Genomic DNA, 57,671 nt, shown 5'->3' with positions numbered 1-57,671 from the left:
AGCCGCCACAGCTCCTCCGGGGTGGCGACCCCGCCGGGCAGCCGGCAGGCCATCCCGACGATCGCGATCGGCTCCCTGGCCCTCTCGTGCACCTCCCGCAGCTCCTGACGGGTCTCCTGGAGCGCGGCCGTGGCCTGGCGCAGGTACTTCAGCAGGTCTTCTTCGGTCGTCATGGCGTCTCCCCCGGGTCTCACTGCGACTGGTCGAGGATCTGGAACAGCTCCTCCGCGCTCGCCGTCTCCAGGCTCACCGCGCCGTCGGTGCTGCCGAACTCGCCGAACCGGGAGGCCAGTTCGCGCAGCTTCCGGCCGACGGCGGCCCGCTCCGGCACCTCCGCGCCGAGGCTCCGCAGCACCTCCTCGAACCTGGCCAGCTCCTCCAGCGCGCTCGCGGCCGGGGCGGCGGGCGCCGGGGCCAGCGAGTCCCGGAGGAAGAGCGCCAGGTCCAGCGGCGTGGGGTGGTCGAAGATCAGCGTCGCCGGCAGCCGCAGCCCGGTGGCCAGGGCCAGCCGGTTGCGCAGCTCGACCCCGGTGAGCGAGTCCATGCCGACCTTCAGGAAGCCCCGCTCGGCGCCGACCGAACTCGCCGAGTCGTGGCCCAGCACCGTGGCGGCCTGGGTGCGCACCAGGTCGAGCAGGGTCTCCAGCCGCTCCTTGTCGGAGAGGCCGGCCAGCCGCTGGGGCAGGTGCGGGTCCCGGGCCGCGGCCCCGCTCGCCCCAGGGGCCCCGGCCGTCGGGATCAGGCCGCGCAGCAGCGGGGGCAGCAGGCCCTGGGTCCGCAGGACGGCGGTGTCCAGGTTGATCGGGACGACCACGGCCGGGTCGCCGGCCAGGCCGGCGTCGAACAGGGCCAGGCCCTCCTCGGTGGTCATCGGCGTCATCCCGAGCCGGCGCACCCGGTTGACGTCCAGTTCGGTCAGGTTCCCGGTCATCCCGGTGGGCTGCGCCCACGGGCCCCACGCGAAGGAGACCGTGTCGAGCCCCTCCGCCCTGCGGGCCTGGGCGAAGGCGTCCAGGAAGGCGTTGGCCGCGGCGTAGTTCGCCTGGCCGGCGCCGCCGAAGGTGCCGGCCGCCGAGGAGAACAGGTGGAAGCCGGTGAGGCCGGTGCCTCGGGTCAGTTCGGCCAGGTGCAGCGCGCCGCCGACCTTGGCGTGCAGGACCCGGTCGACCCGCTGCGGGTCGAGGGCGGCGAGCACGCCGTCGTCCAGTTCGCCGACCGCGTGCACGATGGTGCGCAGCGGGGCGCCCTGCGGGATGCCGGCCAGCAGGGCGGCCACCGCCGCGCGGTCGCCGACGTCGCAGGCCGCGATCTCGGCGCTCGCGCCCAGGCCGGCCAGTTCGGCGGTCAGTTCGGCGGCTCCCGGTGCCTGCGGTCCGCGCCGGCTGGTCAGCACCAGGTGCCGGACGCCGTGTTCGGTCACCAGGTGGCGGGCCAGCGCCTGGCCCAGGGTGCCGGTGCCGCCGGTGATCAGCACCGTGCCGTCGGGGTCGAAGGCCGGGGCGTCCCGCTCGGCGGGGACGGCCAGGCGGGCGAGGCGCGGGACGCGGACGGTGCCGGAGCGCAGCGCGGCCTGGGGCTCCTCGGTGCCCAGCGCGGCGAGCAGCGCGGCGGCGGTGCCGTCGTGCCCGTCCTCGTCGACCAGGACGAACCGGCCGGGGTGCTCGGACTGGGCGGACCTCAGCAGGCCCCAGGCCGCGGCGGCGGCGAGGTCGCCGGGGGTCTCGTCCGGTCCGGCCGCGACGGCGCCCCGGGTGACCAGCACGAGGCGGGAGGAGCCGAAGGCGTCCTCGGCGAGCCACTGCTGGGCCAGGGCCAGCGCGGTGTGGGTGGCGGTGCGGACCGCCTCGGCCGGGTCGCCGTCGGCGGTGCCGGGCGGCGTCATCAGGACGGTCGCCGACTCCTGGCCCTCGGGGAAGGCCGCCGCCAGCGCGGCGAGGTCCGGGTGGTGCTCGACCGCGGCCCCGGCGGCGGCGAGCCGGCCGGCCAGGCCGGTCGGGTCGTCGCCGGCCAGCAGCAGCGGGCCCGCCCAGGGCTCCCCGGGCGGTTCGGCCCCGGTCCACTCGACCCGGAACAGCGACTGCCCGGTCGCCGGGGCGGCGCCGAGGCCGTCCGGCACCGGCCGGGAGACCAGCGCCTCGATCGAGGCGACGGGCAGTCCGGTGCCGTCCGCGGTCTGCAGGGTGAAGCCGTCGGTCTCGGCGAAGGCGAGGCGCACCCGCAGCGAGGTGACGCCCCGCTGGTGGCAGCCGACGCCGCGCCAGGCGAACGGCAGCTCGGCCCTGGTCGGCGCGCCGTGCTCGGAGTCGCGCAGCGCCCGCAGCATCCCGATGCCGTGCAGGGCCGCGTCGAGCAGGGCCGGGTGCACGCCGTAGCGCTCGCCGTCCGTGCCCGCCTCCGGCAGGGTCACCTCGGCGAAGACCTCGCCGCCGTGGTGCCAGGCCGCGCGCATGCCCTGGAAGGCCGGCCCGTACGCGTAGCCGCGTGCGGCCAGGTCCTCGTAGAAGCCGCCGAGGTCGATCTCGACGGCGTCCCGCGGCGGCCACTGCGCGAGGTCGAAGCCGGGGGCGGGCGCCTCCGGTGCCAGGGTGGCGGTGGCGTGCCGGGTCCAGCCGTCCGTGCCGGCGGCGGCGCTGCCGTCCTCCGGTCGCGAGTAGACGCTCAGCATCCGGCGGCCCTCGGCGTCCGGGCTCTGGACGACCGCCTGGAGGCGCACCGCGCCGTCCTCGGGCAGCACCAGCGGGGCCGCCAGGGTGAGTTCCTCGACGAAGCCGCAGCCGACCTGCTCGCCGGCCTGGACCGCGATCTCGACGAAGGCGGTGCCGGGCAGCAGCACGGTGCCGAGCACCGCGTGGTCGGCCAGCCAGGACTGGGACCTGAGGGAGAGCCGGCCGGTCAGCAGCACGGCGTCCAGCCCGGCCAGGTCGGCGGCGGCGCCGAGCAGCGGGTGCCCGGTGGCGCCCAGCCCCGCGGTGTCGGCCCCGCCGGCGCCGGGGGCGGAGGTGCCGAGCCAGTAGCGCTTGCTCTGGAAGGCGTAGGTGGGCAGGTCGACGGTGCGGGCGCCGAGGCCGTCGAGCAGCTTCGCCCAGTCGACGGCCAGGCCGCGCACATGGGCCTCCGCTGCGGAGGCCCACAGCCGGTCCAGGCCGCCCTGGTCGCGGCGCAGCGAGCCGACCACGGCGCCGCCGCCGATGACCGCGTCGTCCAGGTCGTCCAGGGTCTCCTGGATGCCGACGGTGTGCATCGGGTGCGGGCTGGCCTCGACGAAGTGCCGGTAGCCCTCGCTGGCGACGGCGCGCACGGCCTGCTCGAAGCCGACCGTGTTGCGCAGGTTGAGGTACCAGTAGCCGGCGTCCAGTTCGGCGGAGTCCATCCAGCGGCCGAGGGCGGTGGAGTAGAACGAGACCGCCGAGGAGCGCGGGGTGATCCCGGCGAGCGCCCCGACCAGCCGGTCCTCGACCTCCTCGATCTGGGCCGAGTGGGAGGCGAAGTCGACGGCGATCCGGCGGGCCCTGACCCCGTCGGCCTCGCAGGCGGCGAAGAACTCCTCCAGCGCCGCGGTCTCGCCCGAGACCACGGTGGAGGTCGGCCCGTTGACGGCGGCGACGGAGATCCGCCCCGCCCAGGGGGCGATCCGCTCCTCGGTGCGGGCCGCGGTCAGCAGGACCGAGACCATGCCGCCCTTGCCGGACAGCCCGGTGAGCACCCGGCCGCGCACGGCCACCACCCGGGCGGCGTCCTCCAGCGACAGCGCGCCGATCACGCAGGCGGCCGCGATCTCGCCCTGCGAGTGGCCGATCACCGCGTCCGGTTCGACGCCCCAGGAGCGCCAGACCGCGGCGAGCGAGACCATCATCGCCCACAGGGCGGGCTGCACCACGTCCACCCGCTCCAGCGGGGCCGCTCCCTCGACGCCGCGCACCACGTCCACCAGGGACCAGTCGGTGTACGGGGCGAGCGCCTCGTCGCAGGCGGCGATGCGCTCGGCGAACACCTCGGAGGAGTCCATCAGGGCGGCGGCCATGCCGGCCCACTGGGCGCCCTGGCCGGCGAAGACGAACACGGTGCGGCCGTCCACGGCGGAGCCGGTCAGGGCGTCCTCCGGGGTCCGGCCGGCGGCCAGGGCGGCGAGGCCGTCGCGCAGGTCGGCCCGGTCGGCGGCGAGCAGGACGGCCCGCTCGTGGAACGGCGTGCGGGTGGTGGCCAGCGAGTAGGCGAGGTCGCCGAGGTCCGTCCCCGGTCCCTCGTCGAGGTGGGCCAGCAGCCGCCCGGCCTGCTCGCGCAGGGCCTGCGGGCCGCGCGCGGAGAGCACGAAGGGCAGCGGCCCGGCCGTACGGGCCTCGCGCGGCTCGTCCTCGGGCTCGGGGGCCTGCTCCAGGACGGCGTGGGCGTTCGTCCCGGTCCCGCCGAAGGAGGAGACGCCGGCCCGGCGCGGGCCCTCGGTGCTCGGCCAGGGCCGGGCCTCGGTCAGCAGCTCGACCCGGCCCGCGCTCCAGTCGACGTGCGGGGTCGGCTCCTCGGCGAACAGGGTCGGCGGCAGGACGCCGGCGCGCAGCGCCATCACGGTCTTGATCACCCCGGCGACGCCGGAGACGGACTGGGTGTGGCCGATGTTGGACTTCAGCGAGCCGAGCCAGACCGGCCGGTCCTCCGGGCGGTCCTGGCCGTACGTCGCGATCACGGCCTGCGCCTCGATCGGGTCGCCGAGCATGGTGCCGGTGCCGTGCGCCTCGACCAGGTCGATCTCGGTCGGGGCGGCGCCGGCGACCGCCAGGGCCTGGCGGATCACCCGCTGCTGGGACGGCCCGTTGGGCGCGGTCAGGCCGTTGGAGGCGCCGTCCTGGTTGGTCGCGGACCCGGTGTACAGGGCGAGCACCGGGTGCCCGTTGCGGCGGGCGTGCGAGAGCCGCTCCAGGACGACCACGCCGACGCCCTCGCCCCAGTTGGTGCCGTCGGCGGAGGCGGCGAACGCCTTGCACCGGCCGTCCGGGGCCAGGCCTCGCTGGCGGCTGAACTCGGTGAAGGAGACCGGGGTGGGCAGTACGGTCACGCCGCCGGCCAGGGCGAGGGTGCACTCGCCGTTGCGCAGCGCCTGCCAGGCGAGGTGCAGGGCGACCATCGAGGAGGAGCAGGCCGTGTCGACGGTGACCGCGGGGCCCTCCAGGCCGAGCGTGTACGCGAGCCGCCCGGACACCGCTGCGGTGCCCGTCCCGGCCAGGAAGAAGCCCTCCGTGGCGGAGATGCCGGCCTGGGCGTCCACGCCGTAGCCCTGGAAGGAGGTGCCGACGAAGACGCCCGCCTTGGCGCCGACGATCGTCTCCGGGTTGATCCTGGCCCGCTCCAGCGCCTCCCAGCCGGCCTCCAGCAGCAGGCGCTGCTGGGGGTCGAGGGTGATCGCCTCGCGCGGGCTGATGCCGAAGAACTCGGCGTCGAAGTCGCCGGCGCCGTCCAGGAAGCCGCCCTCGCGGACGTAGGAGGTGCCGGACCGGTCCGGGTCGGGGTGGTAGAGCGCGTCGAGGTCCCAGCCGCGGTCGGCGGGGAACGGGGTGATCGCGTCCTGCCCGGTCAGGACCAGCTGCCACAGGTCCTCGGGCGAGCGGACGCCGCCGGGGAAGCGGCAGCCCATGCCGACGATGGCGATCGGGTCGTCGTCCGCCGGGGGGCCGTCCTGCGCCGCCACGGGGGCGGCGGCGGCCGGGGTGCCGAGCAGCTGCGCGGCCAGGTGGTCGGCGACGGCGGCCGGCGTCGGGTGGTCGAACACCATGGTGGCCGACAGCCGCAGCCCGGTGGCGGTGCGCAGCCGGTTGCGGACCTCGACCGCCATGATCGAGTCCAGGCCGACCTCGCGGAACGCCCGGGTGGGCTCGACGTCCCCGGGCCCGGGGTAGCCGAGCACGGCGGCGGTGTGGGTGCGGACCAGGTCGAGGATGACCCGGCCGCGCTCGCCCTGCGGCAGGGCGGCCAGGCTCCGGGCGAACTCGCCCTCCGCCGCGGGGCCGTCGCCGTCGGGGCCCGCGTCGGCGAGCGCCTCGGCCGCCTCGGGTACCTCCTCGATCAGCGGCCGCTCGCGGGCGGCGGCGTAGGCCGGGGCGAAGGCCGCCCAGTCGATGTCGGCGACGGTCAGCAGGGTCTCGTCGTCGGCCAGTGCCTGGCCGAGCGCGGTGACGGCGAGCTGCGGGTCCATCGGGGCGAGGCCGCGCCGGCCGAGGGCGGCCACGGCCTCGTCGGTGGCCATGCCGCCGCCGGACCAGCCGCCCCAGGCGACCGAGGTGGCGCGCTGTCCGAGCGAGCGCCGGTGCTGGGCGAGCGCGTCCAGCCGGGCGTTGGCGGCCGCGTAGGCGGCCTGTCCGGCGCCGCCCCAGACGGCCGCGCCGGAGGAGAACAGGACGAACGCCTCCAGCCCCTCCCCGGCGAGTTCGTGCAGGTGGACGGCGCCGGCGACCTTGGCGTCCAGGGTGGCGGCCAGTTCGGCGGCGTCGGTGTCCAGGACGGGGGTGCTCTGGGCGACGCCGGCCGCGTGGACGACCGCGGTCAGCTCGGGCAGCCCGTCCAGCAGGGCGGCGACGGCCGTCCGGTCGGCGACGTCCACGGCCTCGATCCTGACCTCGGCGCCGAGCCCGGTGAGCTCCTCGGCGAGCGCCGCCGCGCCGGGGGCGGCCGGTCCGCGCCGGCCGGCCAGTACCAGCCGTTCGACGCCGGCCCCGGCCAGCCAGCGGGCCACGTGGCCGCCGATCGCGCCGGTCCCGCCGGTGATCAGCACGGTGCCGTGCGGCTGCCAGGCGTCCGGGTGCGGGGCGTCCTCACGCGGGGCCCTGACCATCCGGCGGCCGAACAGTCCGGCGGCGCGCAGCGCCACCTGGTCCTCAGCGGTGCGGCCCTCGGCGACGGCGGCCAGCCGGGCCGCGGCGCGCTCGTCCAGCTCGGCGGGGAGGTCGAGCAGGCCGATCCGGCGGCCGGACAGTTCCAGCCCGGCGGTCAGGCCGAGGCCCCAGGCGCCGGCCTGCTCGGGGCGGGTCAGCGGGTCGGCGGCGCCGACCGAGACCGCGCCCCTGGTGACGAGCCAGAGCGGGGCGGCGACGCCGGCCGCCTCGACGGCCTGCACCAGGGGCAGGGTGCGGGCCAGGCCGCGGGAGAGCACCGGGTGGTCCGGGTGGGTCTCCTCGTCCAGGGCCAGCAGGGACAGCACGCCGCTCGGCCCGTCCGGCCCGGCCTCGGCGGCCAGTTCGGCGATCCGCCCGGTGAGGCCGGTGCCCGAGGGGTCGTCGGCGGCGGGCGGGACGGTCACCACGTGGGCGCCGTGCTCGCTCAGCGCCCGTGCGCAGAACGCGGCGGCCTCGTCGTCCGCCCCGTCCTGGGTGACCAGCAGCCAGGTGCCGGAGAGCGCGGCCCCCTCGGCGCGGGCGAGCCGGCGCCAGCGCAGCCGGTAGCGCCAGTTGTCGATGGTCGAGCCGTCCCTGCGGCGGGCCCGCCAGGAGGAGAGCACCGGCAGCGCGGGCGCGGCGGCGGCCAGCGCGGCGCGGCCGGCCGGGTCGTCCACGCCGAGCGCCTCGGCCAGCCCGGCCGGGTCGGCCTCGGAGACCGCCGCCCAGAACCGCTCCTCGGCCGGGTCGCGCAGGGCGTCCGCGGCCGCGCCGGCCGCCGACGGGAGGTCGAGCCAGTAGCGCTGCCGCTGGAAGGCGTAGGTGGGCAGCTCGACGGGGGTGGCCGGGAGTCCGCCGAGGACCGGGGACCAGTCCGGGCGGGCGCCGTGGACGTGCGCCTCGGCGAGCGAGCGCAGGAACTTCGCCGGGCCGCCCTCGTCGCGGCGCAGCGTGCCGACCACGGTCACGTCGCCGGTGCCGGGCAGTTCCTCGGCCGCCTCCTGGACGCCGGGGCCCAGCACCGGGTGCGGGCTGGACTCGACGAAGGTGCGGTAGCCGTCGTCCAGCAGGGAGCGGACGGCGTGGGCGAACCGGACCGGCTCGCGCATGTTGCGGTACCAGTAGGCGGTGCCCAGCCCGGCGGGGTCGAGTGCGCCGCCGGTCACCGTGGAGTAGAAGGCGGTGGTGGCGGGCCGCGGCTCGATGCCGGCCAGGGCCTCCAGCACCGCCTCGCGCAGCGGCTCGACCTGCGGTGAGTGGCCGGCGCCGTTGACCCGGACCTTGCGCACCCGGACGTCCTCGGCGGCCAGCGCCTCGACGAAGGCGTCCACCGGCTCCGGGGGGCCGGCCACGACGGTCGAGCGCGGGCCGTTGACGGCGGCGATGTGCAGCTCGCCGGGCCGGTCCGCGATCCGGGCGGCCACGTCGTCCTCGGGCAGCGCGACCGAGGCCATCGCGCCCTGTCCGGCGAGCGACAGCAGCAGCTTGCTGCGCAGCGCGACGATCCGCATCGCGTCGTCCAGCGTGAGCGCGCCCGCGACGTGGGCCGCCGCGATCTCGCCCTGGGAGTGCCCCACCACGGCGGCGGGGGTGATGCCGTGCGAGCGCCAGAGCGCCGCCAGCGACACCATCATGGTGAACAGCGTCGGCTGGACGACGTCCAGCCGCTCGATCGGCGGGGCGTCCTCGGCGCCGCGCAGCACGGCCTCCACCGACCAGTCGGCGTACCGCGCCAGTGCCTCGTCGCAGGCGCGGACGGAGTCGCGGAAGACCGCGGAGGAGTCCAGCAGTCCGGCGGCCATGCCGGCCCACTGGGTGCCCTGGCCGGGGAAGACGAACACGGTGCGGCCGCCGGCGGCGGCGGTCCCGCGCACCAGGCCCTCGGCCGTGCCGTCCTCGGCGAGCACCGTCAGCAGCTCGGCGAAGGACTCCCGGTCCTCGGCGAGCAGCACCGCGCGGTGGTCGAAGGACGAGCGCCCGGAGACCAGCGCGCCCGCGAGTTGATCGATCGTCAATTCCGGCCTGGTGTCCAGGTGTTCGCGCAGCCGGGCGGCCTGGGAGCGCAGCGCGGCACCGCCACGGGCGGACAGCAGCCACGGGGTGGGGGCTCCGGCCAGCGACGGCTCGGCCGGCCGGGCCTGGACCGCGGCCCGCTCCGGCGCCTCCTCCAGGATCACGTGGGCGTTGGTGCCGCTCATGCCGAACGAGGAGACGCCCGCCCGGCGGGGCCGGCCGTCGCGCTGCCACGGCCTCGCCTCGGTGAGCAGCCGCAGGGTGCCCGCCGACCAGTCCACGTGCGGGGTCGGCTCGTCGACGTGCAGGGTCGCGGGCAGCAGGTCGTACCGCATCGCCTGGACCATCTTGATCACCGCGGCGACGCCGCCCGCGGCCTGGGTGTGCCCGATGTTGGACTTCACCGAGCCGAGCCAGACCGGCCGTTCGGCGTCCCGGTCCCGGCCGTAGACCGCCTGGAGCGCCCGGGCCTCGATCGGGTCGCCCAGTTCGGTGCCGGTGCCGTGCGCCTCGATGGCGTCGACGTCCCCGGGGGTGAGCCCGGCGGCGCCCAGCGCCTGCCGGATCACCTTCTGCTGGGCCCGGCCGTTGGGCGCGGTCAGTCCGTTGCTGGCGCCGTCGTGGTTGACGGCGGTGCCGCGGACCAGGGCCAGCACCCGGTGGCCGTTGCGGCGGGCGTCGGAGAGCCGCTCGACCAGCAGCATGCCGGCGCCCTCGCCCCAGCCGGTGCCGTCGGCGGCGGCGGCGAAGGCCTTGCAGCGGCCGTCGGTGGAGACCGCGCCACCCTGGGTGCCCTCGACGAACATGGTCGGCACGACCATCAGGGTCACGCCGCCGACCAGGGCCAGCGAGCAGTCGCCGCGCCCGAGCGCCTCGCCCGCCATGTGCAGCGCCACCAGCGAGGAGGAGCAGGCGGTGTCGACGGACAGCGCCGGGCCCTCCAGGCCGAGGGTGTACGCGACCCGGCCGGAGGTGACGGAGGCGGCGGTGCCGAGCATCAGGTGCGGGCCGATGCCCTCGGGCACCTCGGTGACGCCGACGCTGTAGCCGGTGGTCGCGTTGCCGACGAAGACGCCGGTCGGGCTGCCGTGCAGCGCGACCGGGTCGATCCCGGCGCTCTCGATCGCCTCCCAGGCCGTCTCCAGCAGCAGCCGCTGCTGCGGGTCCATGGCCAGCGCCTCGCGCGGGCTGATGCCGAAGAAGCCGGGGTCGAAGTCGGCCATGCCCTCGACGAAGCCGCCGTCGAGGCCGTCGGCGAAGCCCTCGGGGAGGGCGCTCAGGTCCCAGCCGCGGTCGGCGGGCACCGGGATCATCGCGTCCACGCCCTGGCTGACGATCCGCCACAGGGCCTCGGGGGTGTCGGCGCCGCCGGGCAGCCGGCAGCTCATGCCGATGATCGCCAGCGGGTCCCCGGCCGTGCCGGGGCCGGCCGCCGAGGCCGGGGTGGGCGGGGCGGCCTCGGGCTCGGCCTCGCCGAGCAGTTCGCGGCCCAGTTCCTCGGCGACCAGCACCGGGGTCGGGTTGTCGAAGACCAGGGTGGCGGACAGCCGCAGTCCGGTGACGGCGGAGAGCCGGTTGCGCAGCTCGACCGCGGTCAGCGAGTCGACGCCCAGCTCCTTGAACGCCCGGTTCGGGTCGACCAGTTCGGGCCCGGCGAAGCCGAGCACGGCGGCCGCCTGGGCGCGCACCTGGTCCAGCAGCAGCCGCGCCCGGTCGTCGGCGCCGAGGCCGGCCAGCCGGCGGCCGAGGGTCGAGCCGGCGGCGGCCGGGTCGGCGCCGGAGACGCGCCGGGTGCCGCCGCGGACCAGGTCGCGCAGGATCGGCGGCAGCGCGCCCGCGGCCGCGGCCAGCACGCCCTGGTTCACTTCGGTGGGGACCAGCGCCGGGTGGGGCAGGGCGAGCGCCGCGTCCAGCGCGGCGAGGCCGCGCTCCGGGCTGAGCGGCGGGAAGGCGGAGCCGCCGATCCGCTCGCGCTCGGCCTCGGTGAGCCGGCTGGTCATGCCGGCGGTGTCCTGCCAGGCGCCCCAGGCCAGCGACAGGGCGGGCAGCCCGGCGGCGCGGCGGCGGTGGGCGAGGGCGTCCAGGTAGGCGTTGGCGGCGGCGTAGCCGGCCTGTCCGGCGCTGCCGACGGTGCCGGCGGCGGAGGAGAAGAGCACGAAGGCGGCCAGGTCGGCGTGCCGGGTCAGCTCGTCCAGGTGCGCGGCGGTGTCCGCCTTGGCGCGCAGCACGGCGGCGGCGCGCTGCGGGGTCAGTCCGGTGACGACGGCGTCGTCCACCACGCCGGCCAGGTGGAACACCGCGGTCAGCGGGCGGGTGAGGCCGGCCAGCACCTCCGCGAGCGCGGCCCGGTCGGCGGCGTCGCAGGCGATCACCTCGGCCCGGGCGCCGTACCCGGCCAGCGTCCCGGTGAGGGCGGCGGCGCCCTCGGCGGCCGGGCCGCCGCGGCTGAGCAGGGTGAGGTGGCGGACGCCGTGGGCGGTCACCAGGTGCTCGGCGAGCATCCGGCCGAGGCCGCCGGTGCCGCCGGTGACCAGCACCGTGCCGTCCGGGTCGAGGGGGCGCGACACGGTGAGGACGACCTTGCCGATCTGGCGGGCCTGGCTGAGCCGGCGGAACGCCTCGGGGGCGGTGCGCAGGTCCCAGGCGCGCAGCGGCGGCAGCCGCAGTTCGCCGCTCCTGAACAGTTCCAGCAGGGCGGCGAGGATCTCGCCGATCCGCTCGGGCCCGGCCTCGATCAGGTCGAAGGCCTGGTAGCGGACGCCGGGGTGGCGGGCGGCGACCTCGTCGGCGTCGCGGATGTCGGTCTTGCCCATCTCCAGGAAGCGGCCGCCGCGCGGCAGCAGGTCGAGCGAGGCGTCGACGAACTCCCCGGCCAGCGCGTCCAGCACCACGTCCATGCCGCGGCCGTCGGTGGCCTCGGCGAAGGCGCGGGCGAAGCCGGTGTCCCGGGAGTTGGCGATCCGGTCGGCGGCGACGCCCAGGGCGCGCACCGCCTTCCACTTGGCGGGGCTGGCGGTGCCGAAGACCTCGGCGCCCAGGTGCCGGGCGACCTGCACGGCGGCGGTGCCGACGCCGCCCGCGGCGGCGTGGATCAGCACCGACTCGCCGGCCCGCAGCCCGGCCAGGTCGACCAGGCCGTAGTAGGCGGTGGCGTAGGCGATCGGGACGGCCGCCGCCTCGGCGAACGTCCAGTCCTCGGGCATCGGCGCGAGCAGCCGGTGGTCGGTGACGGCGACGGGGCCGAAGGAGGCCGGGCAGATCCCGAACACCCGGTCGCCGGGTTCGAGTCCGGCGACCTCGGGGCCGACCTCCAGCACCACGCCGGCCGCCTCGCCGCCGAGCACGACCTCGCCCGGGTACATGCCGAGGGCGCCGAGGACGTCGCGGAAGTTCAGGCCCGCCGCGCGGACGCCGAGGCGCACGGCGCCGGCGGGCAGCGGGGCGGCCGGGTCGACCGGCAGCAGTTCGAGCGCCTCCAGGGTGCCGGGGGCACGGGTGTCCAGCCGCCAGGCCGCGGCGCCGGCCGGGGCCGGCAGTGCGGCGGGCCCGGCGGCGCGGACCAGCCGGGCGGCGATCAGTTCGCCGTCCCGCAGGGCCAGTTGGGGTTCACCGAACGCGACGGAGACGGCGACGGCCTCGGCCAGCAGCTCGCCCAGCATTTCGGCCGGCACCGGTGCGTCGGCGGGGACGTCCAGCAGGACGAAGCGGTCGGGGTGCTCGGTCTGCGCGGTGCGCACCAGGCCCCAGGCGGCCGCGCCGGCCGGGTCGGCGACCGGGTCGCCGGGGGCGGCGGCGACCGCGTCGCGGGAGAGCACCACCAGGCGGGCGTAGCCGAACCGGTCGTCGGCCAGCCAGTCCTGGAGCACGGTCAGCACCCGGGTGACGGCCTCCTGCGCGGAGCCGCCCCCACAGGGCAGCGCCACGATGCCGGGCACCCGGCCGTCCTCGTCGACGGCCGTGGCCAGGGCGTCCCCGGCCTCCAGCACCACGAGGCCGGCCGGCAGGGCGACCTCGCCGTCACCGGTCGGGCGCCGCCAGTCCACCCGGTACAGCCCGGGCACGTCGGCGGACGGCCCGGTGGGCGTGGCCGGGCGCAGCACCAGGCGCTCGACGGTGACGACCGGCCGGCCGTCGGCGTCCCAGGCGGCCAGGGAGAGCGCGTCCTCGCCCAGCGGGGTGATCCTGGCCCGGACGGCGGGCGCGCCCGAGGCGCGCAGCGCCACCCCGGTCCAGGAGAACGGCAGCCCCGCGGTGAGCGCGGTGGCGCCGGCTCCCCCGGCGGCCGGCCGACGGGCCGCGAGCGCGTGCAGGACGGCGTCCAGCAGCGCCGGGTGCAGGCCGTAGCGGCGGGCGTCCTCGGGATCGCCGGCCGCGGCCTCAACCAGGATCGCGTCACCGTGCCGCCAGGCGCCGGTCAGGCCGCGGAAGGCCGGGCCGTACGCCAGGCCGGCCGTGTCCAGCAGTTCGTAGAGCGCGTCCGGGTCGGCCGCGACGGCGTCGGCGGGCAGCCACGGCTCGGGGGCGGACTCGGCCGCCGCGCCCTCGTCGGTGGGGGCGAGCACGCCGGTGGCGTGCCGGGTCCAGGGCCGGTCCTGCCAGCCGTCGTCGGCCCGCTCCTCGGGGCGGGCGTGCACCGTGACGGTGCGGCGTCCGCCGTGGTCGGCGGCGCCGACCGCCACCTGGACCTGCACCGCGCCGCGCTCGGGGAGCGCCAGCGGGGCCTCCAGGACGAGCTCGTCGAGGTCGCCGCAGCCGACCTGGTCGCCCGCGTGGACGGCGAGTTCGACGAAGGCGGTGCCGGGTACGAGGACCCGGCCGTGCACCCGGTGGTCGGCCAGCCACGGGTGGGAGTCGGCGGACAGCCGGGCGGTGAACAGCAGTTCGTCCCCGCCGGCCAGCGAGATCCCGGCGCCGATCAGCGGGTGGCCGGTGGCGCTCAGCCCGGCCGCCGCCACGTCGCCGCGCCAGGAGGCGGTGTTCGGCCAGTACGGCGCGGTCTCGAAGGCGTAGGTCGGCAGGTCCAGCAGCCGGCCGCCGCCGAACAGGGCGGCCCAGTCGAGCGCGACGCCGTGCGCGTACAGGCCGGCCAGCGCGGTGGTGGCGCTCTGCGGCTCGGGCCGGTCGCGGCGCAGCAGCGGGGCCAGGAAGACGCCGTCCCCGCGGTGCGCGAGGCTCTCCCGCGCCATGGCGCTGAGCACGCCGTCGGGCCCGAGTTCGAGGTAGCGGGTGACGCCCTGCGCGTCGAGGTGCAGGACGCCGTCGGCGAACCTGACGGCCTCGCGGACCTGCCGGGCCCAGTACTCGGGGTCGGCGAGCTGCTCGGCGGTGGCGGTCCCGCCGGTGAGGTCGGAGACCACCGGGACGGCCGGCGGCCGGAAGGCGAGCCCCGCGACGACCTCGCGGAACTCCGCCAGCATGCCGTCCATGTGCGGCGAGTGGAAGGCGTGTGAGACGCGCAACTCCCGGGTGCGCAGGCCGCGTTCGCGCCAGGTGTCGGCGAGTGCCAGCACCGCCTCGCGGTCCCCGGAGACGACCACCGAGGCCGGTCCGTTGACGGCGGCGACGGCGACCAGCGCCTCCAGGCCGGCCAGGTCCTCGCGGACCCGCGCCTCGTCCGCCTCGACGGCGAGCATCGCGCCGCCCGCGGGCATCGCCTGCATCAGCCGGCCGCGCGCGGCGACCAGGGCGCAGGCGTCGTCCAGCGAGAGCACCCCGGCGGCGTGCGCGGCGGCCACCTCGCCGACCGAGTGGCCGAGCAGGTAGTCGGGGGCCGCGCCGAGGGAGGTCACCAGCCGGAACAGCGCCACCTCGACGGCGAACAGCGCGGCCTGGGTGTACGCGGTCTCGTCGAGCAGTGCGGCGGTCGCGGTGCCGGGCTCGGCGTCGAGCACGGCGCGCAGCGGCGGGTCGAAGTGCGGGTCGAGCCGCTCGCACACCTCGGCCAGGGCCTCGGCGAACACGGGCTGGGCGGCGGCCAGTCCGGCGCCCATCCGGGCGCGCTGGGCGCCCTGGCCGGTGAACAGGAAGGCCAGCTTGCCGCTCTTGCGGGCGGCGCCGCGCACCACCCGGCCGCTCTCGGTGCCGTCCTCCAGGGCGGCGAGGCCGGCCAGCAGGTCGGCGCGGTCGGCGGCGACCACCACCGCGCGGTGGCTCAGCCCGGCGCGGGTGACGGCCAGCGAGTGGCCGAGGTCGGCCGGGTGCAGCGCCGGGTCGGCGGCCAGCAGGGCGCGCAGCCGCGCGGCCTGGCCGCGCAGCGCGGAGTCGGTCCTGGCGCCGAGGACGAACGGGAGTTCACCGGTGGCCGGGCTGGACTCGGGCTCCGCCTCGGGCTCGCCGGCCTCCTCCAGGATGATGTGGGCGTTGGTGCCGCTGATGCCGAAGGAGGAGACGCCGGCGCGGCGGGGCTCGGCGCCCCGCGGCCAGGGCCGGGCCTCGGTGAGCAGTTCCACCGCGCCCGCCGACCAGTCGACGTGCGGGGTCGGCTCGTCCACGTGCAGGGTGGCCGGCAGCACGCCGTGGCGCAGCGCCATCACGGCCTTGATCACACTGGCCACGCCGGCCGCGGCCTGGGTGTGCCCGATGTTGGACTTGACCGAGCCGAGCCACAGCGGCCGGCCTTCGGGGCGGCCCTGGCCGTAGGTGGCCAGCAGCGCCTGGGCCTCGATCGGGTCGCCCAGTTCGGTGCCGGTGCCGTGCGCCTCGACCAGGTCCACGTCCCCGGTGGACAGCTTGGCACTGGCCAGCGCCTGGAGGATGACGCGCTGCTGGGACGGGCCGTTGGGGGCGGTCAGCCCGTTGGAGGCGCCGTCCTGGTTGGCCGCCGAGCCGCGCACCACGGCGAGCACCGGGTGCCCGAGCCGGCGGGCCTCGGAGAGCCGCTCGACCAGGAGCACGCCGACGCCCTCGGACCAGCCGGTGCCGTCGGCCGCGGCGGCGAAGGACTTGCAGCGGCCGTCCCCGGCCAGTCCGCGCTGCTTGCTGAACTCGGTGAACACGCCGGGGGTGGCCATCACGGTGACGCCGGCGACCAGCGCCAGCGAGCACTCGCCCTGGCGGACCGAGCGGGCGGCCAGGTGGAGCGCGACCAGCGAGGAGGAGCAGGCGGTGTCCACCGTGATCGCGGGGCCCTCCAGGCCCATCGCGTAGGAGACCCGGCCCGAGATGACGGCGCTGGCGCCGCCGGTGAGCAGGTAGCCCTCGCCGCCCTCGTTCGGCGCCCCGACGACCAGCGCGCTGTACTTCTGGTCGCCGGCGCCGACGAACACGCCGGTGTCGCCGCCGCGCAGCGAGGTGGGGTCGAGGCGGGCCCGCTCGACGGCCTCCCAGCACGCCTGGAGCAGCAACCGCTGCTGCGGGTCCATCGCCAGCGCCTCGCGCGGCGAGATGTCGAAGAACCCGGGGTCGAACCCGGTGGCGTCGGCGACGAATCCGCCCTCGCGCACATAGCTGGTCGCGGCCCGGTCGGGGTCGTCGTCGAAGAGGTGGTCCAGGGCCCAGCCGCGGTCCTCGGGGAACGGGCCGATGGCGTCGGCGCCGTCGGCCACCAGTTGCCAGAGGTCCTCCGGGGAACGGACACCGCCGGGGAACCGGCAGCTCATCCCGATGATCGCCAGCGGCTCGGAGTCCGCCGCCTCGAAATCGGCCAGGCGTTGCCTGGTCCGGTGCAGATCGGCGGTGACCCGCTTCAGATAATCGCGAAGCGTATCCTTATCAACCATCTGGTGAAACCCTCTTCCACGGATGGCACGACGAATAGACGGAAATGACCGGCCGGCCCGTTCACGGGAATTCTCTGGACTTTCGCCGCCACTTGCACCAGCCGTCCGAATCGCCGGTCCGCCCGACGCAGGCTAACCGTGGCCGCGCACCGCCAACTACCCCTAGCCTTCGGGATTCCCCCTTAACCAGTGCGGCCCGCGGCAGGATAGGGGTTGACCCCTCATGGGCCTCCGCCGAGTCTGGGGAAAAATATCCTCGGGATGATTGGCCGGGTCATGGTGGAGCGGCAAAGGGCCAGGGTTCTCTTCGACCTCAACGATCCGCTGCTCCATCGGAACAGATATGCCTACTACCGGCGGCTGCGCGAGACCGAGCCCATTCACCATTCGCCGTACGGATTCTGGACGCTCAGCCGCTACGACGACGTGGACGCGTTCCTGCGGGCCCCGCAGGCGTCCTCCGGCGTGAGCGAGGACCCGGCGTTCACGGAACAGCGCGGCGGCCCCGACAGCCCGGCGATGCGCAGCCTGCGCCGCTGGATGCTGGTCAAGCACGGCGACGAGCACCGCAAGCTGCGCCGGATCATCGCCAGGGCGGTGACCCCGCGCGCGGTGCAGCGCCTCGAACCGGAGATCCTGCGCATCGTCGACCGGCTGATCGACGACATGGGCGAGGGCGAGGTCGACCTGATCGAGCAGCTCGCCGCGCCCGTCCCGGTCGCGGTGATCTGCGGCCTGCTGGGCATCCCGGTCGAGGACGCCGACAAGTGCCTCAGGTGGACGAACGCGATCGCCAACATCATCGACCCGCTGATCACCCCGCGGATGCGGGACGCGATGAACCAGGCCGAGCCCGAGTTCAGCGCCTACATCAGGCACCAGATGGAGCTGCGCCGGGCCGAGCCCAGGGACGACGTGCTGACCATGCTGATGGCCAGGGACGAGGACGGCGAGGGGCTGGACGACGAGGACGTGATCGCCCAGGTGCTGCTGCTGTTCAACGCCGGGCACGAGACCACGATCAACGTCATCGGCAACAGCATGCACGCGCTGCTCACCAACCCCGACCAGCTGGAACTGCTGCGCGCCGAACCGGAGATGATGGGCGACTGCTTCGAGGAGCTGGCCCGCTACAACTCCACGGTGCAAATCATCATGCGGCAGCTGACCGACGACCTGACGGTCGCCGGGCAGGTGATCCCGGCCGGCGCCGCCGTGATGGCGCTCCTCGGCGCCGCCCACCGCGACCCGGCGAAGTTCCCCGACCCCGACCGGCTGGACCTGCGCCGCGAGGGCGTGAAGTCGCTCGCCTTCGGCTCCGGGCCGCACTACTGCATCGCCGCGATGCTCGGCAAGACCGAGGTCTGCATGACCATCACCGAACTGCTGCGCCGCTACCGGAGGATCGAGCTGGCGACCTCCGAGCTGGAGTGGCACACCCGGTTCAACTTCGTGCTCGGCCTCAGGCGCCTGCCGCTGAAGGTGTCCCACCGCTGACGGTGCGCCGCGGCGGCCGGGCCGGCCGCCGCGGGACCGGGAAGCCCGAACCGCCCGGGAGCGTCCGAGACGCTCCCGGGCGGTTTCCGTCCCCGGTCACCCGGCGGCGGTGCCCTCGCCGGGGTCGACCACGGTGTCCAGCCACTCCCGGACGGCCGCGGCGGTGGTGGCGCCGTGCTCCATCATCACCGTGAAGTGGTTGCCGGGGACATCCACCGTGCGGTGCGGCCGGTCCCAGGTGGCCCGCCAGTCGTCCTCCCTGGTCCACTCCCCGATCGGCTCCTGGACCCGGACCACCAGGGTGGGCGCGGCGACCTCCTCCGCCTGGAAGCCGAGGTACATCCGGCCGTACCAGGCCTGGGCGGTCAGCCGGGTGTCGGTCATCGGCACGGCCAGCTCCTCGCGCCCGAAGGTGCCCTCGGTCAGCTCGTCCAGCCACTCGTTGTGCATCGGACGGTCCATCGGGTACGTGTCCACCAGCACCACGCCGGCCACCGGCACGCCGATCGCCTCCAGGTGGTGGGTCAGCCGGTGGGCGAGCAGCCCGCCGCCGGAGTGCCCGAGGAGCACGAACGGCGCGTCCCCGGCGGCCTCGACCAGCGTCCTGGCCTGCCAGTCCAGCGAGGCCTCCGGTGTGGCGGGCAGTTCCTCCCCCTCCCGGTAGCCGGGCAGCGGCAGCGCGATCACGTCGTGGCTGCCGTTGAAGGAGGCGGCGAAGCGGGCGAACTCGTGGACGCCGCCGAGCGCCGACATTCCGGTGTGGCAGACCACCCTCGGCCGCTTCGGCCCGCGCGCCAGGAAGACCGGCGCGGGCGGGACGGTGACCTCCTCGGGGGTGCTGAACATCGGCCGGTAGGAGGCCGCGTCGGACAGGAACTCCATGAACTTGTGGAGCTTGTCCTGGCGCATCGACTCGCCGTACAGGGTGCGCAGCAGGCCGGTCCGCTCGCGGGGCTCGGCGGGGGCGTCGGCCCCGCCGAGGGCCTCCTCCACCCGCCGGGCGAGTTCCGCCGCCGTCCCGCTGTCGAACACCACGGTGCTCGCCAGCGGGGTGCCGACCGCCGCCTGGATCCGGTCCCGCAGCTCGATCGCGCTGAGCGAGTTGACGCCCAGTTCGAGGAACGGCTGCTCGGGGCCGACCGCCTCGGCGCCGTCGTGGCCCAGCACGGTGGCGGCGTGGGCGCGGACCAGGTCGAGCACGGCCCGCCGCCGCTCCTCGGCCGGCAGCCCGGCGAGCCGCTCGCGCAGCGCCGCCGTGTCCGCCCCGGCCTGCCGGTCCGGCGCGCCGGCGGTCCGCCGGGCGGCCGGGATCTCGTCCAGCAGCCGGCGCGGCCGGCTGAGCGTGTACGAGGCGGCGAAGCGCTCCCAGTCGACGTCCGCGACGGTGAGGCAGGGCTCCTGGGGCAGCCGGGTGAGCAGGTCGAGCGCGGCCTCCGGGTCCAGCGACCGCAGCCCGGTGCGGGCCAGCAGGGCGGTGGCGTCGGCGGTCAGCCCGCTTCCGTCCGCCCACGGCCCCCAGGCGATCGAGGTGGCCGGCAGGCCCGCGGCCCGCCGGGCCTCGGCCAGCGCGTCCAGGTAGGCGTTGGCCGCCGCCCTGGCGGGCTGGGCCGCGCCCCAGACCCCGGCCACCGAGGAGAACAGCACGAAGGCGTCCAGGTCCAGGCCCTCGGTCAGTTCGTGCAGGTGGCGGGCGCCGTCCACGGTGGGCCGCAGCACCCCGGCGATGCCGGCCGGGGTGAGCGCGTCCGCCGTGGTGTCGTCGCCGACCCCGGCCGCGTGCACGACCGCGCGCAGCGGGTGCCCGGCGGGGATCGCGGCGAGCAGTGCGGCGAGCGCCGCCCGGTCGGCGACGTCGCAGGCCGCGACGGTCGCCTCGGTGCCCAGTCCGGCGAGTTCGGCGAGCAGGTCGGCGACGCCGGGTGCCGCCGGGCCGCGCCGGCCGGTCAGCAGCAGGCGCGGCACGCCCTGTTCGGCCAGCCGGCGGGCGACCCGCCGGCCGAGCGCGCCGGTGCCGCCGGTGACCAGGACGGTGCCGGAGTCCGGCCAGCGCACGTGCTCGGCCGCCGCCCCGGCCGGGGCGGGGACGAGCCGGCGGGCGAAGACCCGCCCGTCGCGGATCGCGGCCTCCCGCTCGGTGCCGGCGAGCGCCTGGGCGAAGCGCTCCCAGGCGGCGGCGTCCCGCCGGGCCGGCAGGTCGACGATCCCGCCCCAGCAGTCGGGACCGGCCAGGTCCAGGCCCCGGCTGAGGCCCCAGACGGTGGCCTGGCCGGGGTCGGCCGGCGGGTCCGCGGGGCCGGTGGAGACCGCGCCGCAGGTGACGGCCCAGAGCGGGGCGCCCAGCCCGGTGTCGTCCAGGGCCTGGGCGAGCGTCGCCAGTCCGGCGACCCGGTCGCCGAGCACGGCGAGCACGCCCGCGACCCGGCCGGCGCCGTCCAGTGCGGCCGTGATCCGTCCGGCCAGGGCCGCCCGGCCGGTGCCCTCCGGCCCGTCGCCGCCGTCGGTGCTGTCGGTGCCGACGGACAGCCTGAGGGTCCCGGCCCCGGCGGCGACCAGGCAGCTCTGCGCCTCGGCCGCCAGCTCCGCGCCCTCCGGGGCGACGACCAGCCAGGTCCCGTCCAGCGCGGCGCGGCCGGCCGGCGCGGTGACCGGCCGCCAGAGCACCCGGTGGCGCCAGGCGTCGGTGCGCGCGTCCTGCCGCCGGCGGCGGCGCCACGAGGAGAGCGCGGTCAGCGCCGTCTCCACGGCCTCGGGGCGGGCGTCCAGGGTCTCGGCCAGCTCGCCGAGGTCCTCGCGCTCGACCGCCTCCCAGAACCGCTCCTCCAGCGGGTCGACGGACTGCCGCGGCGCCGCCACCGGCTCCGGCCAGTAGCGGTCCCGCTGGAAGGCGTACGTCGGCAGGCCGACCGGCCGGCCGGCCGGCAGCACCGCGGCCCAGTCCACCGGCACGCCGGCCGTCCACAGCCGTCCGACGGCGGCCCGCGCGTGGTCCCGGCCCTCGCGCAGCATCGGCACGCCGACCTGGCCGGGGACGATCGGGGCCACCAGCGCGGACAGCACGCCGTCGGGGCCCAGTTCGAGGAACCTGGTCAGGCCCTGGCGGTGCAGGGACTCGACGCCGTCGGCGAAGCGGACGGCCTCGCGGACCTGGCGCACCCAGTAGTCGGGGCCGGACAGCAGCCCGGGCCCGGCGGGTTCGCCGGTCAGTCCGGAGACCACCGGAATGCGCGGCTCGCCGAAGGCCAGGCCCTTCAGGACGCCGGCGAACTCGGCGAGCATCGGCTCCATCAGGGCGGAGTGGAAGGCGTGCGAGACGGTCAGCCGGTGCGTCCGCACCCCGTCCGCCGACCAGCGGGCGGCGAACTCCTCGACCGCCTCGGCCGGGCCGGAGACCACCACGGCGGCCGGGCCGTTGACGGCGGCCACGTCGAGCCGGTCGCCGATCGCCGCCCTGACCTCGGCCTCGGTGGCCTGGACGGCCAGCATCGCACCGCCGCCCGGCAGCGCCTCCATCAGCCGTCCGCGGGCCGCCACCAGGGCGCAGGCGTCGGGGAGGGAGAACACCCCGGCGACGTGGGCCGCGGCGATCTCGCCGATCGAGTGGCCGAGCAGCGCGTCCGGGACCACCCCCCAGGACTCCAGCAGCCGGAACAGCGCCACCTCGACGGCGAACAGCCCGGCCTGCGCCCACACCGTCCGGTCCAGGTCCGTGCCCTCGAACACCGCCTCCCTGACCGGCCGGTCCAGCAGCAGGTCGAACTCCGCGCAGACCGCGTCGAAGGCCTCCGCGAACACCGGGTACCGGGCGTGGAGTTCGCGCCCCATGCCGGCCCGCTGCGAGCCCTGGCCGGTGAACAGGAACACCACCCGCCCGTCGCCCGCGACGCCGGAGAAGGCCGCGCCCGGCGTGCCGTCGGCGACGGCGGCCAGCGCGCGGACCAGCTCCTCCCGGTCGGCGCCGACCACGACCGCCCGGTGCTCCAGCGCCGCGCGGGTGGTGGCCAGCGACCGGCCGACGTCGTGGAGGTCCGCGGCGCCGGCCAGGGCGAAGCGGCGCAGCCGGTCGGCCTGACCGCGCAGTCCCTCGGCCGTACGGGCCGACAGCAGCCACGGGACGGGGCCCGCCGCGGTGTCCCTGACGGGAGGCTCGGCCCGGGGTTCGGGTTCGGGCTGCTCGATGATGACGTGGGCGTTGGTGCCGCTGATGCCGAAGGAGGAGACGGCCGCGCGGCGCGGTCGGTCCGCCTCGGGCCACGGGCGGGCCTCGGTGAGCAGTTCCACCGCGCCGGCCGACCAGTCGACCTCCCGGGACGGCTCGTCCACGTGCAGGGTGGCCGGCAGCACGCCGTGGTGGATCGCCCGCACCATCTTGATCACCCCGGCGACGCCGGCGGCGGCCTGGGTGTGGCCGATGTTGGACTTGATCGAGCCGAGCCAGAGCGGCTCGCCGGCACGGTCCTGCCCGTAGGTGGCCAGCAGGGCCTGGGCCTCGATCGGGTCGCCCAGGGTGGTGCCGGTGCCGTGCGCCTCGACCACGTCCACGTCGGCGGTGCCCAGGGCGGCGTTGGCCAGGGCCTGGCGGATCACCCGCTGCTGGGCGGGGCCGTTCGGCGCGGTCAGGCCGTTGGACGCACCGTCCTGGTTGACGGCGCTCCCCCGGACCACCGCCAGCACCCGGTGCCCGTTGCGCCGGGCGGTGGAGAGGCGCTCCACCACCAGGACGCCGACGCCCTCGCCCCAGCCCGTACCGTCCGCGCCGGACGCGAAGGACTTGCAGCGGCCGTCGGAGGCCAGCCCGCCCTGGCGGTCGAACTCGCCGAAGGTCACCGGGGTCACCATCACCGTGACCCCGCCCACCAGCGCCAGCTCGCAGTCGCCCTCGCGCAGCGCCTGCGCGGCCCAGTGCAGGGCCACCAGGGAGGAGGAGCAGGCGGTGTCGACGGTGACCGCCGGGCCCTCCAGGCCGAAGGTGTACGCCACCCGGCCGGAGATCACGCTGTTCGCCGTCCCGGCCAGCAGGTGCCCCTGCGGGTCGTCCAGTCCCCCGGCGGCGCCGTAGCCCGAGGAGGAGGCGCCGACGAAGACGCCGACCTGTCCGCCGCGCACCGAGCGCGGATCGATCCCGGCGTCCTCGAAGGCCTCCCAGGAGGCCTCCAGCAGGATCCGCTGCTGCGGGTCCATCGCCAGCGCCTCACGCGGGCTGATGCCGAACAGGGCCGCGTCGAACTCCGTCACGCTCTCGACGAAGCCGCCGCGCGCCGCCTCGACCGCCAGGCCGTCGAGCGACCAGCCGCGGTCCGCCGGGAAGCCGGTGACGCCGTCGAGTCCCCCGGCCACCAGGTCCCACAGCTCGTCCGCCGAGCCCACCCCGCCCGGATAGCGGGCGCTCATGCCGACGATCACGACCGGGTCGCCGGCCATCGCCGCGGCCCCGGCGGGAGTGTCGGGAGCGGCCGTCGACGGGGCCTCGTGGCCCGGCAGTTCGCCGCCCAGCAGTTCGCCCGTCAGATAGCCGGCCAGCACGGTCGGCGTCGGGTAGTCGAAGGCGAGGGTGGCGGGCAGTGCCAGCCCGGTGTCCCTGGTCAGCAGGTTCCGCAGCGTCACCGCGGTCAGCGAGTCGAAGCCGAGGTCGCGAAACGCCTGCCCGGCGTCCACGGCCTCCGCCGAGGCGTGGCCCAGGGCCGTCGCCGCCCTGGCCCTGACCAGGTCCAGCAGCATCCGCTCCCGGCGCCCGCCCGGCGCGGCCGCCAGCTCCTGGCGGAACGCGGACGCCTGCTCGGCGGCCTCGGCCACCGGGGCGAGCGCCGCACCGGCCTCCGGCAGGTCCGCGAACAGGGTGCCGGCCCGCGCCGACAGGAAGACCGGCGCGAACTGCTCCCAGTCCACGTCGGCCACGGTCACGCAGGCCTCGTCGCCGTCCACGGCCCGGGCCAGGGCGAGCACCGCGAGCCGCGGGTCCATCGTGGCCAGGCCGCGGCGGCGCAGCACTTCCTCCGTCTCCCCCTGGGCGGCCATGCCGCCGCCGCCCCACGGGCCCCAGGCGACCGAGGTGCCGCGCAGACCGCGCGCCCGGCGGGCCTCCACCACCGCGTCCAGGTAGGCGTTGGCGGCCGCGTAGGAGCCCTGGCTGCCGCCGCCCCAGGTGGCCGCGATCGAGGAGAAGACCACGAACAGGTCGAGGTCGAGCCCCGCGGTCAGCTCGTCCAGCAGCGCCACGCCGCCGGCCTTGCCGGAGAACACCGCCTCGAAGCGCTCCGGTGTCTGGGCGGCCAGCACGTCGTCGTCCGCCACGCCGGCGGTGTGCACCACGCCGGTCGGCCGGTGCTCGGCGAGCAGCGCCGCCAGCCCCTCCCGGTCGGTCGCCCCGCAGGCGGCCACCACCACCTCACTGCCCAGCTCCGAAAGCTCCGCCACCAGCTCGGCGACGCCCGGCGCCTCCGCGCCCCGACGACTGGTCAGCACCAGCTTCGGCACCCCCCGACCGGCCAGCCAACGCGCCGTCTCGGCACCCAGCGCACCCGTCCCACCGGTCACCAGCACCGGCCCCGACGGCACCCACGGCGCGGCGGGCACGGGCTGCGGCGCCCGTACCAGGCGGCGGCCGAAGACGCCCGAGGAGCGGACGGCCACCTGGTCCTCGCCCGCGCCGCCCAGCACGGCGGCCAGACGTCGGCCCGCCCGCTCGTCCAGCACGGCGGGAAGGTCGATCAGACCGCCCCACAGCTCGGGGAGTTCCAGCGCCGCGACCCGACCCAGACCCCACACCTGCGCCTGGACCGGGCTCACCAGCCGGTCCGCCCGGCCGACCGAGACCGCGCCGGCCGTCACCGCCCAGAGCCTGGCCCGGACGCCCGCGTCGCCCAGGGCCTGCACCAGCAGCAGCGTCGCGGCGACGCCGGCCGGCACCACCGAGCCCTCGGCGTGCGGGCCCTCGGCGGCGGCGAGCAGCGAGAGCACGCCCGCCGGCTCGCCGTCGGAGGCCAGCACGCCGATCCGCCCGGCCAGTTCCTCCCGGCCGGCGCCGTCGACGGCCAGCGTGACGACCTCGGCCCCGGCGGCCACCAGCGCCGCCTCGATGCCGGGATCAGCGGCCCCGGTGGCGGTGACCACCAGCCACCGCCCCGGCAGGGTGTCGTCGGCGAGGCCGGCCAGCGGCTTCCAGGTCACCCGGTAGCGCCACCCGTCCACCACCGAGTCGGCCCGGCGCCGCTGCCGCCACGAGGACAGCACCGGCAGGACCGCGTCGAACGCCTCGGGCGTCCGGTCGAGGTCGAGCGTCTCGGCGAGCCCGGCCGGGTCCTCGCGCTCGACCGCCTCCCAGAACCGCGCCTCGACGGGGTCGACCGCGAAGGCGCCCAGGTCGATCGGCTCCGGCCAGTAGCGCACGCGCTGGAAGGCGTACGTCGGCAGCGCCACCCGGCGCCCGGCCGGCAGGACGGACGGCCAGTCGATCCCGGCGCCGGCCGTCCACAGCTCGGCGAGCGCGGTCAGCGCCGTTCCGGCCTCGTCCCGGTCGCGGCGCATCACCGGCGCGAACGCGGCGTCCGCGACGACCTGTCCGGCCAGGCCGGACAGCACGGCGTCGGGGCCCAGTTCGACGAAGCGGGTGACGCCCTGGCGGCGCAGTGCCTCGACGCCGTCGGCGAAGCGGACCGCCTCGCGGACCTGCCGCACCCAGTAGTCGGGCGTCGACATCAGCCCGGGCGCGGCGAGTTCGCCGGTCAGGCCGGAGACCATCGGGAACTGCGGCTCGTTGAAGGTCAACTCGGCCAGGACGGCGGCGAATTCGGCGAGCATCGGCTCCATCAGCGCCGAGTGGAAGGCGTGCGAGACGGCCAGCCGGTGGGTCTTGCGGCCCTCAGCCGACCAGCGCTCGGCGAACTCCTCGACCACCTCCGCCGGGCCCGAAACCACCACCGAGGAAGGCCCGTTGACGGCCGCGACGTCCAGCCGCGCGCCGATCTCCGCACGCACCTCGGCCTCGTCGGCCCGCACCGCGAGCATCGCGCCGCCACCCGGCAGCGCCTGCATCAGCCGGCCCCGCGCCGCCACCAGGACGCAGGCGTCCGGCAGCGGGAGCACCCCGGCGACGTGGGCCGCGGCGATCTCGCCGATCGAGTGCCCGAGCAGCACGTCCGGGGCCACGCCCCAGGACTCCACCAGCCGGTAGGCGGCCACCTCGACGGCGAACAGCCCGGCCTGCGCCCACACCGTACGGTCCAGGTCCGCGCCGCCGAACACCACGTCCTTGAGCGGACGGTCCAGCAGCAGGTCGAACTCCGCGCAGACCGTGTCCAGCGCCTGGGCGAACACCGGGAACCGCGCGTACAACCCGGAGCCCATCCCGGCCCGCTGGGCACCCTGACCGGTGAACAGGAAGGCCGTCCGGCCCTCGCTCGCCACCCCGGCGACCACGCCGCCCGAGGGGCGCCCGTCCGCCAGCGCGGCCAGGCCGTCCAGCATCGCCGCCCGGTCGCCGCCGAGCACCACCGCGCGGTGGGCGAGCCCGGCCCGTCCGGTGGCCAGCGACCACGCCACGTCCCGCGGGCGGGCGTCGGAGTCCAGCCACCCGGCCAGCCGCGCCGCCTGGGCCCTGAGCGCCCCGGCACTCTGCGCCGAAACCACCCACGGCGTCGGCCCGGCCGGTTCCCCGGCCGAAGGCGCCGGAGCCGGCTCCTCGGCCCGCGCCTGCTCCAGCACCACATGGGCGTTGGTGCCGCTGATGCCGAAGGCGGAGACGCCGATCCGCCGGGGCCGGTCGGCCTCCGGCCACGGCCTGGCCTCGGTCAGCAGCTCCACCGCACCCGCCGACCAGTCCACCTGCGGCGTCGGCTCGTCGACGTGCAGGGTGGCGGGCAGCACGCCGTGGCGCAGCGACTGCACCGCCTTGATCAGTCCGGCCACCCCGGCCGCGGCCTGGGCGTGCCCGATGTTGGACTTCACCGTCCCCAGCCAGAGCGGACGGTCCGCCGGCCGCTCCCGGCCGTAGGTGGCCAGCAGCGCCTGGGCCTCGATCGGGTCGCCGAGGCGGGTGCCGGTGCCGTGCGCCTCCACCGCGTCCACGTCCTCGGAGGAGAGCCGGGCGTTGGCCAGCGCCTGCCGGATCACCCGTTCCTGCGAAGGGCCGTTGGGCGCCGTCAGGCCGTTGGACGCGCCGTCCTGGTTGACCGCGCTGCCCCGTACCACCGCGAGCACCCGGTGCCCGTTGCGCTCCGCGTCGGAGAGCCGCTCCAGGACCAGCACGCCGACGCCCTCGCCCCAGCCGGTGCCGTCCGCGCCGGCCGCGAAGGCCTTGCAGCGGCCGTCGGAGGCCAGCCCGCCCTGCCGATTGAACTCGCCGAACGCGCCGGCGTTCACCATCACGGCCACGCCGCCGGCCAGCGCCATGCCGCACTCGCCGACCCGCAGCGCCTGGATCGCCAGGTGCAGCGCCACCAGCGAGGAGGAGCAGGCGGTGTCCACCGTGACGGCCGGGCCCTCCAGGCCGAAGACGTACGAGACGCGGCCGGAGATCACGCTGTTCGAGGTGCCGGACAGCACGTGTCCCTCGACGCCTTCGAGCAGCTGTCCGTGCCCGTACCCCGAGGAGGAGGCGCCGGCGAACACGCCCGTCCGGCTGCCCCGCATGGTGTGGGGGTCGATGCCGGCGGCTTCGAAGGCCTCCCAGGCGGCCTCCAGCAGCAGCCTCTGCTGCGGGTCCATCGCCAGCGCCTCGCGCGGCGAGATCCCGAACATGCCGGCGTCGAACTCGGTGGCGTCGTCCACGAAACCGCCGACGCTGGTGTCCACGCCCGGCATCCGCTCCGGCCAGCCGCGGTCGGCCGGGAAGGAGGCGAGCGCGTCCGTCCCGTCGGCGACCAGCCGCCAGAGGTCCTCGGGCGAGCGGACGCCGCCGGGGAAGCGGCAGCCCATGCCGACGATCGCGATCGGCTCGTCCAGGCCGACCGGCGCGGCCGCGGCGGGGTCGTCGGCCCCGGCGGCGATGTCGCCGAGGTCCAGCTCCCGCTCCAGGTAGGCCACCAGGGCGGTCGGCGTCGGGTGGTCGAAGACCATGGTCGCGGGCAGCCGCAGGCCGGTCTCCCGGTTGAGCCGGTTGCGCAGCTCGACGGCGGTGAGCGACTCGAAGCCCAGGTCCTTGAAGGTGCGCACGGCCTCGACGGCCCGCAGGTCCGGGTGCTTGAGCACGGCGGCGACCTCGGTGCGGACCAGGTCCAGCAGGATCTGCCGCCGCTGCTGCTCGGGCAGCGGGGCGAGCCGGCGGGCGAGGTCGGGGCGCTGCTCGTCCTCGGCCGGCGCCTCCGGCTGCCTGGCCTCGGCGAGGTCGGCGAGCAGCGGGCTGACCCGGGTGGCGGTGAAGGTGTCGACGAAGCGCGGCCAGTCGATGTCGGCGACGGTCAGGCAGTCCTCGCCCGCGTCGACGGCCTGGCCGAGCGCCTCGACGGCCAGTTCGGGGTCCATCGGCACCATGCCGCGCTCGCGCAGGTGGTCGGCGGCGGCCTCGTCGGCGGCCATGCCGACGCTGCCCCAGGCACCCCAGGAGACCGAGGTCCCCGGCAGGCCCTGCACCCGGCGGCGTACCACGAGCGCGTCGAGGTAGGCGTTGGCGGCGGCGTAGGCCGCCTGGCCGCCGCTGCCCCAGATCCCGGCGCCGGAGGCGAAGGTGACGAACATCCGCAGGTCGAGCCCTCGGGTCAGCTCGTCCAGGTGCAGCGCTCCGGCGACCTTGCCGCCGAGCACCTCGGCGAGTTCGGCCGGGCCGGTGCGGTCGAGCATCATGGCCTGGCCGACGCCGGCCGCGTGTACAACGCCGACCAGCGGGAACTCGGCGGGCGTCTGGGCCAGCACGCCCGCGAGGGCGTCCCGGTCGGTCACGTCGCAGGCCGCCACGGTGACCAGGGTGCCCAGCGCGGTCAGCTCGGCCACCAGCTCCTCAGTGCCCGGCGCGGCCGCACCCCGGCGGCCGACCAGGATCAGGTGGGGCACGCCCCGGCCGGCCAGCCAGCGGGCGACCACCGCGCCGAGCGCGCCGGTGCCGCCGGTGACCAGGACCGAACCCGGCAGCTCCAGGGGCGTCCCGGTCGGGCGCGGGGCGCGCGCGAGGCGGCGGGCGTACACCCCGGAGCCGCGCACGGCGAGCTGGTCCTCGGCCCCGGCGGCGCCGCCGAGCAGCGCCGCCAGCCGGGCGCCGGTGCGCGCGTCCACCGTGGCCGGCAGGTCGATCAGCCCGCCCCAGCGGCGCGGGTACTCCAGGGCGGCGACCCGGCCGAGGCCCCAGGTGAGGGCCTGCTCGGCGCTGCGCAGCGGGTCGGAGCGGCCGATCGAGACCGCGCCGGCGGTGAGCGTCCACAGCGGTGCGTCGAGGTCGGCGTCGCCGAGGGCCTGGATCAGGGTGACGGTCGAGACCGGCCCGGCCGGGGTTCCTCCGGTGTCCCCGGCGGTCGCCAGCAGCGAGACCACGCCGTCGACGGGGCCTTCGGCGGTCAGCCGCGCGGCCAGCCCGGCCCGTTCGGCGCCGTCGGCGACGGTCAGCGTGGCGAGGTCCGCCCCGGCGGAGCGCAGCGCCTCGGCCACCGCGCCGCCGTCGTCGCCCTCCGCGAGGACGAGCAGCCAGCGGCCGCCGAGCCTGGGGTGCGCGGGCAGGTCGGGGACGGGGGTCCAGGTGACCCGGTAGCGCCAGGAGTCGAGCGTCGCGCCGCGGCGGCGGCCGCGGTGCCAGCCGGCCAGCGCGGGCAGCACCTCGTCCAGGAGTCCGCGGGCCTCCTCCAGCCGCAGCGTGCCGGCCAGTTCGTCGGTGTCCTGGCGTTCGACCGCGTCCCAGAACCGGGTCTCGGCCGGGTCGGCGCCACCGCCCGTCGCGGCCTGCGGCGGCAGCGGGTCGGGCCAGTACCTGCGGCGCTGGAACGCGTACGTGGGCAGCGCGACGGGCCGGCCGCCGCCGAAGGCCCGGTGCCAGTCCACGGCGACGCCGGCGGTCCACAGTTCGGCGGCGCCGGCCAGCAGGCGGTCGGGGCCGCCGTCGTCGCGGCGCAGCGTCCCGGTCACGGTGGCCCTGGTGCCGGCGTCCTCGGCGGTGTCCTGGATGCCGATGGTCAGCACCGGGTGCGGGCTGCTCTCCACGAACACCGACCGGCCGTCGGCCAGCAGCGCCCTGGTCGCCTCCTCGAAGCGCACCGGGGAGCGCAGGTTCTCGTACCAGTACCCGGCGCCCATCCGCGCGGTGTCGATCGTGCCGCCGGTGACGGTGGAGTAGAACGCGACGGCCGCGGTGCGCGGCGCGACCGGCGCGAGGTCGGCGAGGATCCGCTCGCGCAGCTCCTCGACCTGCGGCGAGTGCGAGGCGTAGTCCACCGGGATCCGGCGGGCCCGCACGCCGCGCTCCTCGCAGAGCGCCAGCAGTTCCTCGACCGGCCCGGCCTCGCCGGAGACCACGGTCGAGGCGGGCCCGTTCCGCGCCGCCACGCCGAGCCGCCCGGCCCAGGGCGCGATCAGCTCGGCGACCTGCTCCCGGCCTGCCGGGACGGAGACCATGCCGCCTCGGCCCGCGAGGACGGCCAGGGCGCGGCTGCGCAGCGCCACGACCCGGGCGCCGTCCTCCAGGGAGAGCGCGCCCGCGACGACGGCCGCCGCGATCTCGCCCTGGGAGTGGCCGACGACCGCCGCCGGGCGCACCCCGAGGGAGCGCCAGGCCTCGGCCAGCGACACCATGACGGACCACAGCACCGGCTGGACGACGTCCACCCGGGCGAGCGCCTCCGCGTCGGCGAGCACCTCGGTGAGCGACCAGTCCGTGAACGGGGCCAGCGCAGCCTCGCACTCCTCCAGCCGGCGGCGGAACGCCGGTGAGGCGTCCCGCAGTTCGCGGGCCATCCCGGCCCACTGGCTGCCCTGCCCGGGGAAGACGAAGACCACCCCGGCGGCCCCGGCGGCGTCGCCGCGCACCAGGCCGGCCGCCGACTCGCCGCCGGCCAGCGCGTCCAGCCCGGCCAGCAGTTCGGCGTGCCCGGCGCCCAGCACCACGGCCCTGGCGGGCAGCGCGGCCCGGTCCGGCAGGGAGCGGGCGATGTCGGCCGCGTCCGGGGAGCCGTCCGCGGCGGCGAAGTCCCGCAGCCGGACGGCCTGTCCGCGCAGCCCGTCCGCGGTCTTGGCGGCCAGCAGCCACGGCAGCGGGCCGGCGAGCAGTGCCGCCGGCCCGGCGTCCCCGGCGCCCCCCTCGGCGCTCTCCTCGGCCTCGGCGGCGGGCTCGAACTCGGGCGCCTGCTCCAGGATGACGTGCGCGTTGGTGCCGCTCATGCCGAACGAGGAGACGCCGGCCCGGCGGGGCCGGTCCGCCTCGGGCCACGGCCGGCCCTCGCCCAGCAGCCGGACGGCCCCGGGCGACCAGTCCACCTTGCTCGACGGGCGGTCGGCGAACAGCGAGGACGGCAGGACGCCCTCGCGCATCGCCATGACCATCTTGATCACGCCGGCCACCCCGGCGGCCGACTGGGTGTGGCCGATGTTCGACTTGACCGAGCCGAGCCAGAGCGGGCGCTCCGGGGAGCGGCCGCGCCCGTAGGTGGCCAGCAGGGCGCCGGCCTCGATCGGGTCGCCGAGGCGGGTGCCGGTGCCGTGGCCCTCCACGGCGTCCACGTCCTCGACGGTGAGCTGGGCGTTGGCCAGCGCCCGCCGGATCACCCGCTCCTGGGACGGGCCGTTCGGCGCGGTCAGGCCGTTGGAGGCGCCGTCCTGGTTCATCGCGCTGCCGCGCACCACGGCGAGGACCCGGTGGCCGCGCCGGCGGGCGTCGCTCAGCCGCTCGACCAGCAGCAGGCCGATGCCCTCGGACCAGCCGGCCCCGTCGGCCTCCTCCGAGAAGGCCTTGCAGCGGCCGTCCGAGGCCAGTCCGCCCTGCCGGCCGAACTCGACGATCTGCATCGGGGTCGTCATCACCGTGACGCCGCCGGCCAGCGCCAGGTCGCAGGTGCCCTCGCGCAGCGCCTGGACCGCGAGGTGCAGGGCGACCAGCGAGGAGGAACAGGCGGTGTCCACCGTGACGGCGGGACCCTCCAGGCCGAAGGTGTACGACACCCGGCCGGAGGCGATGCTGGAGGCGGTGCCGGTCATCAGGTGGCCGAGGACGTCCGGCGGCAGGTCCATCCCCGGGCCGTAGCTGACCGAGGTGACGCCGACGAACACGCCGGTGTGCGATCCGCGCAGCGACAGCGGGTCGATCCCGGCGTCCTCGAAGGCCTTCCAGGAGGTCTCCAGGAGCAGCCGCTGCTGGGGCTCCATCGCCAGTGCCTCGCGCGGCGAGATGCCGAACAGGTCGGCGTCGAACTCCCCGGCGTCCTCGATGAACCCGCCCGCCCAGGACGGGTCCTGGGCCACCGACAGGTCCCAGCCGCGGTTCGCGGGCAGCGGGCCGATGGCGTCCTGGCCGGTGTCGACCAGCCGCCACAGGTCGGCGGCCGAGCGCACGTCACCCGGGTACCGGCAGCTCATCCCGACGATCGCGATCGGCTCGTTCGCCGCGGACTCCATGTCCTTGATCCGCCGACGGGTCTGGTGCAGTTCGGCAACCACCCGGGTCAGGTAGTCGCGAAGCCGCTGCGCATCATCTGCCATGGAAAAAGCCACCCTCCAAGATTGTCCCCGGCCACCACGCACCCCGGCTCACGAGAGGCCGAGATCCCGGTCGATCACATCGAAAAGCTCTTCGTTGCTGGCCCTGCTGAGCTGGTCCCGCAGCTCGTCGAAGTCGGCGTCCCCGCCGCCCCCGCCGCGGTGCCTGGTGAGCAGGGCCTCCAGCCGCAGCACCACCCGGACCCGGTCGATGTCGTCCTCCGGCCTGGCCAGCAACGCCGCTTCGAGCAGGTCGAGTTCCGCGCCGGAGGGCAGCGCCGCCGACCCGTCGGCGGGCAGCGCCAGCTCCAGCAGGTGGGCGGCGAGCACCGCGGGCGTCGGGTGGTCGAACACCACCGTGGCGGGCAGCGACAGGCCGGTGGCCAGGCCGAGGCGGTTGCGCAGTTCCACGGCGGCGAGCGAGTCGAAGCCGAAGTCCCGGAACGGCCGGTCGAGGTCGATCGCGGCCGCGCCGTCGTGTCCCAGGACGGCCGCGGCGTGCCCGCGCACCAGGTCGACGAGGACGAGGTCCCGGTCGTCGGCGGGCAGGCCGGTCAGCCGCTCACGCAGGGCGGTGAGCCTGCCCTGGTCCTCGTCGGCGGCGGCGGGCGCCTCGGCGAGGAGAGCGCGCACCTCGGGGAGTTCGTCGAAGAACCGGTTCGGCCGCAGGGCGGTGAAGGAGGAGACGAACCGCTCCCACGCGATGTCGGCGACGGTCACCGAGCCGCCGTCCTGGTCCATCGCCTGCTGGAAGGCGCGCATCGCCCGCTCGGGCTCCAGCAGCGAGATGCCGCGCCGGCGCATCGGCTCCTTGATCGCCTGGTCGACCATGCCGCCGCCGTCCCACGGGCCCCAGGCGATCGCGATCGCGCGCACGCCCTCGGCGTCGCGCCGCTGTGCCAGGGCGTCGAGGTAGGCGTTGGCGGCGGCGTAGCAGGCCTGCTCGCCGACGCCCCAGACGCCCGCGATGGAGGAGAAGTGGACGATCGCGTCCAGCCGGCGGGTGTCGAGCAGTTCGTCCAGGTGCCGGGCGCCCGCGACCTTTCCGGCCGCGGTGCGGTCGAGTTCGGCGAAGCCCGTCTCGCCCAGCGGCGCCGAGTGGCTGATCCCCGAGGCGTGCACGACCGCGCGCAACACCGGTTCGGCGGCTTCGAGTTCGCCGACCAGCCGGGCGACGTCCGCGCGGTCCGCCAGGTCGCAGGCGGCCACCGTGACGCGGGCGCCGAGCGCCGTCAGCTCGGCCTCCAGCTCCGCCAGGCCGGGCGCGCCGCGGCCTCCGCGGCTGACCAGCACCAGGTGCTCGGCGCCGCCGCGGGCGAGGTGCCTGGCGACCTGACCGCCGAGCGCGCCGGTGCCGCCGGTCACCAGGACGGTGCCGCGCGGCTGCCAGGCGGGGGCCTCGGGGTCCCCGGGGCCGACCGGCCGCAGCCGGCGCGCGTAGCCGCCCTCGGGGCGGACGGCGAGCTGGTCCTCGCCGTCGGCGCCGGACAGCAGGCCGACCAGGGTGTCGGCCGCCTCCTCGTCGACGTCGCTCCCGGCCGGCAGGTCGACCAGGCCGCCCCACAGCTGCGGGTGCTCCAGGGCGACGACCCGGCCCAGGCCCCAGACCGGCGCCTGGCCCGGAGCGGCCAGCACCTCCTGGTCGGCCGGCGCCACCGCGCCGCGCGTCACGCACCACAGCGGACCGCCGAGCGCGGCGTCCAGCATGGCCTGGACGAGCAGCAGCGTGGTGGCCGTCCCGCCGGGCAGCGCGGGGACGTCCGGGTGCGGCCGCTCCTCCAGCGCCAGCAGGGAGAGCACTCCGGCCGGCTGCCGCCCGTCGCCAGCGGCCTGCCGCAGCCGTTCGGCCAGCTCGGCACGGTCCGCGGCGTCCGCGGCGACCGGCACCGTCACCACGGTGGCGCCGTGCCGGGTCAGCGCCTCGCGGCAGGCGCGCACCGGGCCGTCGTCGGCGAGCGACGCGGGGACGGCCAGCAGCCAGTCACCGGTGACGGCCGGGACGGGCGTGCCCGCCAGCGGCTCCCAGCCCACCCGGTAGCGCAGCCGCGCGGCCTCGGCGTCCTCCCGGCCCCGCCGGTGCCAGGTGGAGAGCAGCGGCAGCGCGGTGCGCAGCGAGGCCCGCACCTCGGGGTCGGTCACGTCGAGCCGGTCGGCGAGCGCGTCGGAGTCGGTCGCGGCGAGCGCCTCCCAGAAGCCCGGGTCGGCCAGGCCGGCGGCCGGGGCGGCCATCGGGAACAGCCAGTACGGCTCGTGCTGGAACGGGTAGACCGGCAGGTCCACGGGCCGGCCGTGGCCGTCGAAGAGCACCTGCCAGTCGACGGCGGTGCCCCTGGTCCACAGCTCGGCCAGGGCGGTGACGAACACTCCGGTCTCGTGCCAGCTGCTGCGCAGCGCGGTCGCGGTGAGCGCCGAGTCGGGCAGGCCCTCGCGGGCCATCGCGGTGAGCACCCCGTCGGGGCCGAGCTCCACGAACCGGCTCACCCCGTGGTCCCTGAGGTGCTCGACGCCCTCGGCGAAGCGGACCGTCTCGCGGACCTGGCGCACCCAGTAGTCGGGGGTGCAGATCAGCTCGTCCTCCACCGCTCCGGTCAGGGTGGAGACGACCGGGATCCGGGGCGCGTCGAAGGTGAGCGTCTCCAGCACCGCGCGGAACTCGGCCAGCATCGGCTCCATCAGCGCGGAGTGGAAGGCGTGCGAGACGGTCAGCCGGCTGATCTTGCGGCCCTCGGCCGTCCAGCGGGCCGCCAGTTCGTCGATGGTGTCCGCGGCGCCCGAGACCACCGCGGAGCCGAGGCTGTTGAGCGCGGCCACGTCCGCGCGCCCGGCGACCGCCTCGACCGCCTCGATCACCTCGGCCTCGGAGGCCTGCACGGCGAGCATCGCGCCGCCGGCGGGCAGCGCCTGCATCAGCTGACCGCGCGCCGCCACCAGGGCGCAGGCGTCGCCGAGCGACAGCACGCCCGACACGTGGGCGGCGGCCACCTCGCCGATCGAGTGGCCGAGCAGGTAGTCGGGCAGCACCCCGAAGGACTCGAACAGCCGGAACAGCGCCACCTCCAGGGCGAACAGTCCGGCCTGTGCCCACACCGTCTGGTCGAGGTCCTGGCCGCCCTCGAACACCACGTCCTTGACGGAGTGGGTCAGGTGCGGGTCCAGCTCGGCGCAGACGGTGTCGAAGGCCCGCGCGAACACCGGGAAGGCCTCGTACAGCCCGGCGCCCATCCCGGCCCGCTGCGCGCCCTGGCCGGTGAACAGGAAGGCGCTGCGGCCCTCCCCGGCCAGTCCGGTGACCACGGCCTTGTCGGGCAGGTCGCCCGCGAGGGCGGCGAGCCCGTCGGCGAGCCGGTCCCGGTCGGCGCCGAGCACCACCGCCCGCCGTTCCAGGGGCGCGCGGGAGAGCAGCGACAGGCCGACGTCCACCGCACCGGGCTCCGTGTCGGCGACGAACTCCCGCAGCCGGCCGGCCTGGGCGCGCAGCGCCCCGGTGGTCCTGGCCGCCAGCAGCCAGGGCACGATGCCGGGTTCGGGGGTCTCCGGTTCGTCCGCGGCCTCCGGGGCCGGCGCGGCCGGGGCCTGTTCGAGGATGACGTGGGCGTTGGTGCCGCTGATCCCGAAGGAGGACACGCCGGCCCTGCGGGGCCGGTCCAGCTCGGGCCACTCCTCGGGCTCGGCCAGCAGCCGGACGGCGCCCGCGGTCCAGTCGACCTGCGGGGTCGGCTCCTCGGAGTGCAGGCTGCGCGGCATGGTGCCGTGCCGCATCGCCTGCACCGCCTTGATCACCCCGGCGACGCCGGCCGCGGCCTGGGTGTGGCCGATGTTCGACTTGACCGAGCCCAGCCGCAGCGGCCGGTCCCCCGGCCGGTCCTGACCGTACGTCGCGAGCAGGGCCTGGATCTCGATCGGGTCGCCCAGCCTGGTCCCGGTGCCGTGCCCCTCCACGAGGTCCACGTCCAGGGTGGTGAGCCGGGCGGCGGCCAGGGCGTCCTGGATCACCCGCTCCTGGGAGGGGCCGTTCGGGGCGGTCAGGCCGCTGGAGGCGCCGTCCTGGTTGACGGCGCTGCCGCGCACCACCGCCAGCACCGGGTGCCCGAGCCGCTGCGCGTCGGAGAGCCGCTCCAGCAGCAGCATGCCGACGCCCTCGGACCAGCCGGTGCCGTCCGCGCCGGCCCCGAAGGACTTGCAGCGGCCGTCCGAGGCCAGGCCGCCCTGCTGGGCGAAGCCCACGAAGGTGTCCGGCGAGACCATCACGGTCGCGCCGCCCGCGAAGGCCAGCGTCGACTCGCCGGAGCGCAGCGACTGGCAGGCCAGGTGCATGGCCACCAGCGAGGAGGAGCAGGCGGTGTCCAGGGTGACCGCGGGGCCCTCCAGCCCGAGGGTGTACGAGATCCGGCCGGAGGCGACGCTGCCCAGGTTGCCGACGCCGAGGTAGGCGTCCACGCCCTCGGGCAGGTCGATGACGCGCGCGGCGTACTCCCGGTACATCAGCCCGGCGAAGACCCCGGTCCTGCTGCCGCGCAGCCCGTGGGGGTCGACGCCGGCGCGTTCGCACGCCTCCCAGCAGGCCTCCAGCAGCAGCCGGTGCTGCGGGTCCATCGCGGTCGCCTCGCGCGGCGAGATGCCGAACAGGGTGGGGTCGAAGCCGTCCGCGTCGTAGAGGAACCCGCCGCTGCGGGCGAACTCGGCGGCCTCGTCGATGACCCAGCCGCGGTCCTCGGGGAACGCGGAGACCGCGTCGACTCCCTCGGACACCAGCCGCCACAGCGCGTCCGGGCCGTCCACGCCACCGGGCAGCCGACAGGCCATGCCGATGATCGCGATCGGCTGCCGGTCCGCCGACTCGGCGGTGTGCAGGCGCTGCCGGGTCTGGTGCAGCTCGGCGGTGACGCGCTTGAGGTAGTCGCGGAGCTTCTGCTCGTCCGCCATGTCAGGCCTCACAGGGGGTCGGGTGGGGGTTCGGCGGCGTCGGGTGGGCGTTCGGCGGCGTCGGGTGGGCGTTCGGCGGCGGGGTCACGATGAGCCCAGCTCCTTGTCGATGAAGTCGAAGATCTCGTCGTCGCTCGCGGTGTCGAGGCCGGCCACCACGGACGGGGTCCACGGCCCCGGCGCGCCGTCCTCGAAGCGGGCCAGCATCGCCTGGAGCCGCCGCAGCACGGTGAGCCGTTCCGCCTCGCCCACCGTGGCCAGCTCGGCCTCGATCCCCTCCACCCGTTCGGTGAGCGCCACGGCCGCGGACCCGGCCGGGGCGATCCGGGCGGCCAGGTACTCGGCGACCCGGCCGGCCGACGGCTGGTCGAAGGTCAGCGTCGCGGGCAGCCGCAGCCCGGTGCGGGCGGCGAGGCGGTTGCGCAGTTCGACGGCGGTCAGCGAGTCGAAGCCGAGGTCGACGAAGCCCCGGTCGGGCGCCACCGCCTCCGCCGTGGCGTGCCCCAGGACCTGGGCGACGTCCGCCCTGACCGCGTCCAGGATCAGCCGGGCAGCCTCCGCCGGGGAGCGGCCCGCCACCTGGCGCAGCAGCGGCGGCGGGCCGTCCGGGGCGGCGCCGGCCCGGCGCGGGCCACCCGGCAGCAGGCCGCGCAGGAGGGCGGGCACCGCGCTGTCGGCGGCGCCGGGCCCGGCCGGCAGGTCGAGCCGCACCGGCACCAGGTGGGCGTGGTCCCCGGCCAGGGCCGCGTCGAAGAGCGCGAGGCCCTGTTCGGCGGTCAGGCCGGTGCCGAGCCTGGCGGCCCGGTCGCCGAGGTGGCCGGTCATCGCGCTGGTCTCCGCCCAGACGCCCCAGGCGAGCGACAGCGCCGGGAGCCCCCGGGCCCGGCGGTGGGCCGCCAGGGCGTCCAGGAAGGTGTTCGCCGCCGCGTAGTTGGCCTGGCCCGGCGAGCCGAAGGTCCCGGCGGCCGAGGAGAACAGCACGAACAGGTCCAGCTCCAGGCCCTCGGTCAGCTCGTGCAGGTGCGCGGCCGCGTCGGCCTTGGGGCGGAACACCGTGGCGATCCGCTCCGGCGTCAGCGACCCGACCAGTCCGTCGTCCAGCACACCGGCGGTGTGCACCACGCCGGACAGCGGGCGGTCCGCCGGGATCGCGGCCAGTACCCCGGCCAGCGCCTCCCGGTCGGCGGCGTCGCAGGCCACCACCTCGGCCTCGGCGCCGAGTTCGGCCAGCCGGGCGACCAGTTCGGCCGCGCCGGGGCTGTCCGGGCCGCGCCGGCTGAGCAGCAGCAGGTGCCGCACGCCGTACGCCTCGGCCAGGTGGCGGGCGAACAGGCCGCCGAGCACGCCGGTGCCGCCGGTGACCAGGACGGTGCCGGGGAGCCCGGCGGGCGCTCCGGTGCCGGGCGCCGCGGTGTCGGGTGCGGCCGTGGCGGTTGCGGCCCTGGCCAGGCGGGGCACCAGCGGGCGTCCGTCCCGCACCGCCAGCTGGGGTTCGGCGCCGGTCGCGTACGGGTGCCAGGCATCGGCCGCCGGTTCGTCCGCGTCGACCAGGACGAACCGGTCCGGGTGCTCGGACTGGGCCGAGCGCAGCAGGCCCCAGACCGCCGCGCCGGGCAGGTCGCGCACCTCGCCGGCCGGGTCGACGGCGCCGGAGGTCAGCACCACCAGCCGGGAGTCCGCGAAGCGCTCGTCGGCGAGCCACGCCTGGACGGTCTCCAGCACCTGCGAGGCCGTCCGGAGCGCGTCGGCCGCGTCGCCGGGGCCGGCCACCGCCACCGGCAGCACCACCACCGGGGGCACCTCGGCGCCGTCGGACAGCTCGGCCTGCTCGGCCGACCCGGTCAGCTCTGCCAGGGAGTCGTACCGGTCGCCCGGCACGTCGGGCGCGGCCTGGCCGAGCACGCACCAGCCCGCGGTGTCCACCGGCGGCAGGGCGGGCACCTGCGTCCACTCGACGGCGAACAGCCAGTCCAGGACGGACGGTTGTACGGGTTCCGGCAGCTGCTCGACGGCGGTCTCCCTGAGCACCAGGGACTCCACCGAGGCGACCGGGGCGCCGAGCCCGTCGGCGGCCCTGATCAGCACGCCGTCCTCGGTCGGCGTCACCGCGACGCGCAGCATCGCGGCGCCGGTCGCGTGCAGGCACACGTCGGTCCAGGCGAACGGAATCCTGGGGGCCTGCCCGGAGTCGGCCCGGGCGAGCCCGATCACGTGCAGCGCGGCGTCCAGCAGGGCCGGGTGGAGCCCGAACCCGGCGGCGGCCGGGGCCGCCTCCTCGGGCAGGGCCACCTCGGCGTAGACGGTGTCGCCGGCCCGCCAGGCGGCGCGCAGGCCCCGGAAGGCCGGGCCGTAGCCGTAGCCGGCTCCGGCGAGCAGCTCGTAGAAGCCGTCCAGCTCCACCGGTTCGGCGCCGGGCGGCGGCCAGGCCACCAGGCCGTGGTCCTCCGGCGCGGCCCCGGCGCCCAGCACGCCCGTCGCGTGGCGCACCCACGGCGCCCCGTCCAGGTCCGGCCTGGCGTGGATCTCCACCCGCCGGTCGCCGTCCTCGCCCGGGGCGGCCACCCGCACCTGGACCCGCACCCCGCCGCTCGGCGGCAGCGGCAGCGCGGCCTGCACGATCAGTTCGCGCAGGGTGCGGAAGCCGACCTGTTCGCCGGCCCGCAGCGCCATCTCCACGAAGGCCGTCCCCGGCACCAGGACCCGGCCCAGGATCGCGTGGTCCGCCAGCCACGGCTGCGCGGCCCGCGACAGCCGGCCGGTCAGCAGCACCTCGTCCTCGCCGGCCAGCGCGACCGTCGCCCCGAGCAGCGGGTGGTCCGCCGGGGTCTGGCCCACGCCGCCCAGGTCGCCCACACCGGTGGTGTGCTCCAGCCAGAACCGGGTGCGCTGGAAGGCGTACCCGGGCAGCGGCACCCGCCGGCCGGTGCGCAGGACTGCCGGCCAGTCCACGTCCAGGCCTGCCGCCCAGAGCCGGCCGAGCGCCCGCAGGGCGGTGGCGGACTCGTCCTGGTCGCGGCGCAGCAGCGGCGCGAACACGGCGCCGTCCGGGCCGGACTGCTGCGCCATGCCGCAGAGCACGCCGTCGGGGCCCAGTTCGAGGTAGCGGGTGACGCCCTGGCCGGCCAGGTGGCTGACGCCGTCGGCGAAGCGGACGGTGCCGCGCACCTGACGGGCCCAGTACCCGGGTGTGCGGAGCTCCTCCGGGTCCACCACCGTGCCGGTCAGGTTCGACACGATCGGGATGCGCGGCTCGGCGAACTCCAGCCCGTCGATCGCGGCGGTGAACTCGGCGAGCATCGGCTCCATCAGGGCCGAGTGGAAGGCGTGCGAGACGGTCAGCCGGCGGGTCCGGCGGCCCTCGGCCCGCCAGCGCTCGGCGAGTTCGTCGACGGCCTCCGCCGGGCCCGAAACCACCACGGAGGCAGGCCCGTTGACGGCGGCGACGTCCAGCCGGTCGCCGATCGCCTCCCGCACCTCGGCCTCGCCGGCCTCGACCGCCAGCATCGCGCCGCCCTCCGGCAGCGCCTGCATCAGCCGGCCGCGAGCCGCGACCAGGGCGCAGGCGTCGGGCAGCGACAGGACACCCGCGCAGTGCGCGGCGGCCACCTCGCCGATCGAGTGGCCGAGCAGGAACTCCGGTACCACACCCCAGGATTCGAGCAGCCGGAAGGACGCGACCTCGACGGCGAACAGCCCGGCCTGGGCCCACATCGTCCGGTCCAGGTCCTCGGCGCCCTCGAACACCACGTCCTTGAGCGGCCTGCCCAGGTCGAACCGCGCGCAGACCGCGTCGAAGGCGGCCGCGAACTCCGGCTGCGCCTCGTACAGTTCGCGTCCCATCCCGGTCCGCTGGGAGCCCTGGCCGGTGAACAGGAAGGCCAGTCGGCCCTGGCCGGCGGGGGCGCCGTCCGCCTCGTCGGCGGCGAGCCGGTCGAGCAGCTCCGACAGCTCCTCGGTGTCCCGGCCGACGACCACCGCGCGGTGCTCCAGTTCGGCCCGGCCGGTGGCCAGCGACCAGGCGACGTCCCCGGGGGCCCCGGCGGGGGCCTGCGCCAGGTGGGCCCGCAGGGAGCGCGCCTGGTCGCGCAGCGCGGCCGGGGTCTTGCCGGACAGCAGCCACGGCAGCGGGCCTTCGAGGGCCGGGGACCCAGCGGGGGCGACCGGCGCGGCGGCCGGTGCGGATTCCAGGATGACGTGGGCGTTGGTGCCGCTGATCCCGAAGGAGGAGACGCCCGCGCGGCGCGGCCGCTCGGCCTCGGGCCACGGCCTGGCCTCGGTCAGCAGCTCGACCGCGCCCGCCGACCAGTCCACGTGATGGGTCGGCTCGTCGACGTGCAGGGTGGCCGGCAGCACGCCGTGCCGCATCGCCTGCACCATCTTGATCACCCCGGCCACGCCGGAGGCGGCCTGGGTGTGCCCGAAGTTGGACTTGATCGAGCCCAGCCACAGCGGGCTGTCCTCGGGCCGGTCCTGGCCGTACGTCGCCAGCAGCGCCTGGGCCTCGATCGGGTCACCGAGGCGGGTGCCGGTGCCGTGCGCCTCGACGGCGTCCACGTCGGCGGAGGCGAGGCCGGAGTCGGCCAGCGCCTGGCGGATCACCCGCTGCTGCGAGGGCCCGTTGGGCGCGGTGAGACCGTTGGACGCGCCGTCCTGGTTGACGGCGCTGCCGCGGATCACCGCGTGGATCTCGTGGCCGTTGCGCAGCGCGTCGGAGAGCCGTTCCAGCACCAGCAGGCCGACGCCCTCGGACCAGGTGGTGCCGTCCGCCGCCGAGGCGAAGGCCTTGCACCGCCCGTCCGAGGCCAGTCCGCCCTGCCGTCCGAACTCGGCGAAGAGGCTCGGGCCGGCCATGACGGCGACGCCGCCCGCGAGCGCCAGCTCGCACTCGCCGCGCCGCAGCGCCTGCGCGGCCAGGTGCATCGCCACCAGCGAGGAGGAGCACGCGGTGTCCACGGTGACCGCCGGACCCTCCAGGCCGAACACGTACGAGAGCCGGCCGGAGACCACGCTCATCGAGGCGCCCGTCATCAGGAAGCCCTCGGCCCCGGGCGGGAGTTGGGCGCCCACGCCGTAGCTCGACGTGTAGGCCCCGACGAACACGCCGGTCGGGGTGCCGCGCAGTCCGGGCGCCGCGAAGCCCGCGGACTCGAAGGCCTCCCAGGCCGACTCCAGCAGCAGGCGCTGCTGCGGGTCCATCGCCAGCGCCTCGCGCGGCGAGATCCCGAACAGCTCCGCGTCGAAGCCGGCGACGTTCTCCAGGAAGCCTCCGCGCGGGGCGTACGCCGGGTCGTCGACCAGCCAGCCGCGGTCGGCCGGGGAGGCGGTGACGCCGTCGAAGCCCTCGGCCAGCAGCTGCCAGAGCCGCTCGGGGTCGTCCGCGCCGCCGGGGTAGCGGCAGCTCATGCCGACGATCGCGATCGGTTCGTCGAGGCCGGCGGCGGTGGCGGCGGACCCGCCCGTGGCCGGGGCCGTCCCCGGCGCCGCCGGGGTGCCGTCGGACAGCGCCTCGGCGAGGTGGTCCGCCAGCAGCTCCGGGGTCGGGTAGTCGAAGACCAGGGTCGCGGGCAGCCGCAGTCCGGTCGCGGTGTTGAGGCCGTTGCGCAGCTCCACCGCCGTCAGCGAGTCCAGCCCGAGGTCCTTGAACGCCTGCTTCGCGCCGACCGCTTCCACCCCGGAGTGACCGAGGACGGTCGCCACGTGGGCCCGCACCAGCTCCAGCAGGCGCGCCCGGCGCTCGTCGGCGCCCAGCGCCCGCAGCTGCTCCAGCACGGCGGCCCGGCCACCGGCGCCGCGCTCGGCGGCCCGGCTGATCGGGGCCCGCACCAGGGCGCGGAACAGCGGCGGGACGGCGCCGCCTCGGCGGGCCCTGAGATCGAGCGTGACCGGCAGCAGGTGGGGCATCGGCAGGGCGGTCGCGCGGTCGAACAGGGCGAGTGCCCGGGCGGTGGGCAGGGCGGAGCCGCTGCGTGCCGAGGCCAGGTGGCCGGTGAGTTCGCTGGCCTGCTCCCACAGACCCCAGGCCAGCGACTGGCCGGCCAGACCCTCGGCCGTCCGCCGGACGGCCAGGCCGTCCAGGAAGGCGTTCGCCGCCGCGTAGTTGGCCTGCCCGCCGGAGCCGAACGTCGCGGACACCGAGGAGTACAGCACGAACATCGCCAGATCCTGACGGACAGTCAACTCGTGCAGGTTGAGCGCCGCGTCCGCCTTCGGACGCAGCACGACGGAGAGCCGCTCCGGCGTCATCGAGCCGAACACCCCGTCGTCCAGGACACCGGCCGCGTGCACCACACCGGTCAACGGACGGGCCAGACCCTCCAGCACGGCCGCCAGCGCCGTACGGTCCGCCGCGTCACAGGCGACCACCTCGGCCTCGGCACCCGACTCGGCCAGCGCGGCGACCAGTTCGGCCGCCTCCGGACTCCCCGGCCCACGACGACTGAGCAGCGTCAGGTGCCGCACCCCGTGCCCGGCGACCAGGTGACGGGCCAGCAGCCCACCCAGCGTCCCGGTCCCACCGGTGATCAGCACCGTCCCCTCCGGGTCCAGCGGCGCCGGCACCGTCAGCACGTTCTTGCCCACGTGCTTCGCCTGACTGACGAACCGGAAGGCGTTCACCGCGTCCCGCACGTCCCAGGCCGTGATCGGCAGCATCCGCAGCACACCGGCCTCGAACAGCCCGATGACTTCCTGGAGCAGGCCGCCCATCCGCTCCGGACCGGCCTCGGCCAGGTCGAAGGCCCGGTACCAGACGTCGGCGGGCTGCCGGATGTCGGTCTTGCCCATCTCCAGGAAGCGCCCGCCCTCGGCCATCAGCCGCAGCGAGGCGTCGATGAACTCCCCGGCCAGCGAGTTCAGCACCAGGTCCACCCCGCGCCCACCGCTGGTGGCGCGGAAATGCTCCTCGAAGTCCAGGTCACGCGAAGAAGAGATGTGCGCGTCGTCCAGACCGGCGGCACGCAGCACGTCCCACTTGCCGCGGCTGGCCGTGCCGTACACCTCCAGCCCGAAGTGACGGGCCAGTTGGACGGCCGCCATGCCCACACCACCGGCCGCCGCGTGCACCAGCACCGACTCACCCGGCCGGGCTTCGGCCAGGTCACGCAACCCGAAGTAGGCGGTGGCGAAGACGATCGGCACCGACGCGGCCTGCGCGAAGGTCCAGTCGGCGGGCATCGTGGCCAGCAGCCGCCGGTCGGTGACGGCCCGCCGGGCCGCGCCGCCGGTGAAGAAGCCGAACACCCGCTCGCCGACGGCCAGGTCGGTCACCCCGGCGCCGACCTCCAGGACCACGCCCGCGGCCTCAACCCCGATCACCGCCGAAGGATCCGGGTACATGCCCAGACCGATCAGCACGTCCTTGAAGTTCACCCCCGCCGAACGCACCGCGACCCGCACCTCACCCGCACCCAGCGGGGCGTCCGCCTCCGGCGCGGGCACCAGCGCCATGTCCGCCAGGACCGCACCCTCCCCCGCGACACCCAACCGCCAGGCACCCTCCCCCTCCGGCACCGCCAGCCGGTCGACCGCGGACGCCCGCACCAGGCGCGGCACCCGCACATCCCCTCCGCGGAGCGCGAGTTGGGGCTCCTCACCGCCGACCAGCGCGGGCCAGCCGGCCCACCGGTCCGCCGCCGCGGGGTCCAGGTCGACCAGGACGATCCGGCCCGGGTTCTCGGTCTGCGCGGCCCGCAGCAGGCCCCAGACGGCCGCCTGCACCGGGTCCGCTCCGCCGCCCGCCGCGGCCGGCACCGCGCCGCTCGTCAGCACGACCAGCCGGCTGTCGGCGAACCGCTCCTCGCCCAGCCACTCCTGCGCGGTGGCCAGCACCCGCGCGGCCGTCCCGTGCACGTCCTCGGAGGCCGGAACGGCCAGCACCACCACCGGCGGCAGCGCGCCGTCCGGCTCCGCCGCCAGCGCCGCCAGATCCGCGAACTCCCGTGCGCCCGGCGCCGGTTCGGCGCCCAGAACGGCCCAGCCCGTCGGGTCGGCAGCGGCCTCGGCCGGCGGCACCGGCACCCAGTCCAGCGCGAACAGCGCGTCCGGCCAGGCGTCGGCGGGGCTCTGGAGCGCCTGGGCGGAGACCTCGCGGAGCACCAGCGAGCCGACCGAGGCGACGGGGGCGCCGAGTTCGTCGGCGGCGAGGAGCGCCACCCCGTCGGCCGCCCGGGTCACCGCGACCCGCAGCGTCGAGGCGCCCACCGCGTGCAGCCGCACGCCGGTCCACGCGAACGGCACCCGGGGCGCCTGTCCGGCGTCGGCCAGGACCAGGCCGCTGACGTGCAGCGCCGCGTCCAGCAGCGCCGGGTGCAGCCCGAACCCGCCCGCCTCGGCCACCGCCGCCTCGGGCAGCGCGACCTCGGCGTAGACGGTGTCGCCCGCCCGCCAGGCCGCGCGCAGGCCCCGGAACACCGGGCCGTAACCGTAGCCGCCGCCGGCCAGCGCCTCGTAGAAGCCGTCCAGGACCACCGGTTCGGCGCCCGCCGGCGGCCAGGCGGTGAGGTCGAAGCCCGGTGCCCGCTCCTCCCCGGTCAGCGTGCCGGCCGCGTGGCAGACCCACGGGGCGTCGTCGTCGCTGTCCGGGCGGGCGTGGATCTCCACCCGGCTGTCGCCGTCCTCGCCGGGGGCCGTCGCGCGCACCTGGATCCGGACGCCTCCGCGTTCGGGCAGCGGCAGCGGGGCCTGGACGATCAGCTCCTCCAGCACCGGGAGGTCGATCTGCGCGCCCGCCCGCAGCGCCATGTCCACGAACGCGGTGCCGGGCACCAGCACCCGGCCCTGGATCGCGTGGTCGGCCAGCCAGGGGCGGGTGGCCCGGGACAGCAGGCCGGTCAGCACCAGGCCTTCGTCACCGGCCAGTTGCACCGCGGCGCCGAGCAGCGGGTGGCCGGTGGGCAGCTGTCCGACCGAACCGGCGTCGCCCGTCCGGGCGGACGGGCGCGGCCAGTACCGCTCCCGCTGGAAGGCGTACGTCGGCAGCTCGACCCGGGGGCCGGCCGGCAGCAGGGCCGGCCAGTCCACCTCGGCGCCGGCCGTCCACAGCCGGGCCAGCGCCTGTCGCGCCGTCCCGGCCTCGTCCCGGCCGCGGCGCAGCACCGGCGCGAAGACGCCCTCGACGTCGGCCTGCCTGGCCATCCCGCACAGCACCGCGTCGGGGCCGAGTTCGACGAACCGGGTGACGCCCTGCCGCCGCAGGGTCTCCACGCCGTCGGCGAAGCGGACGGCTTCGCGGACCTGGCGGACCCAGTAGTCGGGGGTGGTGAGCAGGCCCGGCTCGGCGAGTTCGCCGGTCAGGTTGGAGACGATCGGGATGCGCGGCTCGGCGAAGGTCAACTGCTCCAGGACGGCGGCGAATTCGGCGAGCATCGGCTCCATCAGGGCCGAGTGGAAGGCGTGCGAGACGGTCAGCCTGCTGGTCTTGCGACCCTCGGCCTTCCACTGCGCGGCGAACTCGTCCACCACCTCGGCGGGGCCCGAAACCACCAGCGAGGCAAGCCCGTTGACGGCCGCGACGTCGAGGCGGTCGCCGATCGCCTCGCGCACCTCGGCCTCGCCCGCCTGCACGGCGAGCATCGCGCCGCCCTCGGGCAGCGCCTGCATCAGCCGGCCCCGCGCCGCCACCAGCGCACACGCGTCGGCCAGCGAGAACACCCCCGCCACATGGGCCGCCGCCACCTCGCCGATCGAGTGCCCGAGCAGAAACTCCGGTACCACACCCCAGGATTCGAGCAAACGGTACGACGCGACCTCGACCGCGAACAGCCCGGCCTGCGCCCACACCGTACGGTCCAGATCCTCCGCGCCCCCGAACACCACGTCCTTCAGCGGCCCGCCCAGGTCGAACCCGGCGCAGACCTCGTCGAAGGCCCCCGCGAACACCGGGAACGCCTCGTACAGGCCCTTGCCCATCCCCACCCGCTGCGCGCCCTGCCCGGTGAACAGGAACGCCGTCCGGCCCTCGACCGCCACCCCGGTCACCACGCCCTGGCCGGACCGCCCCTCGGCCAGCGCCGCCAGCGCCCCGCCGAGGGCCTCCGCCGAGTCGCCGAGGACGACCGCGCGGTGCTCCAGCGCGGACCGGCGGACGGCCAGGGCGTGCCCGGCGGCCGCCAGGTCGGGCCCGGTCGCCAGGAACCCGCGCAGCCGGTCCGCCTGCCCGCCCAGCCCGGCCGGGGTCCTCGCCGAGACCGGCCAGAGCACGGTGCCGTCGCCCGGTGCCGGTTCCGCGGCGGGCACCGGCTCCGGGGCGGGCACCGGGTCGCCCTGCTCCAGGATCACGTGGGCGTTGGTGCCGCTGATACCGAAGGAGGAGACGCCCGCGCGGCGCGGCCGGCCGAGGTCCGGCCACGGCCTGGCCTCGGTGAGCAGTTCCACCGCACCGGTCGACCAGTCGACGTGCGGAGTCCGCTGCTCGACGTGCAGGGTGGCGGGCAGCAGGCCGTGGCGCATCGCCTGCACCATCTTGATGATCCCGGCGACGCCCGCCGCCGACTGGGTGTGGCCGATGTTGGACTTGACCGAGCCGAGCCACAGCGGCTGGTCCCCGGCGCGGCCCTGGCCGTACGTCGCCAGCAGGGCCTGGGCCTCGATCGGGTCGCCGAGCGGCGTGCCGGTGCCGTGCGCCTCCACCGCGTCCACCTCGGACGGGGCGAGCCGCGCGGTGGCCAACGCCTGGCGGATCACCCGCTCCTGCGAGGGCCCGTTGGGCGCCGTCAGCCCGTTGGAGGCACCGTCCTGGTTGACGGCGCTGCCGCGGACCACCGCGAGCACCCGGTGGCCGTCGCGGCGGGCGTCGGACAGCCGCTGGAGCACCAGCACGCCCACGCCCTCGGACCAGACGGTGCCGTCGGCCCCGGCGGAGAACGCCTTGCAGCGCCCGTCCGAGGCGAGGCCGTCCTGCCGGTCGAACTCGGCGAACACGCCGGGGGTGGACATCACGGTCACGCCGCCGGTCAGCGCCATCGCGCACTCGCCGCGCTGGAGCGCCTGGATCGCCCAGTGCAGGGCGACCAGTGAGGAGGAGCAGGCGGTGTCCACGGTGACCGCGGGGCCCTCCAGGCCGAACACGTACGAGACGCGGCCGGACAGGACGCTGGTGGCGGCACCCGTCATCAGGTGCCCCTCCGACTCGGGCAGGTCCATCCCGGCGCCGTAGCCGAACGCCGAGGCGCCGACCAGGACTCCGGTGGACGAGTGGTGCATCGACAGCGGATCCAGCCCGGCCGACTCGAAGGCCTCCCAGGAGGCCTCCAGCAGCAGCCGCTGCTGGGGGTCCATCGCCAGCGCCTCGCGCGGCGAGATCCCGAACAGCCCGGCGTCGAAGTCGGGGGCGTCGTGCAGGAAGCCGCCGCGGGGCGTGTAGGTGGCCTCGGCGACCTCGACCTCCCAGCCGCGGTCGGACGGGAAGGCGGTGACGCCGTCGAAGCCCTCGGCCAGCAGGCGCCAGAGCCGCTCGGGGGTGTCCGCGCCGCCGGGGTAGCGGCAGCTCATGCCGATGATCGCGATCGGCTCGCCGGTGTCCACAGCCGCCTCGGCGGTGACCGTCGACACCGGCGCGGCCCGCTCGAACAGCAGCGCGTCGAGGTGCTCGGCGAGCACGGTCGGCGTCGGGTAGTCGAAGACCAGGGTCACCGGCAGCCGCAGCCCGGTGACGGCGTTCAGCCCGTTGCGCAGTTCGACGGCGGTGAGCGAGTCGAAGCCGAGGTCGCGGAACGCGTGCCGGGCGCCGACCGCGTCCGCGGCGGAGTGGCCGAGGATGGTGGCCGCGCTGCTCCGGACGAGGTCCAGCAGTTGCGCGCGCCGCTCCTCGGCCGGCAGCGACCGCAGCCGGCCGACCAGTCCGGCGTCCGCGCCCGCGCCCCGGCCGGCCGCCCGGCGCGCGGCCGGCCGGATCAGGCCGCGCAGCAGCGGGGGCACCAGGTGGGTGGAGACCGCCTGCGCCGCGGCGAGGTCCAGGACCATCGGCACCAGGTGCGGGAGGGACAGCGCGGTCGCGCGGTCGAACAGGGCGAGTGCCCGGGCGGTGGGCAGGGCGGAGCCGCTGCGTGCCGAGGCCAGGTGGCCGGTGAGTTCGCTGGCCTGCTCCCACAGACCCCAGGCCAGCGACTGGCCGGCCAGACCCTCGGCCGTCCGCCGGACGGCCAGGCCGTCCAGGAAGGCGTTGGCCGCCGCGTAGTTGGCCTGCCCGCCGGAGCCGAACGTCGCGGACACCGAGGAGTACAGCACGAACATCGCCAGATCCTGACGGACAGTCAACTCGTGCAGGTTGAGCGCCGCGTCCGCCTTCGGACGCAGCACGGCGGAGAGCCGCTCCGGCGTCATCGAGCCGAACACCCCGTCGTCCAGGACACCGGCCGCGTGCACCACACCGGTCAGCGGACGGGCCAGACCCTCCAGCACGGCCGCCAGCGCCGTACGGTCCGCCGCGTCACAGGCGACCACCTCGGCCTCGGCACCCGACTCGGCCAGCGCGGCGACCAGTTCGGCCGCCTCCGGACTCTCCGGCCCACGACGACTGAGCAAGGTGAGATGCCTGACGCCGTGCCCGGCGACCAGGTGACGGGCCAGCAACCCGCCCAGCGTCCCGGTCCCACCGGTGATCAGCACCGTCCCCTCCGGGTCCAGCGGCGCCGGCACGGTGAGCACGTTCTTGCCCACGTGCTTCGCCTGACTGACGAACCGGAAGGCGTTCACCGCGTCCCGCACGTCCCAGGCCGTGATCGGCAGCATCCGCAGCACACCGGCCTCGAACAACTCGATGACCTCGTGCAGGATGCCGCCCATCCGCTCCGGGCCCGCCTCCCCGAGGTCGAACGCCCGGTAGCGGACGCCCTCCGGCTGCCGGATGTCGGTCTTGCCCATCTCCAGGAACCGGCCGCCGTCCGCCAGGAGCCGCAGCGAGGCGTCGATGAACTCCCCGACCAGCGAGTTCAGCACCAGGTCCACCCCGCGCCCACCGCTGGTGGCGCGGAAGTGCTCTTCGAAGTCCAGGTCACGCGAAGAAGAGATGTGCGCGTCGTCCAGACCGGCGGCACGCAGCACATCCCACTTGCCACGACTGGCCGTGCCGTACACCTCCAGCCCGAAGTGGCGGGCCAGTTGGACGGCCGCCATGCCCACACCACCGGCCGCCGCGTGCACCAGCACCGACTCACCCGGCCGGGCGTCGCCCAGGTCACGCAGCCCGAAGTAGGCGGTCGCGAACACCAGGGGCACCGACGAGGCCTGGGCGAAGGACCAGCCCTCCGGCACCCGGGCCAACAGCCGCCGGTCGGTCACCGCCCGCAGGGCGGCGCCGCCGGTGAAGAAGCCGAACACCCGGTCCCCCGGGGCGAGGTCGGTCACCTCCGCGCCGACCTCCAGGACCACGCCCGCGGCCTCGGCACCGATCACCGCCGAAGGATCCGGGTACATGCCCAGACCGATCAGCACGTCCTTGAAGTTCACACCCGCCGAGCGCACCGCGACCCGCACCTCACCCGCACCCAGCGGGGCGTCGGCCTCCGGCGCGGGCACCAGCGCCATGTCCGCCAGGACCGCGCCCTCCCCGGCGACACCCAACCGCCAGGCACCCTCCCCCTCCGGCACCGCCAGCCGGGCGACCGCGGACGCCCGCACCAGGCGCGGCACCCGTACCAGGGTGCCGCGGATCGCCGCCTGCGGCTCGTCACCGGCCACCACGGCCGGCCACAGGCGCGCCGAGTCGTCCCGCGGATCGAGGTCCACCAGGACGATCCGGTCCGGGTTCTCCGTCTGCGCCGACCGCAGCAGGCCCCACACCGCCGCCTGGACCGGATCCACCCCGGCTCCCGCGACGACGGGCATCGCACCACGCGTCAGCACCGCCAGCCGCGCGGCCTCGAACCGCTCCTCCGCCAGCCACTCCCGGACCACGCCCAGCACGCCCGCGGTCAGCTCGTGCACATCGTCCGAGGCCGGGACCGGCAGCACCACCACCGGCGGCACCGCGCCCTCGCCGTCCAGCTCCGCCACCAGGTCCGCGACGGCGGCGTAGGACCGCAGGCCGTCGACTTCGCCGATCGCCGCCCAGCCGGAGACGTCCACGGCCTCCTCGGCGACCGTCACCGGCGCCCAGTCGACGGCGAACAGCGCCTCGGGGCCGCTCTCCTCGGCGGGGCGCAGCGCCTCCGCGGAGATCTCCCGCATCGCCAGCGACTCCACGGTGGCGACGGGCTCGCCCACGCCGTCGGCGAGCAGCAGCGACACGCCCTCCGCGGTGCCGTCGACCCGCACCCGGAGCACCGACGCGCCGACCGCGTCCAGCCGGGTGCCGGTCCAGGCGAACGGCAGCCGGGTGCCACCGGCCTGGACGACCGGGGACAGGCCCACGGCGTGCAGCGCCGCGTCCAGCAGCGCCGGGTGCAGCCCGAACCCGCCAGCCTCGCCCGCCGCCTCCTCGGGCAGCGCGACCTCGGCGTAGACGGTGCCGCCCGCCCGCCAGGCCGCGCGCAGGCCCCGGAACACCGGGCCGTAACCGTAGCCGCTCCCGGCCAGCGCCTCGTAGAAGCCGTCCAGGGCCACCGGCTCGGCGCCTGCCGGCGGCCAGGCGGTGAGGCCCTCGCCGGTTCCGGCGTCGGCGGTGGCCAGCAGACCGGCCGCATGGCTGGTCCAGACCGCGTCGACGGTGCCCTCGGGCCGCGAGTAGACCTCGACCGTGCGCTCGCCGCTCTCACTGGCGGCGCTCACGCTCACCTGGAGCTGCGTCCCGGTGTGCTCGGGCAGCACCAGCGGGGTCCGCAGGACGAGCTCCCTGATCGCCGCGCAGCCGGCCCGGCGACCGGCCGTCCAGACCAGCTCGACCAGGGCCGCGCCGGGCAGCACCACCCGGTCCAGGATGACGTGGTCGGCCAGCCACGGGTGGGTGGCCGCCGAGAGCCGCCCGGTGAGCAGCAGGCCGCCGCCGTCGGCCACCGTGACGGCGGCGCTCAGCAGCGGGTGGCCGACCGGCTCCAGGCCTGCCGTGCCCGGGTCCCCGGCCACCGGGACGACCTCCGGCCAGTACCGCTCGCGCTGGAAGGCGTACGTCGGCAGGTCGAGCCGCCGACCGGTCGGCAGCACCGCCCGCCAGTCGACGTCCGCGCCCGCCGTCCAGACCCTGGCCAGCGCGCGCAGCGCGGTGTCCGCGGGCTCCCGGTCGCGCCGGGCGAGGGGCGCGAACACGCCCTCGGGGGCGGACTGCTGGGCCATTCCGCAGAGCACGCCGTCCGGCCCCAGTTCGACGAACCGGGTGACGCCCTGTCCGGTGAGGTGGCCGATCCCGTCGGCGAAGCGGACCGCCTCGCGGACCTGGCGGACCCAGTAGTCCGGGGTGGTGAGCAGGCCGGGGCCGGCCACCGACCCGGTCAGGTTCGAGACCAGCGGGATCCGCGGCTCGGCGAACGTCAACCCGGCCAGGACGGCGGCGAATTCGGCGAGCATCGGCTCCATCAGGGCCGAGTGGAAGGCGTGCGAGACGCTCAGCCGGCTGGTCCGGCGGCCCTCGGCCTTCCAGTGGGCGGCCAGCTCGTCGACGGCCTCCGCCGGGCCCGAAACCACCACCGAGGAAGGCCCGTTGACGGCGGCGATGTCGGCCCGGTCGCCGATCGCCCCGGCCGCTTCGGCCTCGGTGGCCTGGACGGCGAGCATCGCGCCGCCCGTCGGCAGCGCCTGCATCAGCCGCCCGCGCGCCGCCACCAGCGCGCACGCGTCGGCCAGCGAGAACACCCCCGCCACATGGGCCGCCGCCACCTCGCCGATCGAGTGCCCGAGCAGGAAGTCCGGTACCACGCCCCAGGATTCGAGCAGCCGGTACGAAGCGACCTCGACCGCGAACAGCCCGGCCTGCGCCCACACCGTACGGTCGAGATCCTCGGCGCCCCCGAACACCACGTCCTTCACCGGACGGTCCAGCAACAGGTCCAGCTCGGCGCAGACCGCGTCGAAGGCGTCCGCGAACACCGGGAACGCCTCGTACAGCCCGGCGCCCATCCCCACCCGCTGCGCGCCCTGACCGGTGAACAGGAAGGCCGTCTGGCCCTCGGCGGTCACTCCGGTGACCACGTGCGCGGCCGGGGTGCCCGCGGCCACGGTGCCGAGCCCCTCCGCGAGGCCGGCCACGTCGGCGCCGAGCACCACGGCGCGGTGCGCGAGGGCCGCCCGGCCGAGCAGGGCGTGCCCGAGGTCGGCCGGAGAGCCGTCGGAGCCGGTCGAGCCGGCGAAGGCGGCGAGCCGTTCGGCCTGGGCCCGCAGCGCGGGTTCGGTCCTGGCCGACAGCAGCCAGGGGATCACCGGCGGCGCCGTCCCGGCCGGCTCGTCCTGGGCCAGGACCGGCACGGCCTCGATGATGACGTGAGCGTTGGTGCCGCTGATGCCGAAGGAGGAGACGCCCGCGCGGCGCGGCCGGCCGGCCTCGGGCCACGGACGGGCCTCGGTGAGCAGTTCCACCGCGCCGGCCGACCAGTCCACGTGCGGGGACGGCGCGTCCACGTGCAGGGTGGCCGGCAGCACCCCGTGCCGCATCGCCATGACCATCTTGATGATCCCGGCGACGCCGGCGGCCGCCTGGGTGTGCCCGATGTTGGACTTGATCGAGCCGAGCAGCAGCGGGCTGCCCTCGGGCCGGTCCTGACCGTACGTCGCGAGCAGCGCCCCGGCCTCGATCGGGTCGCCGAGCCGGGTGCCGGTGCCGTGCGCCTCGACCACGTCCACCTCGGCGGTGGTCAGGCCCGCGGTCGCCAGCGCCTGGCGGATCACCCGCTCCTGCGAGGGCCCGTTGGGCGCCGTCAGCCCGTTGGAGGCGCCGTCCTGGTTGACGGCGCTGCCACGCACCCGGGCCAGCACCCGGTGGCCGAGGCGCTGGGCGTCCGACAGCCGCTCGACCAGCAGCACACCGACGCCCTCGCCCCAGCCGGTGCCGTCGGCCGCGGCGGCGAAGGCCTTGCAGCGGCCGTCCGAGGCGAGGCCGCCCTGCCGGTCGAACTCGCCGAAGGTGGCCGACGAGACCATCACCGTGACACCGCCCGCGAGCGCCATCGCGCACTCGCCGCGCTGCACCGCCTGCGCCGCCAGGTGCAGCGCCACCAGCGAGGAGGAGCAGGCGGTGTCCACCGTCACCGCCGGCCCCTCCAGGCCGAAGGAGTACGCCACCCGGCCGGAGATCACGCTGTTCGCGGTGCCGGAGAGCAGGTGCCCCTCCGCCCCGTCGAAGCCGCGCGCGCCGCCCCCGCCGTAGCCGGAGGAGGACGCGCCGACGAAGACGCCGACCTGTTCGCCCTTGAGCGACCTGGGGTCCAGGGCGGCGGACTCGAAGGTCTCCCAGACGGCCTCCAGCAGCAGCCGCTGCTGAGGGTCCATCGCCAGCGCCTCGCGCGGCGAGATGCCGAACAGCCCCGCGTCGAAGCGGGTCGCCTCGTGGACGAAGCCGCCCTGCCGGGAGTACCCGCCCTCCGCGTCGGCGAACTCCCAGCCGCGGTCGGCGGGGAATCCCGAGATGCCGTCGGCGCCGGTGGCGACCAGCTCCCACAGCTCGTCCGGCGAGGTGATGCCGCCGGGGTAGCGGCAGCTCATGCCGACGATCACGATCGGGTCGTCACCGCCGGTTCCGGGCCCGGCCACGGTGCCGGGCGCCCGGTCCGCCGCCGGGGCCCGTTCCAGGCCGGCCAGCAGCTGCCCGGCCAGGTGCCCGGCCAGCTCACCGGGGGTCGGGTAGTCGAAGACCAGGGTGGCCGGCAGCGCCAGGCCGGTCTCGGTGCCGAGCGCGTTGCGCAGCTCCACCGCGCTCAGCGAGGTGAAACCCAGGTCGCGGAAGGCCCGGTCCGGCTCGACCGCCTCGGCCGTGCTGTGCCCGAGCACCGTGGCGACCCGCGCCCTGACCAGGTCCAGCACGATCCGGGCACGCTGTGGGGCGGGCGCCGCGGCGAGCCGCCGCACCAGGGCGGATCCGGCCTCGGCGGCGGACTCCTCCGCGGCCGGCCGCCGCACCGCCTCGGGCAGGTCGGCCAGCAGCGGGCTGGGGCGGCTGGAGGTGAACGCCGGGGCGAACCGCTCCCAGTCCACGTCCGCGACCACCAGGCAGGTCTCCCGCAGGTCCACCGCCCGGGCGAGCGCGGCGACGGCCAGCGCCGGGTCCAGCGCGGGCAGTCCGCGCTTGCGCAGGAAGTCCTCGGCCACGCCGCGCACCGCCATGCCGGCCCCGGCCCACGGGCCCCAGGCCACCGAGAGGCCGGCCAGGCCGCGCGAGCGCCGCTGCTGCACCAGGGCGTCCAGGTAGGCGTTGGCGGCGGCGTAGAGCCCCTGCCCGCCGCTGCCCCAGACGCCCGCGATGGAGGAGAAGGTGACGAACAGGTCCAGGTCCAGCCCGGCGGTCAGCTCGTCCAGGTGCGCCGCGCCGGTCACCTTGCCGCCGGTGGAGGAGCGCACGTCGGCGGGGCCGGCCCAGTCCAACGGGGCGGTCTCCGCGACGCCGGCCGCGTGCACCACACCGGTCAGCGGGAGCTCGGCCGGGACGGCCGCCAGCACCTCGGCCAGCGCCTCCCGGTCCCCCGCGTCGCAGGCGGCGACCGTCACCCGGGCGCCGAGCCCGGTGAGTTCGGCGGCCAGACCGGCCACGCCGGGGGTGTCCTGCCCGCGCCGGCCGGTGAGCACCAGGTGCGGTGCGCCGCGCCCGGCCAGCCAGCGGGCGACGGCGGCGCCCAGCGCGCCGGTGCCGCCGGTGATCAGCACGGTGCCCGAGGGGGTCCACGGCTCCGCCGGGGCGCCGTCGGCGGCCGCCCGCACCAGCCGGCGGGAGTAGACCCCGGCCGCGCGCACGGCGACCTGGTCCAGGCCCTGGTCGCCGGTCAGCACCGAGGCCAGCCGGGCGGCGGCCCTGGCGTCCACGGTGGCGGGGACGTCCACCAGGCCGCCCCAGCGGTCCGGGTGCTCCAGGGCGGCGACCCGGCCGGCGCCCCACACCTGGGCCTGGAACGGGTCGCGCAGCGGGTCCGAGCCGCCGACCGACACCGCGCCGCTGGTGACGGTCCACAGCGGCGCGCCGATCCCGGCGTCGCCGAGCGCCTGCAACAGGACCAGCGAGGCGGTCAGCCCGTCCCGGCCGAGCGCGGTCAGCGACAGCACACCCGCGAAGGCGTCCGGCAACTCCGCCAGCCGTCCGGCCAGCGCCGCCCGGCCGTCGGCGACCGGGTCGCAGCCGAATTCGACCAGGTCGGCCCCGGCGGCCCGCAGGGCGGCGGGCAGTTCGGCCGCCACCCCGGCGGTCCCGGCGCCGTCGGCCGGCCGCACGACCAGCCAGCGGCCGGCCGGCACGCCCGCGCCGAGCCCGTCCGTGACCGGCTTCCAGGTGACCCGGTAGCGCCAGGAGTCGACCACGGCGTCGGCCCGGCGGCGCCTGCGCCAGGAGGACAGCACGGGCAGCAGCGGCTCCAGCTCCCCCGCCGCCTCGACGGCCAGGGTGCTCGCCAGCTCGCCCAGGTCCTCGCGTTCCACCGCGTCCCAGAACCGGGCGTCCAGCGGGTCGCCGCCACTCGCCGGCGCCGCGGCGGGGACGGCCTCGGGCCAGTACCGCTCACGCTGGAAGGGGTACGTCGGCAGGTCGACCCGCCGGCCGCCGCCCAGCACCGCCCGCCAGTCCAGCGGGACGCCGGCCGTCCACAGCCCGGCCGGCGCGGCGGCCGGCGCGCCGCTCCGGTCCCGGCGCTGCACCGGCACGAACACACCGTCGGTGACGGTGAGCTGGGCCATGCCGCAGAGCACGCCGTCCGGCCCCAGCTCGACGAACTTCCGTACGCCGTGGTCGCGCAGGCAGGCCACGCCGTCGGCGAACCGGACGGTCTCCCTGACGTGCCGGACCCAGTAGTCCGGCGTGCCCAGGGTCCCGGCACCGGCGAGGGTACCGGTCAGGTTCGAGACCATCGCGATCCGCGGCGCCTCGAAGGCGACGGTCTCCAGCACCGCGCGGAAGTCCGCGAGCATCGGCTCCATCAGCGCCGAGTGGAACGCGTGCGAGACCGCCAGCCGGGCGGTCCTGCGCCCCTCGGCTCGCCAGCGGGCGGCGAGTTCGTCGATCACGGCC

The 57,671-nt window shown here is 76.7% G+C and carries 5 protein-coding genes and 1 pseudogene (2 of these 6 cut by a window edge); 1 reads left to right on the top strand and 5 read right to left on the bottom strand.

Going from position 1 to position 57,671, the window contains the following annotated elements:
• Both ACZ7C5_RS27880 and ACZ7C5_RS27875 read right to left on the bottom strand, forming a co-directional pair.
• Positions 1–74: pseudogene (locus ACZ7C5_RS27880) on the bottom strand (type I polyketide synthase); its annotated part reaches 4,405 nt to the left of the window's first position; the annotation flags it as partial.
• 116 nt (positions 75–190) lie between these two features.
• Positions 191–16,588 (bottom strand): type I polyketide synthase, encoded by a 16,398-nt coding sequence (locus ACZ7C5_RS27875; protein WP_470323671.1) that lies wholly within the window; start codon positions 16,586–16,588, stop codon positions 191–193.
• 276 nt (positions 16,589–16,864) lie between these two features.
• Here ACZ7C5_RS27875 and ACZ7C5_RS27870 point away from each other — a divergent pair, with 276 nt between their 5' ends.
• Positions 16,865–18,085 (top strand): cytochrome P450, encoded by a 1,221-nt coding sequence (locus ACZ7C5_RS27870; protein WP_401085398.1) that lies wholly within the window; start codon positions 16,865–16,867, stop codon positions 18,083–18,085.
• 96 nt (positions 18,086–18,181) lie between these two features.
• On the opposite strand, the gene ACZ7C5_RS27865 is transcribed toward ACZ7C5_RS27870, so the two are convergent.
• From ACZ7C5_RS27865 to ACZ7C5_RS27855, 3 genes are all read right to left on the bottom strand, one after another.
• Positions 18,182–32,686, bottom strand: a complete 14,505-nt coding sequence (locus tag ACZ7C5_RS27865; protein WP_470323670.1) for a type I polyketide synthase — start codon at positions 32,684–32,686, stop codon at positions 18,182–18,184.
• Between the two features lie 48 nt (positions 32,687–32,734).
• Complete coding sequence (locus tag ACZ7C5_RS27860; protein WP_470323669.1) at positions 32,735–37,618, bottom strand: type I polyketide synthase; 4,884 nt, start codon at positions 37,616–37,618, stop codon at positions 32,735–32,737.
• 72 nt (positions 37,619–37,690) lie between these two features.
• Positions 37,691–57,671, bottom strand: partial view of a type I polyketide synthase gene (locus ACZ7C5_RS27855; RefSeq protein ID WP_470323668.1) — the 3' portion only. The gene runs 6,671 nt beyond the window's last position; the window shows 19,981 of its 26,652 coding nt (coding positions 6,672–26,652); its start codon lies beyond the right edge, outside the window; it ends in the stop codon at positions 37,691–37,693.

The sequence above is a fragment of the Kitasatospora sp. NPDC036993 genome (genome assembly GCF_055607525.1).
Note: the sequence above shows the minus strand (reverse complement) of the source record. Positions and strands in the feature narration are given on the sequence as shown.

Coding starts and splice junctions, on each gene's coding strand:
- ACZ7C5_RS27875 (WP_470323671.1), bottom strand. CDS start 16,588: ATGGTTGATAAGGATACGCTTCGCGATTATCTGAAGCGGGTCACCGCC.
- ACZ7C5_RS27870 (WP_401085398.1), top strand. CDS start 16,865: ATGGTGGAGCGGCAAAGGGCCAGGGTTCTCTTCGACCTCAACGATCCG.
- ACZ7C5_RS27865 (WP_470323670.1), bottom strand. CDS start 32,686: ATGGCAGATGATGCGCAGCGGCTTCGCGACTACCTGACCCGGGTGGTT.